Consider the following 47,599-nt stretch of genomic DNA (forward strand, 5'->3'; position numbering starts at 1 on the left):
ATTTAAAAGTCCCATGTGGATCACTCCGTTGCCCCCGTCGCTCTCCGCGTTGGGGGAAGGTTCACATGGCTCAATTCTCAATGGAAATTATGCGCCTAACCGGCTCAGTTCTGCGTGGAAACCAACAAAACGACCTTTGGCCCGCCCGAACTGGAAATCATCGACGTCGCCTTGAAATCCTGGCGAAATCGGTATGGTTTGAGTAAAGATGACCCCGACGCAGTAATCGCTGCCGATATCTGCCTCAATCTATTCCGCGAAGGGCATAATACACTGCCCGAGCTGGTTCAGGCTATGGACGGTCACAGGGGACTGACTGATATCGCAATGGATCACGAGCTATCGGAGTTCGGCAACTGACCAGGCGCTCATCATCCCATGAATTGTCTCCATAATCTGCTCTTCTCGGTAGGGTTTCGAGAAGAACATGGTTTCGGCAGGAATGAGATTGCCCGGATCCTCGACATGGCCGGAAACGATGATGATTTTGATCGGTGGCCAGCGGTCGCGAATGATAGCTGCGAGCCGCATCCCATCGACGCCACGTGGCATGTCGACATCGGTCATGACAACCCGAATATCGTTGCGGGCTTCTAGGATTTTTACGGCCTCGGTTGCGTCGGCTGCGGGTATTGCCTCGTAGCCGGCCATCTCGACAAGATCAATTGCTGCCAGCCGCAGCAGCGGCTCGTCCTCTACGACTAGGACTACAGGTGGTGTGCGCGTTTCTGACATTTCGCTCATCATGACTGTCGCAACTGGGAGACCAGTCCCCGCATTTCAACTTTCAACCCTTTAGGCTCGTAACTGACGTCGACACCGCCTGTTCCCATGAGGCCGAGACGAATGAGTTTAGAGCCAAAACCTTTGCCGGCAGGTGCTGCAACTGCGGGACCGTCACTCTCTTGCCATAAAAGGACGAGCGTGTCGTCGCCGTTCCCGGTCTCGGTGCGCCACGTAACTGAAACCCGACCTTTTTCATTGGACCACGCGCCGTATTTCAGCGCATTGGTGCCGAGCTCATGCATAAGCAGCGCCAGCGACAAAGCGGTCCTCGGGCCAAGCTCAAGGTCGGGCCCTTCGATCTTGTATCGTTCGGGCAGCGCCATCTGGCGGAGGACTGTGTCCATCACCTGAGTCATGCGCGCCGATGTCCAGTCCTGGCCTAACAACACTTCGTGGGCCTTGGACAAAGCGTGCAGGCGATTTGTGAAGGCCTCTACCGGCGCCCGATCGGTGATCGGTCTCAGTGTCTGCGTTGCGATCGCCTGGACCATGGCCATGGTATTTTTCAAGCGATGACTGATTTCGTGATTGAGGATCTGCTGGTCTTCCTCGGCGCGGATACGGGAGGCAGCTTCACGCGTCCGATCAGCAATCGTTCGCACGAAATCCCGCTCTTCGGGCGTAAACTCGTGCGGCTTGTCGTAATGGACAAACATAACGCCCACAAACACGCTGTGCTCAATGATCGGAATATTAACCAAGGTAGCTAGCGAGATCTGCCGAAAGAGATCGGCGGAGCCCGCAGTGCGTGGATCAATTGTTACATCTGGGATGATTATGTTGTCGCCGCGCTTCAGGTCGTCGATAAAGCTCCCGTAATCGCGGAAGTGATGGAGCCCTGCAACTGGATCGATGTCTGGAGCGCACCAGCCCGGCAGCATTTGAACGGTCTCGGCGACAGCATCGACCATCCCGTAGCCCGCGCGAGTTGCGCCCTCAAGGTTGCGCACCATAATTTCAGATGCAGCAAAGGCGACCTCGGTAACAGTCTTGAGCTCCCGGATACGGTCGCCAAACTCCAGGAAAGCAAGCTGCCTATCCTGCGACTGTTTCTCGAGCGTCGCGTTTCGGGCAATCTTGATATATCCACGAACGGCACCACTCTCCGTTACGAGCGGCCGGACTGTCCCGTCGAGAAAGGCGTGCGTGCCATCTGCCCGGATATGCCAGCGCCGGTCTATTGCGACGCCTTTCTCCGCGGCCCTGGCGAGCTCGAGATCGGGAATGCCCGCAGCTTGATCTTCGATCGTAAAAATGTCCGAAAACGGCCGTCCCATCATCTCGGCTTCTGTGCGGCCGAATGTCTCTTCTGCCCCGCCATACCAGCTCGAAATCCGGCCGTCGAGATCAGTTGTCACAATGACATAGTCCTTAGCCCCTTGTATCAGCACTCTCAGCCGCTCTTCGCTCTGTTGCAGAGCTTCCACTGCGGACATGCGCTCGGTGACGTCCAGGAACATGGTAATGAACGTGTCTTCGCCCGTGGCTTGAATGAACCCGTCAAGCCAGCGACCGAGGGAGTCTACGGACCGGGTAAACCGCTTCGACTCGCCGGTCGCTATCACCTCGGCGACGTCGGTGACCCAGTCATCCTCGATCCCTGGAAGTACCTCGCGGATTGTCCTGCCAACGGGCGGTTCTGTCGAAATCCCAACAAGCTGAGCCCAGGCTGGGTTCACATTATCGTGGCGCCAGTCAACGATGTTGCCTGTGGGGTCGCGAATGACAGTGCCAAGAACAATCCCTTCTTCGAGCTGGTGAAACAGGTTGCTCCAGCGCCGGTCCGAGACAAGCGCGGCAATGTGGTTGCTGGCGATCTTTCCGAACTGCTTCAGCAGGCCAAGTTCAGACAGGCTCCAGTCTCTCGGTTGCCCATCTATTGCAGCGATCGCTCCGATGATCGTGCCGTCCGGGAGGTTTACGGGGACACCCATGTATGAAACTACACCCAGGTCTCCAATAGCGAGGTTGTCGCGAACACGCTCGTGCAGGGTCGCGTCTCCGACGATGAAAGGCTGCTTGTCATCGACCACATGTTGGCAGAATGAGTGCGTCAGCGGCGTTTCCCCGCGCTCCGCCCAGGGTGCGGGCAGCCCGACATGTGCCGCGAACACCTGCCTGTCTTCGTCGAGAATAGATACAATCGCAACGGGACAGTGCAACGCCGTCTTTACGGTCTCTACGATGTCGTTAAACTCTGACTTATGGTGAGGCTCGAACAATCCGGCATTGCGCGCGGCACGAATGCGTTTGGTTGTATTTAGCAAGTGCGCGAGTACCTCATGTGATGTTCGGTCAAGTGTTCGGACAGATATTATTTTGCCGTCACGTTTCTAGATGGGAGATCGGGTAGAAAAGACAATTGCGGATCTAGGATGAATCGGCATAACCAAAGACGCTTGCTCTAAGACTTCAAATGCGGGCAGAGCACGTTCGGACAGGAAACTCGCGCTTGGACACGCTTTTTGCCTTCCGTGCATTTCGATGGCCTCGCTTCAAAGAGGCTGGTTCGGCTGATGGCTGAGAGGTCATGGCAGACGACTTAGCGTATGTCCCAGCGCCAGCACACTTGCTTTTCTTTCGAATACCGGACGCAAATTCGCGGTATGACGGTGAAAGTGACGGCATCCAAAAGAAAAGTTCACGTCAATGAGCTGCGGACCTCGAATGCGTGAGGAGAAGTCTTTGTGTTAACGCAAACGGTTCGCGTCATGGCCAGAGCCTGAATCGCCACCCTGGAGGCCCATAAGCAATAGAATTCATGCCGCCTGAGCGGAGCTCGCGAGGACGAGGCTCGGGGGCACTTGTGCGCCACGCATCCCACCGACATAGGCTACCAGATAGGTGAGAGCGTTCTGGAACCCGTTGACAGTGTAGGGCTTCTCGATGCCGCCAATCGCACCCGCGTAGTCGTCGGGTATTCGCTTGAGGTTTCCCGACACGAACACATAGGGCACGCCTTGCGATGCCAGCTCCCTGCCGACATCAATGCCTGTCGGGCCATCCAGTAGCTGGATGTCGACGAACGCAAACTCTGGAGCCGCGGCTCCGATCAGTTCTTTCGCAGTTTTGCTCTCAGCGGCAAGGCCAACCACTTCGTGACCAGCGGCCTCGAGTTCGCTTTCCATTTCCAGCGCCAACAGCGCCTCGTCTTCCACGATCATGATACGCATTCTTCAGTCCTTATGTTCGTCAACGAGAAGGGTGATGCGGACGTCCGTCCGATGGCCTTCGACGGTCTTCTCGATCTTGGCACCCAGCTGTCGTGCGGAAGTCTCAAGCATCATGGCGCTGAACGCTTGTTCTTCCCTATCTGCTTCTACTGGGGATACCGTATCGGAGACCCTGATCAGGAAGTGCCCGTTCAGCCGCCGGACCTCGAGATGTATTTCGCCGCCACCGTCACCCAGTCCGCGCCGCACGGCATCGCCGATCAGTTCGTTGACCACCAACGCGATGGGAGAGGCCTTAGCGGCGGGAACGACGACTTCGTGCAAATCCGTGGTTACGCGGATATCGCTCCGCCTTAGTGCGCTAACTAGGTCGTGGACCAGCTCCTGCGCGAAGTCGGCGACGTCGAAATGCCCAACGTCATCGTCGTTTAGTAGCTTGCGCTGCACGGTACTCAGCGCCTCAACGCGGTTGAGAACCGACCGGAGTGTCTTTCGGGCAGTGTCATCCTCCGACATGCGCGCTTGGAGCTTGACGATGGACGCGATGGTTAAGAGGTTGTTCTTAACCCGATGATCAACCTCATGAACCAGGAGGGTCTTCGCCTTAAGTGCGTTCGTCAGGTCGGCGGTGCGATCAGCAACCTCTTCTTCTGCAATATGGCGGGCGCGCGCCAGCTCCGCCTCCTTGCTCTTAATGTTTGTAAAGTCGAGCTGAGAGGCGAAAAAGTAGATGACCTCGCCCGCCTCGTTTCGGACCGGACTAACGAAGAGTGCGTTCCAGAACGGCGAGCCATCCTTGCGGTAGTTCAGGATGTCGATAGAAAGGTCTGCCTCCGCAGCAATGGCCTGCCTGATTTTGGCAATGGCTTCAGGGTCCGTGTCTGTGCCTTGCAGCAGGCGGCAGTTGCGGCCGATCAGCTCTTCTTCACTATATCCCGAAAGCTGACAAAAGGCAGTGTTGCAAAAGATAATCGGATTGTCGTCCTGGCGGGGATCCGTGATCAGCATTGGCATGCGGGTTGCCTTGAACGCTGCCGCGAACGGGTCTTCCGACATGTGTTCGGCGAGAAGTCGTTGGCCTGCCTCGCGTGCAAGACGGGTCTGTTGCGTATCGTTCATTCGGGTGTCCGATCGAGTGCAGGGTCAACGGGTAACTAATGATGCCGCCGATAACGTCAATACACGCGTTTCACTAATAGGTTACTTCAGCCGCAACCCGTGGTTTTTGATCGTCATTCCAGCTTGTGCTAATCAACGGAGGAAACGCCGGTCTCCTGCAGGCGTCGTCGGCATTGCCGGCTTGTTAGACAACGCGCAAAGGCACGCTATGCTTCAACAAAACGTCACGGCCTGCGATGTCGAGCCGATCCATGTTCCAGGCACGATCCAGCCGCACGGCATCATGCTGATCGCAGACGCCCGCTCACTTGTTTGCGTAGGTGAGGCTGGCGACGTTGAGGGCATCCTTGGACGAGCCGCCGTCGGCCGCCAGCTCGGTGATATCCTCGGAGCATCCGCTTTTGGACGGATGTCAGCCATCACCACCGGGCATCTCGCCGTCCTTGGTCGGATCGTGGGGAGGGTTCTCCCCCTGAATGCCGTGGCCTACCGCTCGGGTGAATTCGCCGTCGTCGAAATGGACCTGGCCGAGGAAACGGCCGTAGAGGCGGTTCCCTATCTTGTCGATCTCGACGCCGCCAGCGCCCGCTTCGAGCGATCCGCCAGCGTCTCCGAACTCTGTCGAAGTGCCGCGACGGTGTTCCGCGATCTAACGGGCTACGATCGTGTGATGGTCTACCAGTTCCTCGACGACGACGCAGGTGTCGTAGTCGGCGAAAGCGTGGCGCCTGGAAACTACAACTTCATGAACCACCATTTCCCTGCTTCGGACATCCCAAAGCAGGCGAGGGCGCTTTACCTCCGAAACAAGGTCAGGGTCATCCCGGACGTGGACTACGTGCCGCAGCCAATCACCTCGGACAGGGATCTGCGGGACATCGACCTCAGCGACTCTGCGCTCCGCAGTGTCTCGCCGATCCATATCCAGTATCTGCAGAACATGGGCGTGAAGGCCTCGGCGTCCTTCTCCATCATCAAGGACAATGTCCTGTGGGGCCTGATCGCCTGTCATCACCACCAGCCGCGGACGATTCCGCTCACCGCTCGAATGGGTTGCCAGACGCTCGCGAACTCGCTGGCCCGCAAGATCAAGGCCAAGGAGGACGCCCAGCTTCACCGCGAGCGCATTCGCCTGCGCTCGCTCGAAGACGGTATTCTCGCTCTACTCGGACCGGAGAACTCCCTGGACGAGCTATTCGCCAAGTCTGGCGAAAAGATCGCCAGGATGCTATATGCCGATGGGTTTGCGGCGGTGCAGGGGGACGAACTCTACGTCCACGGCAAGACGCCTGATCCGATAGACATCCGCAAACTCGCTGACCACCTCAAGGTCCCGGCATCCCAGCAGACCTACGCGACGGCAAGTCTCTCTTCCAAATGGGACGAGGCGTCGGCCTACATGGACGTGGCCAGCGGCGTGCTGGCGGTCACCATGTCGACCGAGGTGCCGACGATCCTGATGTGGTTCCGGGCTGAACACGTCGAAGTTCTCAAATGGGCGGGCAACCCGCACAAGGACACGGCGCATGACCCCGCCGCGGTCCTGACGCCGCGCTCGTCGTTTGAGGCGTGGAGCGAGAGTGTCCGAGGCAAGGCTCGGCCCTGGACGCATGCGGAGGTGGAGTCTGCCGGTCGTGCCGTGCGTCTGATGCTCGAACATCGCAACAATCAGCGTCTTCGCGAGCTTAATCGCGAGCTGACCATCAGCCTGCGTGAGAACCAAGGCTTGGTCTCCCAGAAGGACTACCTTCTGAAGGAGGTCAACCATCGTGTACAGAACTCGCTTCAACTTGTCTCCGCGTTCCTACGTCTGCAGGCCAGGGGCGCGACGAACGACGAGGTGAAGCATAACCTTGACGAAGCGCAAAAGCGGCTGAACGCCGTGGCGCTCGTCCATCGGCGTCTCTACCAGGACGAAAGCGTCGAGATCATCGACCTCTCGCGCTACATCGAGAGCCTGATCGAGGACATGACGTCCACGATGGATTCCGATTGGCGTGACAATCTGGAGCTTGATCTCGCGCCGATCCTGATCGCGACCGACAAGGCCGTCAATGTCGGTCTGGTCCTCACGGAACTCGTCATCAACGCGCAGAAATACGCCTACGACGGCGCACCGGGGCCACTTGCCATCAAGCTCGAGCAGCACCGCAACTCGTTGCGCCTGATCGTCTCCGATGTCGGCCGTGGCAAGACGAAGTCGGCCAAGTCGAATGGTTTCGGATCGCGCATCCTCACTGCCATCATGGACCGTCTCAAAGGGAATATCGACGAAGAGGACAACGCGCCGGGACTGCGGGTCATCGTGACCGCGCCGATCCAGTGATGAAGTGGGGCGCCTAATCAAGATCGGTTTCCCGTTTGACGGATTGCTTGCGGAAATCTGCGCCACTGCATCGCGTCCGCCGCTTGTGAGCCGTGACGCGGTCTCGGTCGAGGCGATCTTGTCGCGACTGGCCATCATCGCGAAGTGTGAGGCGTCACTGACGAAAACGATTGAACCAGAAACCGCTGCTATCACTCAGCTCGAAGACGGCACCAGTAAAGATTGAAGGGGTCCCGGCTTCGTCACGAAGACATCGACCGTAAGCTCCCACTCGCACAATTGACCGTCTGCGCTTAACGCTAAATGTGATCGTATCGAATTTGCCGCTCAAAATAGTTGCATGCGTTCGCCTTGCGGCCTTCTCTCGGTCTTCTTCAAAGATAAGATTGATTATGCTTTCGATGTTCATTCCTCTAGCGAGTTTACCGGGGTCAAGGCCATAGATGGCTGCGTAATTTTCATCTGCAACAAGTCTGTTGTCAAAGAGGCTCCAACTGAACAGGCCAAGAGAAGGTAATCCAAACTCTGGAAACGAATGGTCTGGCAACGGTGTCCTCCTGTATCTTGCGTAATCGCACCACTCGTCATCGGAGTATAGTGCACGCCATTACAGTGGAAAGTACCGTCGCGAAGGGATTGTCGTTCGCGTCGAAGAGGAAAAGGATGCTCCCGCCTTAGACGAATTCAGGGCCTCGCGAAAAGTTTTCGCCGGTCGCCGCCGCCCTCGGAAACGGGGGGTTATCCACAAGCATCAAACTGCTTGAACCCCATCGCAACCTCTATAAAAGTTACAATCTGTTAGTCAGTGGAGAGCATCGTCCTGGACAACACCAATGAACCCAAGACCGCTGTTCCGGTAGCCAGACTGCTCGAGACGGTAGACTGGGCGGCCGGTCCGGTCGGCCCAAAATCAGACTGGCCCGCCTGTCTTCAAGCTGCGATCGGCATCATGATCCCATCGCAGGCACAGATTGTGATGTTCTGGGGACCCGAATTTGTCGCGTTCTATAACGATGCATACGCCCCGACGATTGGCGATAAACATCCACACGCATTTGGAAAGCCGGCGCGCGAATACTGGAGCGAGCTTTGGAGCGATTTGGAGCCGTTGCTGAAGCGCGTCCTCGACAAGGGCGAAACCGTTGCTGCGAAGGATCGGCCGTTTTATATCGAAAGGTTCGGCTATCCCGAAACGGCGTATTTCGACATCTCGTATTCTCCGGTCTCGGACCAGGATCGCACTGTGCGTGGGGTGCTCTGCATCGTCAACGAAACGACCGAGCGGGTCAAAGCTGATTCAGCATTGCGTGAGAGCGAGGAACGCCTTCGAGCGATATTTGCTCAATCGGCCGCTGGGATAGCGCTTGGCGATCTGACGGGAAAGCTGATCAGTGTGAACGACCATTTCTGTCAGATCGTTGGGCGTCCCCGCAGCGAATTAATCGGCATGCCGATGCAGGACTTTACGTATGCAGACGACCTACCGGAGAACCGGCGCCTGTTCAAGAACATGGTCGAGACGGGAGACAGCTTTGAAATCGAGAAGCGCTACATTCGCGGTGATGGCAGTCTTGTCTGGGTTTCGAACTCGGTGTCGGCAATCCGGGACGAACGCGGCAACATCTCGCAGGCTGTCGCTATATCTATCGATATCGGGGAGCGACGGCATGCACAGGAAGTCGAAAGGCACCTCGCCTCAATGATCGCGTCGTCTAACGACGCGATCCTCGGTATCGACCTGGACATGACCATCACCAGCTGGAACGCGGCGGCGGAAAGACTCTACGGCTATAAAGCGGAAGAGGCCATAGGAAAGACAGTTTTGATGCTGGTTCCGGAAGAAAGGAAGGATGAGGAACCAACTATCCTCAGACAGATCAAAGCCGGGCAAATCGTGGAGCCTTACGAAACCCAGCGCCTTCGCAAGGATGGTGGGCTTGTCGATGTTCTACTCAGCGTATCGCCGATCCGTGACGCCAGAGGACGTATCACTGGCGCATCCAAAACAACGCACGATATAACCAGCCGCAAAGATGCTGAGCGTTTGAAGGCTATTCTGATCAATGAACTTCATCACCGCGTGAAGAACATTCTCGCAACCGTGATTGCAATTGCCAGACAGACGCTTGGCCGCGACAAGTCAAATCGCGTGGATGTCGAGGCCTTTGAAACCAGGCTCGCGTCGCTAAGCAGGGCGCAGGACCTCCTGATCCACGGGGAGGGCCAGTATGCCGACATCAACGCCGTTGTTGAGCAAGCGATCTCGCCCTATCCGGCCGAAGCCTTCAACATAAGCGGACCAAGTGTACCGTTGCCGCCGAAAGCGGCTATCGCGCTTTCACTCGCACTACATGAGCTCGCGACGAATGCCGCGAAATACGGAGCGCTTTCGGTATCTGACGGTCGCATCAGCGTTTCGTGGCATTACGAGCCGCACCAGAACTGCAGGCTTACGATCATATGGGAAGAGCAAGGCGGCCCAGAAGTCGCACCGCCCGTGCGTAAAGGGTTCGGCTCGACATTGATCGAGCGACTTCTCTCAGCCGAGCTGAGGGGCCACGCGAAGGTTTTTTACGAAAGGAGCGGCGTGAGATGCGTCGTTGAGGCAGACATGTCGCAGGTCGGGGAGGTTCCATCAGCATAAGTTTGGGACACCTAAAACACGATGGATCTCCGATCGTCCCGCGCAGAGCCCCCGGCCCCAAATTTCACGGGGATTTCTCTTCAGCTCTCACCTTAGTGTCTTGTTCGCCATTGACTGACTTTAGGGCAGCGTTGAAAAGCTCGTCACGATCGTGCATACCTTTGTTGTAAAGTCTGGCAACCGTTGCGGTCAGGCGACCAATTGCTGCGGGATCGCGCAGGATGCCTTGAGCGCGTGCCACTTCCTTTACGACACCTGCACAGAAAAGTGCATCCTCTTTCGAAATTGGTGCTGTCATATCATCCCCGCCAGAATAGCCCGCCCCTCGGTGGGGCGGGCGTTGGAACTGGTTAGAAGTCCATGCCCGGACCAGCGGGCAGGGCGGGGACGGCGTCCTTCTTTGGCTTTTCGGCGATCATCGCTTCGGTCGTCACTAGCAAACCTGCGACCGAGGCCGCATCCTGCAGGGCGGTGCGAACCACCTTTGCCGGATCGATGACGCCCTGCGCGTAGAGATCGCCGTACTCGCCGGTCTGCGCGTTCCATCCGAACGACAGATCGGTCTTTTCCCGAAGCTTGCCAACGATGATCGAGCCTTCGGCGCCAGCATTCTCAGCGATCTGACGCACAGGTGCCTCAATTGCCCGGCGGACGATGTCGATGCCAACCCGCTGATCGTCATTAGCAGTCGGGAGACCATCCAGCGCCTTGACCGCACGAAGCAATGCTACGCCGCCACCAGGCAAAATACCCTCTTCGACGGCTGCACGCGTCGCATGCAAAGCATCGTCGACGCGGTCCTTCTTCTCTTTCACCTCGACTTCGGTAGAGCCGCCGACGCGGATGACGGCGACACCGCCCGCGAGCTTGGCGAGACGCTCCTGCAGCTTCTCGCGGTCATAGTCGGAGGTGGTCTCCTCGATCTGCGCGCGGATCTGTGCCGCACGTCCGTCGATCTCTGCCTTGGAACCGACGCCGTCGATGATCGTAGTGTTTTCCTTCTCGATCGCCACCTTCTTGGCGCGGCCGAGCATGTTCAGCGTGACGTTATCGAGCTTGATGCCGACGTCCTCCGAGATGACAGTGCCGCCTGTCAGGATGGCGATGTCTTCGAGCATAGCCTTTCGGCGATCGCCAAAGCCGGGAGCCTTGACGGCAGCGATCTTCAAGCCGCCACGCAGCTTGTTGACGACGAGCGTTGCAAGGGCTTCGCCTTCAACATCCTCGGCAATGATCAGCAGAGGCTTGCCGGACTTCACCACGCCTTCCAGCACCGGCAGCAAAGACTGGAGGTTGGAGAGCTTCTTCTCGTGGATGAGAATATATGGCTCTTCGAGCTCGACCCGCATCTTGTCCTGATTAGTCACGAAGTAGGGCGAGAGATAACCGCGGTCGAACTGCATACCTTCGACGACTTCCAACTCGGTCTCGGCGGTCTTGGCTTCCTCGACGGTGATGACACCTTCGTTGCCGACCTTCTCCATCGCTTCGGCCAGATACTTGCCGATCTCCTCGTCGCCATTGGCCGAGATGGTGCCGACCTGGGCGATCTCCGAATTGCTGGTGATCTTGCGGGCGTTAGCTTTCAACTCTTTGACGACAGCATCGACGGCGATATCGATGCCGCGCTTCAGGTCCATCGGGTTCATGCCCGACGCAACCGCCTTGGCGCCTTCCTTAACAATGGCCTGGGCGAGAACAGTTGCCGTGGTGGTACCGTCGCCGGCGAGATCATTGGTCTTCGACGCCACCTCGCGCAGCATCTGCGCGCCCATGTTTTCGAACTTGTCTTCCAGTTCGATCTCTTTGGCGACGGAAACGCCGTCCTTGGTGATGCGTGGCGCGCCGAACGACTTGTCGATGACGACGTTGCGGCCCTTGGGACCAAGCGTAACTTTTACCGCGTTGGCGAGAACATCGACGCCACGCAGCATGCGTTCACGGGCGTCGGTGTTAAATTTGACTTCTTTCGCAGCCATTTGTTCACTCCTTCAATAGGCAGCTTTTTGACTGATGGGCGGCAGTGCGTGTTTACGCAGCCTGCTGCTGATCAACCTGCGCTTCGATAACGCCCAGGACGTCGCTTTCCTTCATGATCAGCAGATCTTCACCGTTGATCTTGATTTCGGTGCCTGACCATTTGCCGAACAGAATGCGATCGCCCGCCTTGACGTCGAGCGCCTGGATCTGGCCGGCTTCGTTGCGTGCACCAGGACCGGCGGCGACGACCTCGCCCTCGGATGGCTTTTCCTTGGCGGTATCCGGAATGATGATGCCGCCTTTGGTCTTTTCCAGCGAATCGACCCGGCGGACGAGAATGCGATCATGAAGCGGTCGGAACGACATGTTTTCCTCCGTTGAGCAAAAATGATGACGTTGAAGACCCTGGCCGGACCGGGTGACCAATCCGGACGGGTGCGAACCTCACTCGAGCGCTCGCGGGCAGAATTTATTTTTGAGATTTTTCGATTTCAAGAGGGTTTTCTGAAAAAACTAGCACTCGCTCAATCCGGCTGCTAACACACTGCGATTGTTGGTTAATTTCGACAAGAATAATGGTTCCATCTTGAAGCCGCTCACAATCTGGGTCACCTTAGCGTTGTCACGAAACGGAGATGAAGCATGCAATTCTCATCGGACATTGATCGACAGCTCAATGGCTACGGCCTTACGACCGCACACATCCTCTATCGTATCCCGGACTATGAATTCGCTCTTCAGACCTATGTCTGGCAGGACTACGATCTCGCACCCGATTTCCCCGAGATGCGTAAGTTCCTGGATTTCTGGAAGACCTCTCTCGATGGGCCTTTGCATTCTGTTCGTTACAGCCACCAGCGCCTGATCGGGCCGAATGAATGGCGACGCGTCGATGGCGAATTCAAGCTGCAGTGAACCTTGAATTCGATTTCTCGCCCTCCTAGCTGAGCGGCGGCCGAGGCTTGATGAGCTCGGTCGCTTTCCAAGTCTGTATGGAGTCGAGACCGCATGGAACAGAATATCGAGATCATGAAAAACGCGAGCGTGTCCGAGAGGGAGGAAATCATTATCGATTTCGTCCGGTGGCTCGAGACAACGTCCCAGGACGCTCTAGTATATGGTGAGGGACGTTTTGCGTTGATGTCTGCGAATTTGGCTCAGGCGATCCGTGCCAACGCTGATGACCTTGCGCGCGATACGCCTGAAACGGCTGTGCGACTCTTGCAGCAAGCATGCGCAATGATATCGCAGTTCAAGGCCACTTATCCATATCGCGTCGTAAGCCGCTTGATCCACTGATACAGTCGATTCTTTTCGCGACAGATCTTGAATCGAAAAATCGGCAAACCAAAATCGAATGTCGCCAGCCGCTCAATAATGGGCTGGCTTTGCCGGGAGCGCCGCTTTTGGCATTCCCGTACCCATGTTGCTTCAAGGAGGATATGGCTATGGCAACATCTTACGATTACGCACCGCTCTACCGTTCGAGCGTCGGCTTCGACCGGATCTTCAATCTTCTCGAAAACGCTCAGCGCGCCCGCTCGTCGAATGACTGGCCGCCCTATGACATCGTGAAAACCGGTGACGACACCTACCGGATCTCGATCGCGGTAGCGGGCTTTGCCCAGGACGATCTCGACATCACCTTCCAGTCCAATCTGCTGACGGTTACCGGCAAGAAGCAGGAATCCCCGACAGAGGGCTACCTGCATCGCGGTATCGCAGGTCGTCCCTTCGAGCACCGCTTCGAACTGGCCGATCACGTCCGAGTGAATGGAGCGGACTTGAACAATGGCCTGCTGACGATCGAGCTTGTTCGCGAGATCCCGGAGGCTCTGAAACCGAGGAAGATTTCGATCCAGAGCACGCCTGCATTGACGTCGGTCGCTCCAGCACGGATCGAAGCCCAAAAAGCGGCGTGATCCTGAAACTCGTTCATTCGGTCAGGGCGCCACTGCGATGGCGCCCGTCAACATTGCGGGTAGGGAAGGAGAAAACGATGAAACCCGATATGTTCAGAGAACCCGTAACCATTCTGGTCGGCCTGGGATTTCCGGCGCAAGTTCCCGGAGTGATGGATGCCTATCAACACCTTGTCGAGTGGCCAAACTCCTTTAGGGATCGGGCTCACGCTGTTGCCCTGAAGGCGTGCCAGGCTGCGCTGCGGGGCGAGATCGAAGCAGAGACGGCGCGGGGCCTGTTCGTGGCGTTCGCGGAAAAGCATGAGCTTCTTGCGGCTGAGACACCGCCGATCGTCGCTGCTCGGTCGCGCGGCGACAGAGATCCCCATGTGCAGTGAGGGCGCAGGTATGACAGAAGCAATCATGCAGCAGTTTGTCGACAGAGCGGTGGCCATGGGGCCTGTGGTTCTAATGCAAGGCATGCATCTTGAACGGCCTACAGATGTGGTAGAGGCGCCGTCGCTGTCTATCGATGACAAGCGGGCAATCCTGGCTGCCTGGGCATCTGATCTGTATGCTGTCGAGTCAAAACCGGCGCTGCGGCAGTTGCCCGGAACCGACCCAGTGCCTATAGATGAGGTACAATCTGCGCTTATCGAACTCGATCAGCGCTGCCGTCCCTAAACACAGTCGGTTGAGATTTTTTTCATGGCCGCCGGACATAGACGTGGGCTCGCCGGCAGTCTCGGCTGCTCCCGCGCGCCGGCGGCAGAACCTGCGGTCACGAGACCAGGTCGCGCGACAGCGTGCGGGGCCAGGGGCTATCCCATCGCCTGCCAAGCGATACCTGCAGTTGCCGAAAGAACAAGTGTAGCGATAACGGACAGCTTGAGGCGGAAGATCGCGAACGCCGCCAATAGCGTCAGAACCACTGACGGCACAACAATCGATGAAAACGCAGGTACGTCGAGTTCAAGCGGCCCATAGTTAATGGCCCTCACTTCGGCAAACAGGACGTGCAGCCCGAACCATGCCGCAAGGTTCAGGATCACCCCGACGACCGCAGCAGTAATCGCCGACATCGCGCCGCCGAGGGCCTCATTGCCGCGCATCTTTTCGATGAAGGGTGCGCCGGCGAATATCCAGAGAAAGCTTGGCAGGAACGTCACCCAGGTCGTCAGTAACGCAGCAAGGGTTGCCGCCATTAACGGCGAGAGCGCCCCCGGATCGCGATAGCCCGCAAGAAAGCCGACAAATTGCGTCACCATGATCAGCGGTCCCGGCGTCGTTTCGGCCATGCCAAGGCCGTCGAGCATCTCGCCGGGTCGAAGCCAACCGTAGTTTTCGACCGCTGCCTGAGCCACGTATGCGAGGACGGCGTAGGCGCCTCCAAAGGTCACCACGGCCATCTGACTAAAAAACAGACCGATCTTCGAGAAGATGTTGTTCCAGCCTAGCAGCAGAACGAGCGTGGCCACCGGAACAAGCCAGAGCGCTGCCAATGCCCCAGATACCTTGAGTGACCACGCCAGATTGGGTTTGGCGTGCTTCGGGATGTCTTCCCCCAGCACAGAATCCTTGTCCTCTAGAGGTGCGTTCGGGCCAGACTTATGTCCGCCGCCCGGCGTGAACCTTTTAAGCCGGGCCTGGCCGCCAAAGTAGCCGATGATGCCGGCGCCGATGATGATCAGCGGAAACGGGATATGGAAGAAGAAGATAGCCACGAAGGCTGTCGCCGCTATAGCGACCATCACCTCATTTTTGAGTGCCCTGCTGCCAATCCGGAAGACCGCCTGGATTACAACCGCTAGTACCGCGCATTTGAGGCCAAAGAACATGCCTTCGATTGCATTGACGTCTCCGAAGATGACGTAGACGTAGCTTAGCGCAAGGATAGAGAGGAAGCCGGGAAGGACGAACAGCAGGCCAGCGATCATGCCGCCCTTGGTCCTGTTAAGCAGCCAGCCGATGTAGATGGCAAGCTGATGGGCCTCGGGTCCCGGAAGCACCATGCAGTAGTTGAGGGCGTGGAGGAAACGCTGTTCCCCGACCCAACGTTTCTCGTCGACGACGATGCGGTGCATGACTGCAATCTGGCCTGCGGGGCCGCCAAAGCTAAGCGCCGCCACACGCGCCCAAACCTTTACCGCTTCAGACAGCGGAACGACATCTTCGCTTGCCGCTCGGTCGACATGAGCACTCGTCTTAGTGAGGTCGGTCATCATCTCATCCCTTCCTCGCGTTGGGCCAGTTATGCGTTTCATCGGTCGCATCGCGGCACCATCTGTAGAAGGCATCATAGAGAAGCATGCCCGCTTCGAGCTGCTCCAGGTCATCGTTAAACATTCGGGAAAGGCCGAGGGATGCTGCGAGCAGCCCCGGCACTTCTGGCGCAAGCTCGGGCCTTGCGGTGTCGGCGCCGCGGACGATCGCTGCGAGACGAAGCAGTGGCGCGGTCCCTAAACCGAATTCTTCCACCATGATATCGAAGGTGCAAAGCTCGCCGCGGTGGCTCCAGGTGGCTCCCTCGATGTCGAATGGCGTCGCATTGAAGCGGTCAGCGACCCCGGCTACCTCGGCTGCGGGGACGAACAGGAAGACGGCAGAAGGATCGACGAAGCGTCTGATCAGCCAGGGGCAGGCGATGCGGTCGATCTTCGGCCGGGAGCGCGTGACCCAGACGGTTCTGCCGCGGTCGTCGCGCGGAGGAAGCTTGTCCTGCGGTACCAGAGCCGCGCTTGATGCGCGCCAGGCCTCGAAGCCACCTTCAAGGACTTCGGCGGGTTTGCCGAGGGCACGGAGATGGGCAGCCACACCGTGCGCGAGTTTCTGACCCTTCTGGCAGAGTACGACGGAAGGTCCGCTGAAATCGTCGGCCCACTCGGCGACCTTGCGATAGTCGCGGCGTACCGACCCGGGGATGAGACGGGGATCGGCTGAGAAGTCCCCGTCGTCGCGGACGTCGATGATCGTAGGCGCGGTTGGCGTGCCGATAATTCGGTTCAGCTTGTCGGGCGTGATCTCAAGAAATGACGGCATAGCGCGCCCCTCCGGTTGCTCGGGTTCAAAGGACGCGATGCTTCAGCCGTAGCCTCGTGGGGCGATCCCTACCCCATGCATAAAAGTTCCATCGGACTGGCTCAATGTCAATATACAGATGACTGTGTCGATCCCCCGCAGCCTCTATAATACGGCGTTAACCATCGCGAGGAGGCCGAGCCTCGTGAGCATCATATCGAAAACCGAATGACCGCGGTAAAGCCGTTAGGCGCGTAGCTGCGTCCCACGCTTCCGCCAAGATGCGACGCAAGTCCCTCGATCAATTCCGTTCCATACCGTGTACCTTCGGGTTGATAGACCGACGGGCCGCCTTCCTCACGCCAATGGCAGACGAGAAGCGTCCGATCTCGGTTGCCTGCTTCCAGGTACCAGGTCACGTGAACCTTACCCTCCGAAACCGATGCAGAGCCATACTTTATAGCGCGGCAATCAGGATGAGACGCTTGCGACAATCTGGATGAGATTCTTAGGTCGCGGTCGGGATCAAATTATCATGCTGATTGCCGCTGACAAGTTCTTCGTCGTTTTCTGATTGCCGCTCCGCGACAGACAGCGTGGAGGTCCTGATTGTCGCAAACGAGGCCGGTCGGCCCCGCTGGCGTTTCTCCTCAAGCGCAGTTCTGCGACCATAGCTTTCGACGTTCATCTCGAAGATCGTGGCATGGTGCACGAGCCGGTCGACTGCGGCGAGCGTCATGGCAGGATCGGGAAAAACCCGGTTCCACTCACCGAACGGCTGGTTGGCGGTGATCAGGATCGATCTATGCTCGTATCGTGCCGAGATCAGCTCGAAGAGCACGCTTGTTTCCGCCTGGTCCTTGGTGACGTAGGCGAGATCATCGAGGATGAGCAGGTCGTACTTGTTGAGTTTATCGATGGCGGATTCGAGCTGCAGTTCCCGGCGGGCGACCTGGAGCTTCTGCACGAGATCGGTGGTCCGGGTGAACAGGACCCGCCATCCGTTCTCAATCAGCGCAAGACCGATGGCAGCGGCGAGATGGCTCTTTCCTCCGCCGGGCGGACCGAACATAAGGATGTTCGCTCCCTTGGCGAGCCAACTGTCGCCGGCGGTAATTGCCATGACCTGCGCCTTCGAGATCATGGGTACAGCGTCGAAAGCGAAGCTGTCCAGAGTCTTTCCGGGCGGCAGGTGCGCTTCGGCGAGATGCCGTTCAATTCGGCGATTGGCACGTTCTGCCAGCTCATGCTCGGCAATGGCCGACAGGAAGCGAGCTGCTGGCCATCCTTCCCGGTCTGCCTGTTCGGCAAATTGCGGCCACAGCGTTTTGATTGTCGGCAGCCGAAGTTCGGTTCCAGATCCCAGCTGGTAAGGTGTACCTTTCGCCCATCAACGACTGCTTTGACGGCATGGTCATCAGCTGGTCCATCGGAACCCAACCAGATGCGGGTCTCGTCAACACCATGCTGGATGCAGCCATCGGAACCGTCGCCAACTGCGAGGACGGCCAATCATCCATTCCGATCGCGGAGCCCATTATTGATGGCCGGGCTGGCTAACCCGTATCAGTGAAGCGAGACTGGTTCGCTCGATGTCCCGAAAGGGTTGCTCGCAAGACAACGCCGCGTGCGAAGGGTTCTTCGGTCGGTTGAAAACCGAGCTCTTCTATCCACGAGACTGGAAGGTCATCACGATCGAGCAGTTCGTGGCAGAGGTGGACGCCTACATCCGATGGTACAATGAAACGCGCATCAAAATATCACTGGGATCACTCAGCCCGGTCGAATATCGTAAGAGCCTCGGCCTGAGCATTTAAAACAGTCCAAGTTTTTATCCGCATCCCCACCGGCTCAGTTCTGCGCGGAAACCAACACCTGCAGATCAGGCTATGGAATTTGTTACCCGAAATGGTCGCCGGTCCTGCAAGATTGCGGTCTGACGAAGGTTAAGTTGTAGCCAAGAGAAATAGACACTGCTTGGAAGGACAGGCCGGTGTGAGCACGAAGATCGCAACCGCTACTCAGTCGAACTCGCGAAAGCCTCGGAATTTACCAAAAATCAGGCCACACCATAGCATCTATGGTGCACGAGATTGTTGTTGATATGCCCATTCCTTTACCAGAGCGCATCGCCGCCTCAGGGAGAGGGAAGACAATAAAAAACGCCCCGCTCAAGCATAGCAAGCCGCGGGGCGAAGTCGGACCACTCGATGGGGAAGCAATAGAGTGTGGCTCTCTCAAACTAAGCGGCATGGTAATAGTTCCCTCCCCACGCGCCTTCGGCTGACACATCGCATTTTATTAGTCGAAAAGGGTTGCCGCCATTCGCGCGCTGAAAGGTTTCCGTCACCTCGCTTGAGGGAGTGAAGCGCTGAAGCCTTCATGCCGCCGAGGTGGCATAGCTGACCATAAGGCATGAGGCGTCAAAAGGGCCACCTGCCCGAGATTCGCATAGCGGCTCCCCCTCAGCGTACGTGACCAACTTGAGATCCAGTCTTGGACGCACACGAGGAACTTCTACCGGTCTCGATTGTTTTCTGCTGCGTTCGGGAGGGGAGATCGCACTAATGTCGAAATCGATGCAGCGCGGAAGATCTAAAGCGCAAGAGCCCAGGACCTTCCTAGTTGGGCTTGGCAGAGGGGCCGCGGGTGCGTTGCTGTTCGGCATCCCGATGTTGATGACGATGGAGCTATGGGAACTCGGATTTTACATGGAGCGCCATCGCCTGTTTCTCCTGTTGCTCGCAAACGTCCCACTGCTTATCTTTCTGGCCGATCGCGTCGGGTTCGAGCGAACTACCACGCTCATGCAGGCGTGCCGAGACGCTAATATTGCTTATGGCTTGGGCGTTCTTATGAGCGCGGGGATTTTGATCCTGTTTGGTGATATCAAGATAGGCATGCCCTTTTCCGAAATTGTCGGGAAGATCGCCCTTCAGGCTGTTCCTGCGAGTATCGGAGCGCTTCTCGGCCGTTCTCAACTTGGCGGATCCTCTGACGATCAAGGCGACGAAAGAAGCGACGTTTCCAATAACGGTGATGCTGCTGCCCGTGGTGATGATGAAGACGCCGTCCCCGATAAGCTATCGACCAGCTACGCCCAGGAGTTGATGCTAATGGCGGTTGGCGCGCTCTTCTTGAGCCTCAACGTAGCGCCAACCGAAGAAATCGTCTTGATTTCGTTCAAAATGACCCCGTGGCACGCCTTAGCAACGATGATAATCTCGATCGGGATCATGCACGCTTTTGTTTATGTCGTCGCCTTCAAGGGGACACACGAAATGCCGGCCGGTACGCCCTGGTGGCACGCATTTTTTCGATTCACGCTGCCCGGCTACGTCGTTTCCATGTCGATCAGCTTTTTCGTTCTATGGACCTTCGGAAGATTGGACGCTGTCGCTTCTACACAGGCGCTGATGTTTGTGATCGTGCTATCGTTCCCTGGGTCAATCGGCGCGGCGGCAGCTCGCCTGATCCTCTAGGAGGTTCCATGACAGAAATATCTCGCCGACCTCATTCCGAGAGAAAGGATCCGCATTGGGTCGAATGGGCTGTCGGCATTGTCTCCGCGCTACTGATCTTGACGGTCATGGCCTGGGTTGGATTCGAGGCAATCACGGAAGAGGATCAGTCTCCCAGTTTTCGAACCACCATCATCGGAAAAAATGCGATTGGGAGTGGCGTGCGTGTCGAGTTCGAGATTGATAATCTCTCCACTCGTACTGCTGCTGCGGTGGTAGTTCGGGGCGAGGTACGGGACGGGAATACCGTGGTCGAGTTGGCCGAAGCAACGATTGACTATGTTCCGGCCCAGTCGAAATCTTCTGGAGCGATTATTTTCTCTACCGATCCGGGCGAAAAGGCTGTTTGGGTGCGGGCAGTCGGATATAGCGATCCATAAATTAGAGCATCGAACGTAGAATGTTCATGAGACATCCGATCCTCAAAAGTCTACGCGCATCGCAACCCGGTGGACGTGTCGCCTCGGTGAGCGGATTGGCAGCTGGCAATCATTGCTCATCAATCCAAACGGTTGAGCCGCGCTACGGCTAGAGCGGTTTCCGCGAGCGGTGGGACGGTGTCGCGTACCGTCTTTAGGCGCCACTGGTGATTGGATGCGAATTCTTCCTTTGACGGAAGTTACCTGTCTGAGGGTAGATTAAAGATCTGGCGGCTAACGATGCTGAGGCCGCGATCAGGTCCTATTCGATATCGCTCGACGACTCGATTTCCGAAGCTATTGGTGAATTCATGGTCGAAGCTACTTCCAGCAGGCGACTTTGTAAGCCGGCTCTTGGGTTGCCCACTATATGTGATGCTGCCTGGAATAGGCTTGATGTCGGACCCGAAAGCGCGTGCCGCCAACTCCGGATCGCCGTCAGCGCTGCACGCTGTGAGCATGGCGACAGCAAGGAAAGTGAAAGGATTTTTCATCATCGTAGAGTCTCACCTTCCGCCTGTACAACTGTTAATTCGCGTTGGTTGGGTTTGAAACCATATACACCGATACAAACAGATATAGTCCAAAGGCTATTGCGGCATAGCAGGCTAAGGCAATGATCACGCCTCTTCCAATTCGCGCCCTTTTCTTGCGTTCAGCTAGTGGAGCAGACTTGCGCTCCAGCGCTGGCTCATCTTCCGGTTTTATCATTAGCTTTTCTCCGAAAACGATTAGATTTTGGCGAGGTAGAGGATGACGCTGCCAGCTACAATGACGGCGAGTATAATTGCGGCCGCTCTGACCGTGCCAGCATTGCTGCTCTGACTTCCAAATATTGCGAACCACCATTTTGGCCCTTGGTTTCCGTGCGCCATTTCTCGTCCAATCAAATCAGGCCATAAACGACAAAGCCCAGAAATAGGGCAGCAACAAAGATCGCCCCAATGGCGATCAGACCAATGCTGCCGCCGCCAAACTTTGGCCTCGCAGTTCGCCGTGAGGCCTCAACCCTATCACGCAGAGCATTTTTATCGGTCATCAAGACCTCCTACCGCTTTCGCTATTTGGTTGTCGCTTCACGTGCGCCGGGGTGATGGTCTGCCTCACGCTCTTGCTTTGGGGTCTTGTCCACGTTGACGAAGTCACGGTATCGGCCCTTACCGATCCCGCGGCCCACGTCCGGCTGTCCGGTATCTCGCCCCTCAGTTCCGGTCTCCAAACTCGAATGTGCGGTATTGGCAGAGCGATCTAAGGTTTCCTTTGACATTGATCTTCTCCTTCTAACCCGGCACGAACAAACGGCAGAGCGGATAGTTCCTTGACAAAAACTTCGAGCAACTCGTGCTATTCGGGACGTTGACGCACGTCCATAGCTATCGTCGGCGCGGTCTCGCCACCCAGGATCGTCTTGAAAGACGCGGTCTGCAGTGGGGTAGACGAGACACATGACGCCTCACTTGGTATCTGCAAAGGTGGCGCCCGAAGGCCTTGCCGGTGCGCAAGACCACGGGACGCCGGAAAAATATCAACGTCTTACTGCCTCATCTTCTTTACCAGAATGAACAACGAAAGAAAGAAGCAGGAGGCGTTCGTCAATATGATCGGCCATTCGCCGCGCATTACGCCGAAGGCTGTCCAAAGGGCAAATCCTGTTACAGTAAGACAGTACATCCTCGCTGAAATTGCTTCGGTGTCGCCGGTCTTGATGACCTTCCAGACCTGCGGAATGAAACTGCAGACCGAGCATAAGGATGCGAGGTAACCGATGATAAGCGCTGCATCCAAATCGAAGTTCCTTTTCATGGGTGTGTCCAGGCGCTCGGGAACTATCCGTGGGCATGGTTGTTCCAAAGACCCTCGTCTCCCAATGGCGCAGGATTGGAGTGGGATGTGGATACTGAACTGGATCTGCAACGAAGGGATTGCGTCATCATCGGTGGTGGGCCAGCCGGGCTGACGGCCGCGATCTATCTGACGCGTTACCATTTGTCCGTCACGGTCTTTGACGACGGGACCAGCAGGGCAGCCACCATCCCGATCACCCACAATCATGCGGGATTTCCTGGCGGCATCAGCGGCGAGGATCTGCTCATGAGGATGCGTGTTCAAGCCCTGACCTATGGGGCTGAGATCTTACAAGAGCGGGTAAGCGCGCTGACCGGGCGATTAGGTGAATTCGCGGTCCGTTTCGGGGATCATAACCTGCCGGCCCGGACCGTCCTTATCGCTACTGGAGTTATCAACCGCCCGCCCACCATTCTGAAGAACAAACACGATGATGCGGTCCGTCGCGGCCTGATCCGCTATTGCCCGGTATGCGACGGTTTCGAGGTGACCGACAAAAAGATCGCGGTCATCGGACAGGGCGCTAAAGCATTCCAGGAAGCCGTTTTTCTCAGAAGCTATACACGCCACATCACCTTGCTTTCGCCAGGGCCGCCCAACCTTGAGCCGGGACACCGGGCACGGTTGGACGAGCTGGGGATACCGATCGCAGCCGGCTCTTTGGAATTCGAGCTCGAGCAAGACGCCATCGCCGTTCGAACATCAGAGACCAAATACCGCTTCGATTCCGTATATCCGGCATTGGGATCGAAAGTCAGGTCCGAACTCGCGTCAGAAGTCGGAGCGGCACTGACGGGAGAAGGGTGCCTGCGCGTCGACGATCATCAGCGAACGAACGTGAGAGGCCTGTACGCGGCGGGAGACGTAGTGATCGGCCTTGATCAAATCAGCCACGCCGTGGGGCAGGCGGGTGTCGCCGCGACGACGATCAGGAACGACCTGTCTGATCAGTCACCACTCGTGCGGTGATTTCTTTGGTCGAGGCTTGGTGTGCCTCTGGTCGCTCGAACTATCGAACTGCGATGACTGACCTTACGCAAGGTCGAGGAATGCCGTGGGATGAACGATCTTCATAGCATCCGCGCTGCACGCCCAGTCCGTCGCTGACCACTATTATAGTAGCTCGATGCCTGCTGAACGGATTTCTGCCGAGATTGCTCCATGGCGTCGGGAACGGAGATGCCGCGATTGGCGGCCTTAGATGGGGGCGGCGTACATGGAGGCTGGGCGCAATCCTTCTTCGCGGCGATTGCCCTTGCACGCCCGTGCCACGACTCCGACAGCCTCTAGGCGGCTGCTCGATTGTCAGGACAGAAGCCGAGAAACGGTCTCAAGCAGCTTCTTCTCGTTGTAAGGCTTGTCGAGAACGGCGTCGAAGACCTCTGGATGAGCGCGGCCAATGCTTCCTTGGGCCCCGCTGACGAGGATGACTGGGATATGGGAAAGATCCTCATCGGCGCGCATCGCTTGGGCCAGTTCCAGACCAGTCATGAGTGGCATCATCAAATCCGTGATCACAAGAGACGGCCGCTTCTCCCGTACGAGAGAGAGTGCTGCCTTGCCGTGGGAGGCGGACGCAACCTCATAGCCTGCGTCCTCCAGCATGATGACCAGGACGTCAGCGATCAGAAACTCATCCTCGGCGATTACGATCAGCGGCATCAGGGCGGGCTCATGCTTTTTTTCAGGCGTCTGTTTCCGGAACGATAGCAGTGGCTACGCCGGTTGTCGCTCCCGTCACGGGCTCAAGCGCAGAGACGACCGTCAAACCTCTGGACCCGAAGCCGAGCTCATGGATTACCGGCTCGTAACCGCTGTCTCTCACCTTCAACACGGAGATCGTGCGTTTGTAACGAGATTCGAGCTCTACATGGCGCAGCATAACCAGATTATCCAGTAGGCTGGAGATTTCTGAACCGGGGGCCGTCACCGTCGGCCCAAATAGATCCCGCAACTCCCAGGTCGCAACAGTAGTAACACCCAGTGCCCGGATTTCGTTCGTGATGGCCGCAAAAAATTCGACGAGGCGCGCGGGATGGACTGCGGCCCGCTCGAACCCCCCCAGCCCATCGATCAAAAGACGTTTGACGCCGCGCGACCGGATCGCATCGAGAAGGCGATGACCGAGCTTGTCGAGCAGGTTTTCGGTCATCGGGTTGTAGATCACCTCCAGGGCGCCGGACTTGATGGGTGTCTCCAGATCAACCGCAAGCGCCCGCGCCTTCTTCAGAAGCCGGGGAGGGGTTTCGTAGAACCCAAAATGCAGCGCCGGCTCCTCGGCGCTCGCCTGGCTGAGGAAATTCAATCCCAATGAGGTCTTGCCACATCCCGACGGGCCGAACACGAGCGTTACGGAGCTTTCGGGCAGTCCACCGCCGAGCATGGCGTCAAATCCGGCTGTTCCCGACGTGATTTGTCTCGCGCCGGGTTCGTCGTCGACGGCGTCGGTCGAAAGGATCGCCTCCAGACGCGGATACGCGACCAGCCCCGCTGAGGTGATTTCGAACTGGTGGTAGCCGCCGAGCCCAGCGCTTCCCCTCGACTTCTTGACCTGCAGGCGGCGTACGGTTCGAACACCGACAAGTTCGTTATGCAGCTCGATGACCCCATCGACCATGGTGTGCTCGGGACTGTCCTCAGTAACGCGCGTGCTAGTCAGGAACAGGACGGTGCAGCCGGCGAAGGCAGCCTGACTCTGGACTTCCGCGACGAAGGTTTTCACGTCGAGATTGGTTTCCGCGCGGTCGCTGGCGTTCAGCAGGCCGTCGAAGACCAGCAGCGTGGCATCCCGACGGGCAATCTCCTGCCGTATGAGGCTGACGACGGCGGAAAGCCCTTCGCCGCGTAGCGTCTGAAACACGCTGACATAGGATATGCTCACGCCAAGCTGCGAGCGGTCGAAGAAATCCAGGGTGCCGAGCGCCTGAAACAGACGATCATGGGTTTCCGCCAGCAAGGTCACATACAGGACCTTCCTGCCCCGCGAGACGTTGGCGAACGCCACCTGGTTTGAAAAGATTGTCTTACCGGCGCCGGGATGACCCTGGACGATATAGGAAGCCCCCTCCACCAAGCCACCGCCGAGGATGGTGTCGAGGCGGGGAATTCCAGTGGACAGTCTTGGAAGCTGGTGCATGAAATTGGTCATCCGGTAGGGGAGGGTGATCGCACCCTAGGTCCGGCTGACGATATTGCAACAGTCGAGCCGCACAAACTGCTTTATTTTACCCACCAAGGGGCTATGGTCAGCGGGCTGGGCGCGAACATCCTCTCGTTCAAGTTCTTTTCCAGTCACATCCTGGGGTACGTGAACGCTGATGGCAGACAGAGACATTGACGGGGAGGGCGATAGCGCCCAGGACCGTCTTGAACAGCTTGAAGCGGGTGTCGTGGCTGCAAAGCCAGGACATGATGCGGCGGCCTTTCTTGCGGCGATCGTCGAATCCTCTGAAGACGCGATCATCAGCAAGTCGCTGCAGGGGATCATCACCACCTGGAACAAGAGCGCCGAGCGGGTGTTCCGCTATACGGCAGACGAAGCGGTGGGACGGCCGATCACCATGCTGATCCCGGAGGATCGTCTGGACGAAGAGCCGGCCATCCTGGCGCGGATCAGGGCTGGGGAGCGGGTCGACCACTTCGAGACGATCCGACGTCGCAAGGACGGCACCTTCATCGACATCTCCCTGACGATCTCGCCGATCCGTGACAGCAATGGAAAGATCATTGGCGCATCAAAGATTGCCCGTGATATCTCGGATCGGAAACGATCGGCACAGCATCAAGATCTACTGCTGCGCGAAATGCATCATCGCGTGAAGAACCTCTTCGCGATCACAGGCAGCATCATCACGCTGGCGGCGCGAACCGCGCAGACACCGGCCGACCTTGCCATCGGCATGAAGGACCGGCTCGTCGCCCTGTCGCGGGCTCACGAAATGACCTTGCCGAGCTTTACCGGCGGTGAAGCCTTCGCCGAAAAGCCTACGACGCTGTTCAAGCTCCTCTCCAGCTTACTCTCTCCGTTTGAGGACGAGGAGGGCAGGCGGTGGCGGCTGCATGGTGAAGACATTGCTGTCGGCGCCGACAGGGTCACGAGCGTCGCACTGCTGTTTCATGAATATGCCACCAATTCGGTAAAGTATGGCGCTCTCGCTGTGCCGGAGGGGCGACTGGATGTCACCCTGTGTTCAACGTCTGACAGCGTGAAGATCGCATGGTTGGAATCCGATGCAAGTCTCACAGCTGTTGCCGATACCAACGCAACCGGTTTCGGAACGACGCTCGAGCAGATGGTGGTTAGGACGTTGAATGCGCAGGTGTCGCGAGAGTGGCAGCCCCATGGACTTCTGATCAGGCTTACGGCCCCGCGTGATGCCTTCGCACTCCCAACATAAGCCTGGGTATCGCAGGCGATCAAAGCCGTGTTTGGTCGTTCACTTTGGGCGGCTCCCAAACTCGCGGGCGAGGGGAAGAAGGCCAATGATGTTGGAGGACGTTTATCGCCGTTGCGGAGCGGACATGTCCAGCTCAGGAGACCATGGACACGATCACGCAACCGATGTCATCCTTGGCCAACGGCTATGTGTCACCAGAGCAACATCGCTTATCAAGTAAGCGCCCGTACTATCCTCGTTGTCGAAGACGACTTTTCATTGCCTTCAAGACCAAGGCTGCTTTGACGAAAGCGGGCTTTGAGGTGCCGGGGCCGGCAAGCTCCCCCGATCGTTGGAATGACGGTTTCGGGTCTTCAAACACTACCGGTATCTGCCAAATGAGCCGTCCGAAAAGCGCCAGGGGGCGCCTTTCACCTGAGCTGACCACGTCGGCAAGAACGCCGGGAACGATCTTCGTGATCGGCCGCCGCTTACCGATGACAATAGGAGATCGTCTCTAAGATACCGGACTGACGCGCCGATCACGAGCGCGACCACCTCCAGACATAACGAGAAAGCCGATCGATTTCCTGCGACGGCGGGCTATATTCCAAGTGTAACGACGACGAGCAGCCTGACGTTCTGTTCGGCGCCGGACACAATCCTTGCAGGAGGCGTTGGGTACAATGGACGCTCAGAACAAATTTTCAGGCCGCCAGCGCGTGCTTTCCGAATTCGGAGACTTTGTCCTTGACCATGAGGATCTCGATGAGATCCTCACAGAGTGCTGCCGCCTGGTGGCCGAGGCACTGAGCGCTGATCTTGCCAAGGTTTTGGAAATTGAACGGGAGACGAACACCGGTCTCATTCGAGCTGGTGTCGGCTGGGATCCAGGTATCGTTGGCCTTCAACGAGTGAGCCTGAGCGAGCGATCCTCGGAGGCCTATGCGATTGAAAGAGCCGAACCGGTCATCACAAATGACCTTATTCACGAACAGCGGTTTGTCTTCCCCGCATTCCTGATGGATCATCACGTCGTTGCACTGGTTAACGTGCCAATCTTCCTGCCGGGTCGCAAACCCTACGGAGTCCTGCAGGTCGATGCGCGCGAACCACGTGAATTTGATCAGGAAGATATCGAGTTCCTCAAAACCTACGCCATGACGCTCGGGCCGGTAATCGACCGGTTGCTGAAAGCCTCGGCACTGAGCGCAGCCGACGAGCGCCTGAGGCTGATCGTCGAGAATGCTCATGCCTACGTGCTGATCGTGAGCGACGCGGAGGACAGGATCACGGACTGGCTGGGCGGGTCGGAAGAAATTCTGGGCTGGTCGGCTCAAGAAGCGATCGGCCAGACCAGCGATATCATCTTCACGGAGGAGGACCGTGTTGCAGCCATACCCGATCGTGAACTGTCGACGGCCCGCGCCGAGGGGGCAGCAGCAAACGTGCGATGGCATCGACGCAAGGATGGGTCGCGGGTTTTTCTCGACGGGCAGACGATCGCGCTCAGAGATCATGGAGGCAATCTGCGTGGCTATTACAAAATCGCCCAGGATAATACCGAGCGCAAGCTGAACGAAGACCGCCAGGGTTTCCTACTTGGCCTGTCAGATAGCCTGCGCTCCCTTTCGACGCCTGGTGAAATCGCCTCGACCGTGACCCGGGAGCTCGGCGAGGAAATCGGCGTCGACAGAGTCATCTACGGCGAGATCCTCAATGGGATGCTGAAGGTCGAGCACGAGTACGCCGCGAATGCGCCATCGATTATAGGACAGCATTCTCTGGAGCCGCTCGGGCGTGACTTCCTGAACGTCTATCGGTCGGGCGCTTTGACCAAGAGTTCAGACGTGTCGACGGATCCACGGTTTGACGACGCAGCGCGCGCGAACCTCGGCGAACGGCAGATCGCTGCCTTCGCCGATCTGGTTCTGTTTGACGACGCCAAGGAGGTCAGCTTCCTTGGCGTCCAGAACACCACCAGACGTTCGTGGAGCGCCTCCGATGAATATCTCATCCGCGAAGTCGGCGACCGCGTCCGGTCTGCCATCGATCGTGTCAGAGCAGAGGCCGCGGTCCGCGAAAGTGAGGCGCGGATGCGCCAGTTCGGCGAAGCATCGTCGGACGTCATCTGGATGCGAGATCCGAAGACCCTGCAGTGGGAATATGTAAGCCCCGCCTTCGAGACCGTTTATGGTGTTTCGCTTGATGTGGCGCATCAGGGCGATAACTTCCAGACGTGGAAGGATCTCATTCTCGAGGAGGATCGAGAGGCCGTGCTGCAAGGAATCCACAGTGTCTGCGCTGGAGAGCAGGTGACAGTGGAATTCCGGATCCGCCGTCCCGATGGCGGCATCCGCTGGCTGCGCGATACTGACTTTCCGATCTACGGCCCGAGCGGGCAAGTGGAGCGCATCGGCGGTATCGGCCAGGACATCACCGAGATCAAACGCGCTCAGGAACAGCTCGAGCAAAGCGAGGAACGGCTTCGTAGCGCCGTCGAGGTGGGCCGACTGGGCCTGTGGGACTGGAATGTGCTGACTGGCGAGGTCCATTGGTCGGATGAACATTTTCGCATGGAAGGTTACGCCGTCGGCGAGGTCAGCCCGAGCTATGAGGCGTGGGTGGCGCGGATCCACCCTGACGATCGGCCGGCCTCCGAGGCAGCATTGCATGGTGCTATGGAGAACCACACCGAGTTCGTTCATGAGTTTCGCGTGGTGCATCCGGACGGCTCGGAACATTGGCTGTCGGGCAGGGGCCGGTTCTTCTACGACGACGCGGGAAGACCCGTTAGAATGATCGGCTCGATGATCGAGACGACCGAGCGACGGACGTGGGAGGACCGGCAGAAAGTGTTGGTGGCAGAGCTCCAGCACCGCACACGTAACCTGATTGGTGTGGTGCGCTCGATGGCGGACAAGACAGCCCGTGCCAGTGCCGATCTTCCGGACTTCAGGGGCAGGTTCCGCGACCGGCTCGACGCACTTTCGCGCGTTCAAGGTCTGCTGTCACGGTTGAACGATGTCGATCGGGTGACCTTCGACGATTTGATTCGCACAGAGCTTTCTGCCATGGGCGGCTCGTTCGATAAGGTGACATTGGAAGGACCGGCCGGCGTAAGGTTACGCTCGTCGACGGTGCAGACGCTGGCCATGGCACTCCACGAGCTGGCGACCAACGCTGTTAAATACGGTGCGCTGAGCCAGTCCGACGCCCATCTCCACATCAGTTGGTCATTCGAGGCCTCTGGCGACAAGGACAAGCCCTGGCTCCATATCGACTGGCGGGAGAGCGGGGTGGCGATGGCGCCAGAGGGAAACACTCCGCGTGGCACGGGACAGGGCCGGGAATTGATCGAGCAGGCATTGCCTTACCAGCTCAGCGCCAAGACAAAGTACACCCTCGGATCGGACGGCGTCCACTGCGCCATCTCCATTCCGGTATCCAATACTACCTCGGAGGCTGGCCATGATTGAAAACACCTTGAAAGGTTGCCGCATTCTCGTCGTCGAAGATGAATACATGCTGGCTGACGAACTTCGTACGGAGCTGAGCGACGCAGGCGCCGTGGTCCTCGGGCCGGTGCCTTCCGTCGAACAGGCTATCGCCCTGATCCGACAAGAAGACAGGATCGACGGGGCGATCCTCGATATCAATCTCGGCGGCGAGCTGGCCTATCCCGTCGCCGACCTGCTTTTAGAGCAAGGCATCTCCTTCGTGTTTTCGACCGGTTATGACAACGCCGCGCTCCCGTCTCGCTTTGTGGACGTTCCCCGTTGCGAGAAGCCGATCGACGTCAACGCAGTCGCCCGGGCTTTGGGCTGACGGCCTTTAGGACCTTCAGGCCAACGTCATCATCGACCACAATATCGTCATCGCGCCGGGAACTCTCACGGCTCTCACATGTTCGTGCCCGACATCTTCAGAAAGGTGGACGACCATGGCGGGCGCCGCACGTGGAGATCACAATGACGTTCGGCGGGTTCTCGTGGTCGAGGATGAATTCCTCATTGCCATGGACCTCAGATCGCTCCTGGTCGAAAGCGGCTTCAGCGTTCTGGGGCCAGCTGGCACTGTCGCCGATGCTCTGGAACTCCTCGAGGGCGAAACGCCTGACATTGCCTTGCTGGATGTGAATATCGGCGATGAGCGGGTCACGCCGGTTGCCGTCAGGCTACGATCCCTTGATGTTCCGTTCATTCTCTCAAGCGCCAGTGTCGGCTCGGGCACAGCACTACCCCCGATCCTCGATCCTCGCGGCGGCCGTGAACATTGCCAAGCCAGTCATCAGCGGATCCTGCTCGATGCGCTTTACAGCTTCTTGAAATGAGTTTGGCAGTGCCGGAGCAAATATCCTGCGTCGAAGGCTACTCTTCGGCGTCGCATTCGAACAAGCTCTGTCCGGCTATCTTGCTAGCTGGCCGGCTACGTATGGGCGAAACATTGGTCGCGCCTGGACGTTTTGATGGTCCAGTCAGAACACAAGGTGAGCTGTGATTGAAGCCAATCCGTCAGACATCCATGGGGACAAGGAGACGTCAGGCGAAGAGTTCTGTCGGCTCGTTCGCGAGCGTTGGCCCAGCATTGGCATCGTCTTTGCGACCGGATCGAACCAGGGACAGAACTATCGGACGGGTCACGGACGGCCCTTCTTGTCAAGCCGCATACACTTTGAGGAGCTTCAAGGAGCGATAAAAGCGGTTAGTGAATAAGAGGACCGGATCAGCTCCTCGGCACGTAGAAGGCGCTCGTAGAGCGCCTTTTTACCGATACCATCATAAAGCAGCGTCTGCTTTCAAATGCCAGGCGGTTGCTGCCGGTCGCCTGCACTTTAAACCTTGGCTCGCTCTCCAGCCTCCCGCAGCGACAGGAACTTCGTTGTGACCGCAGCGATATTTTCGTCGAGCCATGCCGCCATCGCTTGTTCCTCGGCAAGGTTTGCTTGCAGCGCGGAGGTCGCAGCACCGTAACCTCCCGCTTCCGCGACGGTCAGTAGCGACTTGTAGGCCGCCATCTCGAAATTCTCCAACGCGAAGTTTGCGAACGAGTTTTTTTGGATCTCGTCGCCGGCCATGGTGTGCCCCATTGCGGCCATAGCTCCGGTGAATGACAGCGCCATATCCTTCAGTGAGGAATGGTCCTCGTTCAACCCGGCTAGGATGTCTTCGAGCCGGCCGATCTGGCCTTCCGTCTCCCGGATATGTTGTTCGAGTTTGGCCGCGACCTCTGGATAGTTTTCGATGCGCGAAAGCTGAGGCTTCATGATCGACAACGCTTGGTTCTCCATCGCGTGCGCATTTCTCAGGCCTGTTACAAACACTTCGCGGGTTTCGTTGGCTGCCATTTTTTCTCTCCGTTGTTCATCTGCAGCGAAAACACCCGAAGAGCAGCAATGATCCCCTCGTCGGTGGACCGGGAACTCTCAACAGCGGTTCGGGTTCGCCCATCGGAATGGAGGATCGACGATGGTGGGCAGATGGATCCACTTGTGCATCGACATGCAGCGCATGTTCGCCGAGGATACGCCCTCGGCAAGTCCCCTGGATGCGGGAGGTGTCTCCGGCGGTACAGGAGGTATCAACCCGTCACCCGCAGAGCACAATATTCACGCGCTTCGTCCCGCCCGCCCGAGCAGAGCATATGGCGGGCATGTGGCGGTCCTACTATGAGAAGTGGCCGATGATGACGACGGAGCAGCTCGGGGAGGAAATGGTCGATCTCGTTCCTTCGCTAAAGGCGTTTGTGCCCCGGCCCGTATCCTCGACAAGATGACCTACTCTCCATGGGTGAGTGGCAAGCTGCACGCCGTGCTGTTAGAGGACGGTGTCGATACGGTCGTGTTGACAGGGGGAGAAACTGATGTCTGCGTCCTGGCAGCCGCGCTCGGCGCTGTCGATCTGGGATATAAGGTAGTCGTGTTGAAGGACGCCGTATGCAGCGGAGCGGATGAAACCCATGACGCCTCGCTGGAGCTTCTTGGCAATCGCTACTCTGTCCAGCTTGAGATCATCATGACCGAAGCGTTTCTAGCCGACGCGTGACACACGTACCACGGGCTTCATCATCGCGCGCCGCGGGCACTCCCCTGCCGGCTCCTGTGTCTAGAGGGCCAGACACGGGAAGGCCGGACGAAATGTCTGCCGAAGTGCCGCCGCATGCGCAAGCCGGCAAAGTCCCTGTCCCAGGCGTTATGAACCGTGAGATTCGGCGGGGTGGGAAATTTCTTCCAATGCATTTTGCCCTTCCACGTCGGTCATCGCGTTCTGCTGCTCGAGCAGATACTGTTCAACATTACCACCACAGGCTTCCTTCAACTGAGCTACAGTGAAACCAGCAACCTCGGCCTGCAGCCAAAGCAGTTTCGCTTGCTCCTGGAAATCCGCCTTTCGATCATGGATCCCCGGCGGCCCGATGATCTCTCGCACTCTGTCATCTAACCAGTCGCTGATTTTCTGCATGTTGTTCAAAGTCCTTGTTGAGTTAGATGGACCTCAGGTGAGATATGTTTCCACCTTGTAGCAGAGGCGTTATCTTCGAGATGAGGGATCCTGGTACTGTCAGGGTGGCTGCGAACCTGCCGCTGATATCGATCGTCGCATCGTGTCCTTCGCCAAGTGCCCAGAGCAAGATCGGCATGTTCTGCCCGCAGATGCCGATTTCTTGCGCCGTCTCGGCGGCTTGGGAGGAATCGGAGGCTCCGAGGTCAATCGCGACGCTGAGGCAGAGAAACATAGCAGCGTCGGTTGCGGTGACGTTGCGATCCGGAAAGGACACAGCAAGTTCTCCGGCCTCATCGCTCGCCCCCATCGTAAAGAGCAACTCTGCTCCCAGGACGAAGTCGCTGTGCCGGAAATCCATTTCGTCCGCCAGGAAGCCGCAAAATTGGCCGAACTTCACGATGCAATCTCCTTCGGTTCATGCCTGAAAGGTCACCGAGCCATGAATAGGAGGTAGCGCTGAGCAGGCGGAAGTCATCCCCAAACAGTCAATCAACGACAAGCTGATCCAGATCCCCGAAACAGATGGTGCCGCGGATTGGTCTCGTCCGGCGGAGCGTACCGAATGTGTCCGGGCCTGACCATTTTGTCCTTTGCCGTACCCTCCTGGTGAAGCTTTCAGCGGTCTTCGCGGTTAGCAGCCGGACAGGAGGACCGAATGTCAAAGGAACCAAGCAACCCAAACCCGACCTTTCCGACGCCCGCCATATCCGCCCGTAAATCCACCCCCAAGTCGCTGGACCTGGAAAACATCGACCTGAGCAAGGACGGTAAGCAAGGTGACGTTGTCGTTTCAAAGGGGGAGATCGAGTACACTGTCACATTGCCGAACGACGATCCCGCTAACCGATGGGATCGCTCCTTGCCCCTTCAGCGTTCAACTCAGGACACAATGCTCTACGCCTGGAAGCTAACTGCACCCGGTCGACCGGACCATGAGCAGGTCAGTACCCTTGACGAGATCGAGGCATTCCTGGAGAAATCCGGCCTTCCCGGTTCTTTGCCATCGAAGCCGATCATCGAGCGCACGAGATTAATGCAGCACGAAGGGCAGGGTTACTACAAGTCGCCCACCGGCCTCGATGAACAGTGGACACTGCTTTGGGTCATGCTCAGCAGCGGCGATCCCTGACGAAACAGGTCTGGTAGCAGTCACACAGGTCGCGATATTTTAAGGCGGCCGCGCACGGGTCGCTTTTCGAAGCGCGGTGGATGCCGTCATCGTCGCAGCTCCCCCGTCGGCTCGCTGATGACGCCTTCATTGCTGAATTCGAATGAAGTACGTGATCAGCTGCCCGTTTCTGAATGAGGAGTCGCGACGGGTTTCGATTCCGGCGAACCCTTGAACCTCAGGAAGATTGACAGCACCACCAGCACGGCAGTCGACAGAAATTCCGACTGCCAGTTCTGGAAGGATTCGAACCAGAACTCGGTACTGGCTAGATGCTGAATGAGGGGTATTGCGGGCTGGCCATGCATGAGCGCTTCGGCATTCGCGTCCTCCGCGCTGTAACGCAGATGTAGCAAAAAGCTCAGGATGAACAGGATCGCCAATGCTATTCCGAGGGAATAGGAATAGAGGGAGCGCGCTATCGCGCCGGCTCGAACCGGCCAGGGAGTGTCGACAGCGTGCTGTTTCTCGCTTGGATCCTGATCCTGTGAGGCAGGTTCGTCCGGATCCTTTGATTCCGCAGAGCCGCGTTGGAAGAGTATCGCTGTCAGCATCACGTAGGCCGACATCTGGAGGAACTCGCTCTCCCAGTTTTCGAACAGGGCCGAAAGAAAATGGCCTGAGAGGGCGTAGTTCAAAAGGTCAAGCTGACTGGCGCCATGCTGCGTCAGCTCCTCATTATAGACGCTCCAGCCTGTAAGCAGCATGCCGCCCACTGTCAAAACCGAAAACGTGAGGAGGGCAATGGTGAGGCCGTTGTCGCGTAGAAAACGCAAGAGATTATCCTACAAGAACTGCAAACAGGTCGGCCAGACGCGACTCTATAGCTGATTAAACCTAGAATACCGGCTGAGTTGCCGGCAGAACGGGAGCGGCTAGGATTCCGCTCCCGTCGATATTATGCGGCCTTCGTCTTGCCCTTACGATTGACCTTGGCATCCGCAAGTTGAGTGAGCAGTTCGTCGGTCTTTTCCTCCTCAGCCAAGGTCTCTTCGAGAAGCTGGGCGACGTCGTCCTTGCCGAGTTCGCGAGCCCAATTGCGAAGAGTGCCGTAGCGGGCGATCTCATAATGTTCAACGGCCTGGGCAGCAGCCAGCAGACCAGCGTCAAGCGCCGGGGAATCCTTGAATTCCTCTAGGATCTCCTGCCCTTCCTCGACGATGCCATCGATCGCCGGGCAGGTCTTGCCGCGTGCCGGCTTGCCGAGGATTTCGAATACCTGAACCAGACGTTCGACCTGGCCTTCAGTCTCCTGCAGGTGGGTTTCAAATGCCGTCTTCAGGTCCTGCGACTGCGCGCCGCGGATCATCTTCTTCAGTGCTGCAACGATCTTCCGCTCGGCATAATAGATGTCCTTCACGCCGTCGATGAAGAGGTCTTCGAGGGTCTTGGTCGCCATAAATTTACTCCATAAAAGGAAATGGTGCCGGATCGGCAGACATGTCGGCGAAGGCCAACACAGCCGGTTAACCCCATTTCGCCACATTTGTTCCGGCTTAAGCTTGCGCGGGGTAAAGGCTGACCGCAGCTGTTGATGTGGAGCGTGTTCCACGGGAAAACGATGTGGCGGTAAAAGAGACGCGGAAGCCGGCCACGGGCCAAAGCAGGCGCAGCGTGATGTTCCTAACCTTGTTTTCACTGTTTTGTGTTGATCGATATGCCGCTTCGTGAGCTCCGCGCCAACTGCCGTCAGGCGATAACGTCTCTGCTTCAAGTCGCCTCGCGCCGAAATCGAGCCATACTCCAGGGCGGTGTTGGCGGTCTTGAGCCCGGTGCCCTTTGGCGGCCGTGTCCATACGCGGCGGTCGAGCGCCGTCAGCAGGCACCAGAGCCGTTCATTGTTCTTCGGCATCTCCATAGCCGCGACATATACTGCAACCACCGTAAACCCAGGCTGAATGCCGGCTGAGAAAGGCATACCGAGAGCTGTGCGTCCAGCCAGGCCGCGGGTGAAGGAACTTCGGCTTTGCCACTTAGTTCGCCGGACGTTCTGATGAACAACGTATTAGGCGGTTCCGGGTGGTAGGTGAGCAATGAAAATCCTTGTGACAGGGGCGAACGGGCTCATAGGCTCGTCGATATGCGGGCGGCTTGTTCGGGAGGGTCATCAGGTCTTGGCGGTCGTGAGACCAGGCAGCCGTCCCCCTTATGGTGTCGCCAATACCCTTTATCTCGACGTTGCAGCCGCAACCGCAATCAATACATGGCTCCCGGTTCTGGAGGATATCGATGCGGTGGTGAACTGCGTCGGTGTATTGCAGGAGAGCGCAAGAGAGGATCTAGCAGGGGCACATGTCGCAGGGCCAGCGGCCCTTTTTCAGGCCTGTGAGCAGCTTGGTGGCAAGCGTGTCGTGCATTTTTCCGCGATCGGAGTCGATCGACAACAACCAAGCGCATTTTCCGATACCAAACTGCGTGGTGACGACGTCCTGATGGCGCGTGACCTCGACTGGGTCATCTTGCGACCTTCCGTCGTGCTTGGACATTCAGCATTTGGCGCAAGCGCTCTCATCCGTGGTCTGGCCGCTCTCCCCGTACTGCCGGTCATGCCTGCCGCCGCTGAACTTCAGGTCGTGCAGCTGGAGGACCTTGTTGAAACCGTGCTGCGGCTGCTCGAACCGAACGCCAAGAGACGGGTGGTCCTGGAGTTGGTGGGCCCGCAGCGGCTTCCATTTGAAGACGTCGTCGCGATCTATCGTCGCTGGCTAGGCAAAGGACCGGCCACTCTGATCCGGCTGCCGCCGGTCATCGCCTCGCTGCTTTACACCCTCGGTGACCTCGCAAGCTTGCTCAGCTGGAGGCCAGCGCTGCGAACGACGGCGAAAAAGGAGATCGTGCGCGGAGCGACAGGCGACCCGCAGCCGTGGGCTGCGGCAGTTGGCATCTATCCTCGTTCCCTGCCCGAAGCGCTGAGTTCAACACCGGCAACGGTGCAGGAGCGGTGGTTTTCCAATCTCTTCTTCCTCAAGCCATTGATCTTCATAGTCCTGCCGCTGTTCTGGATCCTGACCGGCATCATTTCCCTTACGGTCGGGTTCGACGAAGGCATGACGCTGATGAACCGGGCAGATGCAGGCCCGCTATCGGCACCTTCGGTTATCGCCGGAGCTCTGGCAGACATCGTCATAGGCGCAATGATCGCGTTCCGGCGAACGAGCCGCGTTGGTCTGTGGGCTGCAGTCCTCGTATCGATTTTTTATGCGATCGCCGGCACAGTCCTAGTGCCTGCGCTTTGGAATGAACCGCTTGGGCCGCTCCTGAAGATCTTGCCTATTTTGGTTCTTCATCTGGTGGCCCTTGCAATACTGGAGGAGCGCTGATGCTCTACTTCCTACTGAAATTCATCCACATCATCGGCGCCTGCGTGCTGCTGGGAACCGGAGCTGGAATTGCCTTCTTCATGCTGATTGCGCACCGAACGGGAAAGGCGTCGACGGTCGCGCCTGTCGCTCGCATCGTGGTTCTGGCGGATTTCCTCTTCACCGCAAGCGCCGTCGTGGTGCAGCCCGTCAGCGGTATCGCACTCGCCTGGGCGGTCGGCTATTCGCTGACCGAGGGTTGGATCGTCGTCTCGATCCTGCTCTACATCCTCACCGGGATTTTCTGGCTGCCGGTTGTGTGGATGCAGATGGAGATGCGGGACCTCGCGACCGAAGCCGACCGACAAGGGCTTGAATTGCCGCAGCGATACCATGCGCTGTTCCGGCGCTGGTTCTTTTTCGGCTTCCCCGCTTTCGGGGCCGTCCTCGCCATCGTCTGGCTGATGATAACCCGGCCATCCTGGTAGATCTTCACATTCCTTTCGCAAGATTGCAGCATGCTGATAAGAAAAGTATAGACGATGGATCTTTCACGAAGGGATTGCGTCATCACAGGGGGCGGGCCAGCCGGATTGACCGCTGCGATCTATCTTTCGCGCTACCATCTTTCCGTCACTGTCTTTGACGACGGCACAAGCAGAGCAGCCACTATCCCCATTTCCCATAACCATGCCGGGTTTCCGGAGGGCATTGGAGGGAGCGAGTTGCTCGAAAGGATGCGGGTTCAAGCACTCACCTACGGCGGCGAAATCGTCAACGAGCGCGTAAACGCGTGGGCCCGGAGAGGAGACGATTTCTTTGTCTCTTTCGGCGATCACACATTGCCGGCCAAAACCGTCCTCATCGCAACCGGGGTAATCAACCGACCGGCCTGAGGCCGAAGGACGAGCATGACGAAGCTCTCCGTCGGGGCCTGATCCGCTACTGCCCGGTGTGCGATGGGTTCGAGGTAACCGACAAAAGAGTTGGGGTCGTCGGACGAGGCGCAAATGCGTTCAACGAGGCAGTTTTTCTCAGAAGCTATACGCCCGAAGTCAAGTTGTTCTCACCGGGCGAGCATGATCTTGAGCCCCACCAACAGGCACGGTCGAGGGAGCTAGGTATCCACTTCCAGAACGGACCGCTCGAATTCGAGGTCGAGCAGGAGGCAATCCTTGTTCGGGCGGGAACGGCAGTACACCGCTTTGACTCCCTCTATCCGGCGCTCGGCTCGGATGTACGGTCGGAGCTGGCTTCCTGCGTTGGAGCAACACTATCGGACGAGGGATGCATCCACGTCGACGATCATCAGCGCACGAATATTCCGGGCCTCTACGCGGCTGGCGACGTCGTGATCGGCCTCGATCAGATAAGCCATGCCATGGGTCAGGCAGGCATTGCAGCCACCACGATCAGGATTGATTTGTGTGAACGGTCACCGCTCGTGCGGTGACTACCCCCACCTACTGGAGGACAGGTAGCAATGCGATCCTACGGGTTCTATCCGGGGCGCCGGAGCCTGAGCGCACTGCGGCGATGGTGAGGTCGTGTGCGCAAGCCGGTAGAGGAGGAACTTTCGGTTTCGGATGAGGTTCGCTTCACGAAGGAGAACCGCGATGATGAACGACAACAAGCACCCAGAGCAGGATCCGGCGGAAGGCAGCAGGGAATCCCGAGAGGGATTTAAAGCGGCAGGAGCAGGTGGGTTCGCATAAAAATAAGGAGCCGAGAAGCCAGGAGCAGGGCGAGCTTGACCATGTCGGCTTCACATCGACTATCACAGACGCGGAAAAGCCTGCGCTGACGAAGAGGTTGGAGGCGCTAAGAGGAGGATCAGGGTTTACTGGCAAAGCTCCCGCTGGCCCAAGCCGATGGAGCACAAAGCGCTCGTCAGAATGGGAGCCTGTTGCGCCTGAACTTGTCGTCGAAGTCCGCTTCGATCAAGTAACCGGACGCCGCTTCAGGCATGGTACAAAGCTTCTCCGATGGCGTCCGGATAAGAAGCCGTCGCAATGCGATTTCCAGCAGATCGAAAGATAGCGACCAGGGCGCTCTTTCCATGACACCATGCACCTCTTCGGAGGCTGTAATCGGTAACAGGCTTCAACCCTCCGCCATCAGAGCATGTAACAGTGTGCAACGACTATGAGCAACACATCCGCTATGCCGAATACTGCAAGATGATGCAGGACGTTGGCCTCGAAATACCCGGACACCAGAGCGAGGCGGACCTGCCTCAGGCGGACGACATCCGAATTGGCGACCAAGGCACAGTTTTGCGGTCGATCGGTAATGTGGTCGAACTCACGCAAATGACGTTCGGGTTTCCGCCGAAGGGCCGTTGTGGGCCCGTCTTCAACTTTCGCTCGGAAGGGGCGAGACTTTTCCGGCAGTCAGCGCTGTCTTGTTCTTCCCAGCGCGTTCTTTGAGTTCACGGGGAAAAAGTATCCGAGGGCAAAACATCGCTTCACGCTGGCCGCCGGTGCCGGCAGCCTTCGCGTCGAGCAGGTCAGGTCGGGCAGCGATTGAGCCCATGATTTACTTCACAAGCGATACTCATTTTGGCGACGCGCGCGTGCTGCGCATTGACCGGCGTCCGTTCTCCACTGTACCTGACCATGATGCTGCCCTGATCTCGAACTGGAATAGCCGCGTTTTGCCGGGAGACGAAATTTGGCGTCTCGGAGATTTCGCGGTTAAGCGAGCCGGCTTCGCCGAGCAGCTCCTCTCCCAGCTCCATGGCGAAAAGTATCTCATCATCGGCAACAATGATCTGGCCGAAACCACATGTGCGACCGGATGGGCGAGCGTTCAGCACTACGCTGAACTCACGATCGACGGCCATCGGCTCATTCTTTGTCACTATGCATTCCGCACCTGCAACCAGATGGGCAAGGGGTCGATCAATCTCCACGGTCACTCGCATGGCAGATTGAAGCCCATGCCGCGTCAGTTCGACCTTGGTGTTGACCCTCGCAGCCTGCGTCCGACGACTTTGCCCGAATTGCTGACGAAGCGGACAAGGAGTATGCAACGGAAGGACAGCGCGCATGCAGGATGATCTTTTCTTCGATCTGTCGCAGAGTTTGCCGGACCGTTTTCGCTACTCGCGGCGAGAGACCGGGCCTGCAGATAGGCCAGATCGGACGTGAGTGCCCGAAGGGTGTTTTCGCCGATGCCCTCGTTGATCATATGTGAGGGTTTCAATGTCCTGATCGGTCAGCAGCTCGGCAAGTTCGTCGCGTCGCTCTAGCGGCAGAACGGCGGCGATCGTGTCGAGCTCGTCAGCGCGGCGATCGACCGGTGATTTTTGGCTCGAAGGTGACAAACGCTGCTCCAAAACGGTTGTGGCTTTTAGCTCCCGATTTCAATTGAAGCGCTAAGCGAGAATTGCGACGCTAAATCCCCGCTCACGATTTCATGCGGAGGAGGGGAGGGGCCAGCTAAAGCCCTGAAGCCTTGGTCAAATTCACGCGGAAGCGATCACGCCGGCGCTGATATCTGCGGATCATCTCTGCGAACGCGTGCCCCAGTTGCTTCTGGACATATCGCTCGTCGACCTCGGCAGACGAGGCGAGGCCGGCGCGCAGGGAGTGGCCCGATAATTTAAACTGACGCTCGATCTCGGGCAGATCGCCTCGAATACCCGCAGCCATGGCGGTGCGCTTGACCAGGCGGGCGATTTCCTTGTCGTTCAAGCGCTCCGATCCAACCGCTTTGCCCTGTCCCGTGACCCGACGGAAGAGGGGACCGTGCGCAAGCTTGGCGAACTTGATCCACGTTTCGATTGCGGCGACCGGACAGGTCGCATCCGCCGAGCCGCGGCCGACCTCGACCTCTCGCCATCCGGTTTTGCCGCGTAAGGTGAGGAGCATGCCCTTGTCGAGGATCTCGATCCAACCGCGCCCGTCCTCGGTCTGGTCTGCTTTCAGATCGAGGCCAACGATCTCTGACCGCCGAAGTCCACCAGTGTAGCCGATTAGCAGCATCGCTCGGTCGCGCATGCCGCGCAGGGTGCCGCGATCGAGTGTTTCTAGCATGGCGATGATGTCGGTCGCCATGACCGCTTCCTTTTGGACCGGCTGCCGGCCTTGGCTGTTTCGGATGCCGGCCATAACAATGGCGATATGCCGGTCCTTGCGATCGAGGCTCAGGCCGCGTTGCGCATAATTCCACGAAATCGACGAGAGGCGGCGCTCAATCGTCGAGACGGAATTTGCCTTTGCTCCGCGGTCAACGGATTCCGAGGCGCAGGCTGTGATGTAGAGGCCGACGGTCGCCGGATGTGGGGGGGAAAGACTGGAGCGGCGGCACCAGGCAGAAGAGCGCTTCCAGTCGGATGCGTAGGCTTTTCTAGTGTTGATCGAGTTGGCTGCCTCGACGTAGCTTCGAGCGCGATCGGTGAGGTCTTGCAGGTGGCCCGACAGGCTGGACCCGGGTTGTGGGGCAGGGGAGGGGATTTCTGCTCTGGAAATGGAAGGCTCGTCCGCCATAGCTTGCCCACCGAGAATGTCGCTCATCTCACACTTCCCATGGATTGATCACGGCTGCGCCTGTGTCCTCAAAGTCCTTAACGTTGCGAGTGACGAGGATCAGATCATGGACAATTGCAGTGGCTGCGATCAGCCCGTCGATGTCGCCGCGCGGACGGATCGCGGCGATGCGTCCCCATTCGACTGAGATCTTGTCGGTCACCGTGAGGATGCGGTCAGCATGATCGTGGCGCAGCTTGCGCAGCCATTCAGTAAGATGTGCCGCAGCCTTGAGATCTGTTTTTTGTTTCAAGGCAATACCGCGCATGATCTCACCAAGCGTCAGCGCACTCAAATGGACGCTGAGAGGATCGACCGAGCGCAGCCAGGACACTGCCTGCGGGGTGCCCCGCCTTGCCTCCGAGACGATATTCGTATCCACTAGATACATTAGAAGGCCACGTCGCGGCTTGAGACTTTCGCCCGCGCATCGACCGCGTCGGTGAAGGCCTCATCCCAAGGCGGACCGGTGAGCAGGTCATCGACCAAGGTTGGTCGTCCTGCGCGCAAAGCGTCATAGTCTTTTGCGGACAAGACAACGGCTGTGCGCTCGCCACGCACGGTTATCTCTTGCGGGCCTTCAAAGCGGGCTTTTTGCACTACTTTCGAAAATTGGTTTTTAGCGTCCTGCAGCTGCCAATCCATGAATCTGCTCCGATCTAGCTAGGCTGTCTAGCCACAGTAGCGCCATTCTCCATTTTCTGAAAGCGGTGAAATGCGCGTTTAGAAGTAGAATCTTGGCGTTCGTCGCGGATCCAGTAAGAATAGCAATGACGTCCGGTAATTTAAGAATATCGGACGTTTTAAATCGGCGACGAGCCGTGCGGTTATAATCGATAATGCTAGCTAACCGCGCATCTGATTTACAACTGGAGCATGGATTCGCTCGCGCCACCTCCTCCAAACGCCCCCGCTTGGTCAGCCGCGAGACGTTGGCGCAGGTGGTGGGCAAGGATTGCAGCATCGATCTTCTAATTGACGATCTCATCGAGGAGTTGCGAGATCGGCCATACTAAGTCGTGTCAGTGGCCGGCGGTTGGCAGCATCGGTCCCGGCCGCGTTTCGCCGACAGCATCCGCGCATCATCGGCGCCAACGCGGGGAGGGGCGGCGGCACTGTCGGAGTTCGAGGCGATGGTGCTGATGTCAGTAGGCTACTTCCAACCTGTCACACGCGGAGAGCTCTCGAAAATCTTCGGCAGGGAGGTCAGCCGTGACGTCATCGGCAATCTGCGCGGTGCGGGTTATATCGGTTCCGGGCCACGCAGTCCGACGCCAGGCGCGCCCTATACCTATGTGACCACGCAGGATTTCCTGTCGGCATTCGGCATGGAGACGTTGCGCGATCTCCCGGATGTTGAAGCGCTTGAAGATGCGGGATTGCTCAGCCGGCAGGCTGTACAGAATGAGCCGTTGCCTGTCGAGGCAGGCGACGAGGAAGAGTAAGTTCGCTACCTCGTGCAGGATTTGCAGTTATCTTTTTGCGTCGGCTCGGCTCGATCATCGCAGCTTGCCGATGTCGCGTCGAAGAATGGCTGAAAAGTTCTTCAGCCCACCTTGCTCCAGCGCCTCCACAAATGCTTCGATCGATGGGGCGGTCTTGCGCGGGTTGCGGCGCGCACTTGCGACGCTAGAGATCGATTCGTCGGGAAACGCTGCGTTGAGATCGGACAGGAAATCGTCTGGTGACTGGCTGATCACACCGTCGGGACCGAGATTGTGTGCTGGAAAATCCTTAAGGTTCCAAGTGACGATTACGGAAGCTTTTCCGGCGATGGCGGCCGCGAGCACATACCGGTCGCCTGGGTCTGGTAGCTTAAGGTCATCTACCAACGGCCGGTAGTGTGTGACGTCCGCTTCCGGTAGTACGGCTTTCATCCTGCCCCGCGTGGCGATCAGACGCCCGATAAACAAGGACGGCGTGTTGGCGGCGAGATTGCGGATCCACTCGTCATGGATATCGTCGCTCCAGCGAGCCTCGACGAGACCGTCGAAGGCGCACTGGATAAGGACGTTAAGGAGGTGGAATAGATATAGGACGCAGGCATCATAGACCGCGACGGGCGGTTTAGAGGCCATGGGTCTGAACGAGATCCTCAGTGTCTTCGGCAAGCAAGTCGATCGCTGCCTGCCTGGTGTCCAGCTTGGTTTTGAGGGAGAGCACATCCTTGAGCAACGCGCGCCGGTGTTTACCGACGTAGCGGAACGGCAGATCGCCCCGGTCCATGCGGAGAACAACAAGTGGACGAGATATGCCAAGAACAGCCGACGCTTCGGTTGGGCTTAATTCCTGCTCTTCGGCCAGTACGGCAACGCGTTCGCCTCGTAGCATATGCGCCAGAAGCGCTTCAACTGCCGCAGCCGCTGCAGGCGGGATCGTTAGCCGCTGTCCTTCGCCGTGTTCGTGGCGAACGTGAAGTTCCATCCTGTCGCCTAAGCACCCGCAAGCAGGAGGACCTGAAATGTCAGTCATCGCCACTGAAGCCTGGTCCATTCCGAAAAGTGTGGCTGACCACGAGAGGGAAGTGGCCTGGCGCGATACGCGTCGGTCTTCGGTGGCGTCGAAATCAACTCGACTTTTTATCGTCGGCACAAGACGTCAACTTTTGCGCGGTGGGCTGCGTCGGTAACGGACAGTTTTCGGTTCTCCGTGAAAATCCCCAAGGAGATAACCCACACCCGAGCGATGAATGACACCCTGCCAGAAAACATGGTCCTGTCTAATCGTGACAAGGCTCAACATTCTAATGAACGTGGATTGGACGGAAAGCGGGTCCTGTCCGAGCAGCTTCAGGACCACGACGCCAATAAAGATCTGGCTTGAAAGGCTACCGAAATGAACAGCAAACTTCCGCCCGTACCAGATGCGAACCGCAGTCCTAAGGGAACTGGCTCATCGCCCACCCCAAAGCAAGGTCTTCCCGCGAAAGACGAAGCCGAGAATCCGGACAATTGGCAAGCAAGGCAATAGCAAGGTGAACACGACCGGTCAGAGCTATCAGCAGGATCGCTGAAATCTGTCGTCTGCGCGAAGCAGAAGCACCTATCGCGAAGGCATTATCTGCCTACCGCCGACCCGGTCTGACGTCAGGGAGATCTCCAGGCAGTCAGGGCGCCGACTAAAAATGCTTGGAGCGCGAAACGTATAAACTCTGCGAGGAGCGGTATGTACGGTAGCGGACTAATTCCCGGTTGCAGACAGAGATCAGGAACAATCGCGAGAGGCGTGTGTTCAGGTGCAAACGGGAGACACCAGATGTGCGGCAACAACAATATCGAAGCAGAGCTGCTTGAGCTACTACCGGCGCTTCAGAAATTCGCGCGTCGGTTTTATTCCTCACAAAGCGACATTGATGATCTTGTGCAGGACACATTGGTGAAAGTGTTGAGCAACCTCGACAAGTTCGAAGAAGGCACTCGGCTCAGGTCGTGGATGTTTACGATCATGCGGAACACCTTCTGCACGCGCTTCGGCCTTTCAAAACGCGAGCATGTTGGAATGGATGACGTTCTGGGCCAGAAAGCTAGCGTACAGCCTGAGCAGGAATGGTCACTGCGCGGGCAGGAGCTGGAGAAGGCACTCGCGGCGCTCCCAAAGGCCAACCGCGATGCGATCAGGATCGTCTTTATTGAGGGCGAAAGTTACGAAGAGGCTGCGAGACGATTCAACTGCCCGATCGGTACGGTGAAGAGCCGCGTCAACAGGGCTCGGGAGCGAATAACCGAGAGGCTCAACACCTAAAGGCTCAGTTTAACGCGGCCCGGATATCATCTTCCCACAGCGCACGGGCAATCTTTGCCAGTTCTGTCGGCTTTTCGCAGAGCGCAAATCCGGTATACTCGACGGGAACGAACGCCCTATCGTATCCGGTTGCAAATACGAATGGGATGTTAAGTTCATCGAGCCGGTCAGCGACTGGGAAGACAAACTCATCTCCCAGATGAATATCCAGAATGGCAGCGTCGATCTCAGACGCTTCGATCAATTCCATCGCATCCCGGACCGAGGCGACGGGGCCAACAACCTTCGCGCCGAGAGCGATGAGTTTTTGGCGGACCTCGTCCGCCAGGAAATACTCATCCTCAACCACGAGGATGCGCTTTCCCTTAAATTTTGTCAGAATATCGGATGGTCCTGGCAATATTTTTCGACTTTCTACCTGACACAGTTTCCAACCTGCTGCGTGCTGTTTGTTGATTCTAGTCCGTCACATCGGAGCATATCAGAGGCGAGTATGACATCGCGAAACTGTCTGGATGATGAATAGCTCTGCTACTCCGCAGGTCTGATCGCTTTTGTTGTTGCCGGACGAAATGAGGCATTGAGAGAAGATCGTAGCTAGCGGCGCTTTAGAACATCTTCTCAAACGCGTCTACAATCTGGCGAACGCGGGTGGGCTTCTGGAGACGAGGTACTGCCGCGAACTGCGAGGGTATAAGTTCCAGATCGTATCCCGTCATGAACACGAACGGAATTCCTCGCATTGCAAGCGGCTCTGCCACCGCGAAGTCGGCGCCGCCGCCAAGATTGTTGTCCAACAGGGCCGCGGAGGGGGGATCCTCTGCAAGGACACGCAGAGCCTCATCCTTATCGGCGCAGACCCCAAGGACGTGTGCTCGAGCGACTTCCAGCGATCGCGCCGTATCAGCCGCAAGGAAGTACTCGTCTTCGAGGACGAGGATACTCTTCCACTGCAATCAGTTGACTTCGGACATCCTTGGCTCTGACGCACATTTGCTGCTGTGCAGGTCAACGACGCACCGATCAACCGCGCTTGCAGAAGATCGAGTTTTGCTCTTCCGTGCATCTGGCGCTTAATGAGCTTCAAGCGTGTGATCTCTGATCTCGTTGAATTTGCCAGGAATGCAGGAGCGCCTAACGAGTTCCGCGCTGCTGCGAACCGTCGCGACCACCCTCCAGCCTAAGCCGGCGAAGGCGCTCAGTTTTTTCCGCGCGTAAGCGGCGTTCCTCTTCGGCTGCATCGGCCGC

Annotated in this window: 51 protein-coding genes and 8 pseudogenes; 29 read left to right on the forward strand and 30 right to left on the reverse strand. The window is 57.7% G+C overall.

Annotated features, from left to right (window positions below):
• Positions 1-114: 114 nt before the first annotated feature.
• Positions 115-360, forward strand: coding sequence for a hypothetical protein (locus JNB91_RS27920; RefSeq protein WP_220328726.1), 246 nt, complete (start codon positions 115-117; stop codon positions 358-360).
• On the opposite strand, the gene JNB91_RS27925 is transcribed toward JNB91_RS27920, so the two are convergent.
• The 4 genes from JNB91_RS27925 to JNB91_RS27940 form a co-directional block, all read right to left on the reverse strand.
• Positions 340-747 (reverse strand): response regulator, encoded by a 408-nt coding sequence (locus tag JNB91_RS27925; protein WP_223218429.1) that lies wholly within the window; start codon positions 745-747, stop codon positions 340-342. The two genes, JNB91_RS27920 and JNB91_RS27925, sit on opposite strands and share 21 nt — an antisense overlap.
• Positions 744-3,053: a GAF domain-containing protein gene (locus tag JNB91_RS27930; RefSeq protein WP_220328727.1), complete on the reverse strand. Its 2,310-nt coding sequence runs from the start codon at positions 3,051-3,053 to the stop codon at positions 744-746. Before JNB91_RS27930 ends, JNB91_RS27925 begins: the two co-directional genes overlap by 4 nt.
• A 492-nt stretch (positions 3,054-3,545) precedes the next feature.
• A complete protein-coding gene (locus tag JNB91_RS27935) occupies positions 3,546-3,959 on the reverse strand; it encodes a response regulator (protein ID WP_093003416.1) in 414 nt (137 codons plus the stop codon).
• Between the two features lie 3 nt (positions 3,960-3,962).
• A complete protein-coding gene (locus JNB91_RS27940; protein ID WP_220328728.1) occupies positions 3,963-5,078 on the reverse strand; it encodes a PAS domain-containing protein in 1,116 nt (371 codons plus the stop codon).
• 106 nt (positions 5,079-5,184) lie between these two features.
• On the opposite strand from JNB91_RS27940, the gene JNB91_RS27945 reads away from it, so the two are divergent.
• Positions 5,185-7,404: a histidine kinase dimerization/phosphoacceptor domain -containing protein gene (locus JNB91_RS27945; protein ID WP_223218430.1), complete on the forward strand. Its 2,220-nt coding sequence runs from the start codon at positions 5,185-5,187 to the stop codon at positions 7,402-7,404.
• A gap of 154 nt (positions 7,405-7,558) precedes the next feature.
• On the opposite strand, the gene JNB91_RS27950 is transcribed toward JNB91_RS27945, so the two are convergent.
• On the reverse strand, positions 7,559-7,951 hold the full coding sequence (locus JNB91_RS27950; protein ID WP_220328729.1) for a PAS domain-containing protein: 393 nt from the start codon (positions 7,949-7,951) through the stop codon (positions 7,559-7,561).
• A gap of 258 nt (positions 7,952-8,209) precedes the next feature.
• Here JNB91_RS27950 and JNB91_RS27955 point away from each other — a divergent pair, with 258 nt between their 5' ends.
• Positions 8,210-10,048 carry a sensor histidine kinase gene (locus tag JNB91_RS27955; RefSeq protein WP_220328730.1) on the forward strand — a complete coding sequence of 613 codons (1,839 nt, stop codon included), beginning with the start codon at positions 8,210-8,212 and terminating at the stop codon, positions 10,046-10,048.
• A 64-nt stretch (positions 10,049-10,112) separates the two neighbouring features.
• On the opposite strand, the gene JNB91_RS27960 is transcribed toward JNB91_RS27955, so the two are convergent.
• The 3 genes from JNB91_RS27960 to JNB91_RS27970 are packed head-to-tail and all read right to left on the reverse strand — an operon-like array spanning position 10,113 to position 12,394.
• Positions 10,113-10,346, reverse strand: a complete 234-nt coding sequence (locus JNB91_RS27960) for a hypothetical protein (protein ID WP_220328731.1) — start codon at positions 10,344-10,346, stop codon at positions 10,113-10,115.
• Between the two features lie 52 nt (positions 10,347-10,398).
• Entirely contained in the window at positions 10,399-12,027 is a 1,629-nt protein-coding gene (gene groL, locus JNB91_RS27965) for a chaperonin GroEL (RefSeq protein ID WP_220328732.1), read from the reverse strand.
• Positions 12,028-12,079: 52 nt separating this feature from the next.
• Positions 12,080-12,394 carry a co-chaperone GroES gene (locus JNB91_RS27970; RefSeq protein WP_220328733.1) on the reverse strand — a complete coding sequence of 105 codons (315 nt, stop codon included), beginning with the start codon at positions 12,392-12,394 and terminating at the stop codon, positions 12,080-12,082.
• 276 nt (positions 12,395-12,670) lie between these two features.
• Between JNB91_RS27970 and JNB91_RS27975 the strand changes: the two genes are divergently transcribed.
• The 5 genes from JNB91_RS27975 to JNB91_RS27995 all read left to right on the forward strand — a co-directional run bounded on the left by JNB91_RS27975 (position 12,671) and on the right by JNB91_RS27995 (position 14,613).
• Positions 12,671-12,943: an usg protein gene (locus JNB91_RS27975; RefSeq protein ID WP_220328734.1), complete on the forward strand. Its 273-nt coding sequence runs from the start codon at positions 12,671-12,673 to the stop codon at positions 12,941-12,943.
• A 93-nt stretch (positions 12,944-13,036) separates the two neighbouring features.
• The gene (locus JNB91_RS27980) at positions 13,037-13,327 is read left to right on the forward strand and encodes a hypothetical protein (protein ID WP_220328735.1); all 291 of its coding nucleotides are present in this window, start codon (positions 13,037-13,039) and stop codon (positions 13,325-13,327) included.
• A gap of 149 nt (positions 13,328-13,476) precedes the next feature.
• Positions 13,477-13,950, forward strand: a complete 474-nt coding sequence (locus JNB91_RS27985) for an Hsp20 family protein (protein ID WP_220328736.1) — start codon at positions 13,477-13,479, stop codon at positions 13,948-13,950.
• 77 nt (positions 13,951-14,027) lie between these two features.
• Positions 14,028-14,327, forward strand: coding sequence for a DUF982 domain-containing protein (locus tag JNB91_RS27990; protein ID WP_220328737.1), 300 nt, complete (start codon positions 14,028-14,030; stop codon positions 14,325-14,327).
• Positions 14,328-14,337: 10 nt separating this feature from the next.
• Positions 14,338-14,613 carry a hypothetical protein gene (locus JNB91_RS27995; protein WP_220328738.1) on the forward strand — a complete coding sequence of 92 codons (276 nt, stop codon included), beginning with the start codon at positions 14,338-14,340 and terminating at the stop codon, positions 14,611-14,613.
• Positions 14,614-14,750: 137 nt separating this feature from the next.
• Here the strand turns inward: JNB91_RS27995 and chrA are convergent, their stop codons facing one another.
• From chrA to istB, 3 genes are all read right to left on the reverse strand, one after another.
• Entirely contained in the window at positions 14,751-16,151 is a 1,401-nt protein-coding gene (gene chrA, locus JNB91_RS28000) for a chromate efflux transporter (protein WP_220328739.1), read from the reverse strand.
• Between the two features lie 4 nt (positions 16,152-16,155).
• A complete protein-coding gene (locus JNB91_RS28005; protein WP_220328740.1) occupies positions 16,156-16,968 on the reverse strand; it encodes a chromate resistance protein ChrB domain-containing protein in 813 nt (270 codons plus the stop codon).
• Between the two features lie 487 nt (positions 16,969-17,455).
• Complete coding sequence (gene istB, locus JNB91_RS28010; RefSeq protein ID WP_220328765.1) at positions 17,456-18,313, reverse strand: IS21-like element ISRel5 family helper ATPase IstB; 858 nt, start codon at positions 18,311-18,313, stop codon at positions 17,456-17,458.
• On the opposite strand from istB, the pseudogene JNB91_RS28015 reads away from it, so the two are divergent.
• The 3 genes and pseudogenes from JNB91_RS28015 to JNB91_RS28025 form a co-directional block, all read left to right on the forward strand.
• Positions 18,301-18,764, forward strand: a pseudogene (locus JNB91_RS28015) (IS3 family transposase); the annotation flags it as partial. The gene istB and the pseudogene JNB91_RS28015 overlap by 13 nt on opposite strands.
• A gap of 750 nt (positions 18,765-19,514) precedes the next feature.
• The gene (locus JNB91_RS28020) at positions 19,515-20,429 is read left to right on the forward strand and encodes a TIGR02587 family membrane protein (protein WP_220328741.1); all 915 of its coding nucleotides are present in this window, start codon (positions 19,515-19,517) and stop codon (positions 20,427-20,429) included.
• A gap of 8 nt (positions 20,430-20,437) precedes the next feature.
• Complete coding sequence (locus JNB91_RS28025) at positions 20,438-20,848, forward strand: TIGR02588 family protein (RefSeq protein ID WP_220328742.1); 411 nt, start codon at positions 20,438-20,440, stop codon at positions 20,846-20,848.
• Positions 20,849-21,773: 925 nt separating this feature from the next.
• On the opposite strand, the gene JNB91_RS28030 is transcribed toward JNB91_RS28025, so the two are convergent.
• Both JNB91_RS28030 and JNB91_RS31540 read right to left on the reverse strand, forming a co-directional pair.
• Positions 21,774-21,926, reverse strand: coding sequence for a hypothetical protein (locus JNB91_RS28030; protein WP_220328743.1), 153 nt, complete (start codon positions 21,924-21,926; stop codon positions 21,774-21,776).
• A gap of 494 nt (positions 21,927-22,420) precedes the next feature.
• The gene (locus JNB91_RS31540) at positions 22,421-22,873 is read right to left on the reverse strand and encodes a SemiSWEET family sugar transporter (protein ID WP_346269413.1); all 453 of its coding nucleotides are present in this window, start codon (positions 22,871-22,873) and stop codon (positions 22,421-22,423) included.
• Here JNB91_RS31540 and JNB91_RS28040 point away from each other — a divergent pair.
• On the forward strand, positions 22,778-23,701 hold the full coding sequence (locus tag JNB91_RS28040; protein ID WP_346269414.1) for an NAD(P)/FAD-dependent oxidoreductase: 924 nt from the start codon (positions 22,778-22,780) through the stop codon (positions 23,699-23,701). The genes JNB91_RS31540 and JNB91_RS28040 overlap by 96 nt on opposite strands.
• 101 nt (positions 23,702-23,802) lie before the next feature.
• On the opposite strand, the pseudogene JNB91_RS30985 reads toward JNB91_RS28040, so the two are convergent.
• The 3 genes and pseudogenes from JNB91_RS30985 to JNB91_RS28050 form a co-directional block, all read right to left on the reverse strand.
• Positions 23,803-23,934 (reverse strand): annotated as a pseudogene (locus JNB91_RS30985) (integrase); the annotation flags it as partial.
• A gap of 103 nt (positions 23,935-24,037) precedes the next feature.
• Positions 24,038-24,394, reverse strand: a complete 357-nt coding sequence (locus JNB91_RS28045) for a response regulator (RefSeq protein ID WP_220328744.1) — start codon at positions 24,392-24,394, stop codon at positions 24,038-24,040.
• 22 nt (positions 24,395-24,416) lie between these two features.
• On the reverse strand, positions 24,417-25,880 hold the full coding sequence (locus tag JNB91_RS28050) for a DUF7125 family protein (RefSeq protein WP_223218432.1): 1,464 nt from the start codon (positions 25,878-25,880) through the stop codon (positions 24,417-24,419).
• A 169-nt stretch (positions 25,881-26,049) separates the two neighbouring features.
• Here JNB91_RS28050 and JNB91_RS28055 point away from each other — a divergent pair, with 169 nt between their 5' ends.
• The 5 genes from JNB91_RS28055 (at position 26,050) to JNB91_RS28075 (ending at position 31,441) form a co-directional block, all read left to right on the forward strand.
• Positions 26,050-27,129: a PAS domain S-box protein gene (locus tag JNB91_RS28055; RefSeq protein WP_220328745.1), complete on the forward strand. Its 1,080-nt coding sequence runs from the start codon at positions 26,050-26,052 to the stop codon at positions 27,127-27,129.
• Positions 27,130-27,272: 143 nt separating this feature from the next.
• Positions 27,273-27,629 carry a hypothetical protein gene (locus tag JNB91_RS28060; protein ID WP_220328746.1) on the forward strand — a complete coding sequence of 119 codons (357 nt, stop codon included), beginning with the start codon at positions 27,273-27,275 and terminating at the stop codon, positions 27,627-27,629.
• 165 nt (positions 27,630-27,794) lie between these two features.
• On the forward strand, positions 27,795-30,587 hold the full coding sequence (locus JNB91_RS28065) for a PAS domain-containing protein (protein WP_220328747.1): 2,793 nt from the start codon (positions 27,795-27,797) through the stop codon (positions 30,585-30,587).
• Positions 30,580-30,936, forward strand: coding sequence for a response regulator (locus JNB91_RS28070; RefSeq protein ID WP_220328748.1), 357 nt, complete (start codon positions 30,580-30,582; stop codon positions 30,934-30,936). The genes JNB91_RS28065 and JNB91_RS28070 overlap by 8 nt, the downstream gene beginning before the upstream one ends.
• Before the next feature lie 115 nt (positions 30,937-31,051).
• Entirely contained in the window at positions 31,052-31,441 is a 390-nt protein-coding gene (locus JNB91_RS28075; RefSeq protein WP_220328749.1) for a response regulator, read from the forward strand.
• 501 nt (positions 31,442-31,942) lie between these two features.
• Here the strand turns inward: JNB91_RS28075 and JNB91_RS28080 are convergent.
• Positions 31,943-32,455, reverse strand: coding sequence for a ferritin-like domain-containing protein (locus tag JNB91_RS28080; RefSeq protein WP_220328750.1), 513 nt, complete (start codon positions 32,453-32,455; stop codon positions 31,943-31,945).
• Between the two features lie 121 nt (positions 32,456-32,576).
• Between JNB91_RS28080 and JNB91_RS28085 the strand changes: the two are divergent.
• Positions 32,577-33,152, forward strand: a pseudogene (locus JNB91_RS28085) (cysteine hydrolase family protein).
• A 147-nt stretch (positions 33,153-33,299) separates the two neighbouring features.
• Here JNB91_RS28085 and JNB91_RS28090 read toward each other — a convergent pair.
• Both JNB91_RS28090 and JNB91_RS28095 read right to left on the reverse strand, forming a co-directional pair.
• Positions 33,300-33,569, reverse strand: a complete 270-nt coding sequence (locus JNB91_RS28090; protein WP_220328751.1) for a hypothetical protein — start codon at positions 33,567-33,569, stop codon at positions 33,300-33,302.
• A 22-nt stretch (positions 33,570-33,591) separates the two neighbouring features.
• Positions 33,592-34,008 (reverse strand): hypothetical protein, encoded by a 417-nt coding sequence (locus JNB91_RS28095; RefSeq protein ID WP_220328752.1) that lies wholly within the window; start codon positions 34,006-34,008, stop codon positions 33,592-33,594.
• Positions 34,009-34,266: 258 nt separating this feature from the next.
• On the opposite strand from JNB91_RS28095, the gene JNB91_RS28100 reads away from it, so the two are divergent.
• Positions 34,267-34,740: a hypothetical protein gene (locus tag JNB91_RS28100; protein WP_220328753.1), complete on the forward strand. Its 474-nt coding sequence runs from the start codon at positions 34,267-34,269 to the stop codon at positions 34,738-34,740.
• A 155-nt stretch (positions 34,741-34,895) separates the two neighbouring features.
• On the opposite strand, the gene JNB91_RS28105 is transcribed toward JNB91_RS28100, so the two are convergent.
• Positions 34,896-35,555, reverse strand: a complete 660-nt coding sequence (locus JNB91_RS28105) for a DUF6766 family protein (RefSeq protein ID WP_220328754.1) — start codon at positions 35,553-35,555, stop codon at positions 34,896-34,898.
• A 122-nt stretch (positions 35,556-35,677) separates the two neighbouring features.
• Positions 35,678-36,178, reverse strand: coding sequence for a YciE/YciF ferroxidase family protein (locus tag JNB91_RS28110; protein WP_006699126.1), 501 nt, complete (start codon positions 36,176-36,178; stop codon positions 35,678-35,680).
• A 634-nt stretch (positions 36,179-36,812) separates the two neighbouring features.
• Between JNB91_RS28110 and JNB91_RS28115 the strand changes: the two genes are divergently transcribed.
• The 5 genes and pseudogenes from JNB91_RS28115 to JNB91_RS28130 form a co-directional block, all read left to right on the forward strand.
• Complete coding sequence (locus JNB91_RS28115) at positions 36,813-38,099, forward strand: SDR family oxidoreductase (RefSeq protein ID WP_220328755.1); 1,287 nt, start codon at positions 36,813-36,815, stop codon at positions 38,097-38,099.
• The gene (locus tag JNB91_RS28120; protein ID WP_220328756.1) at positions 38,099-38,566 is read left to right on the forward strand and encodes a DUF2269 family protein; all 468 of its coding nucleotides are present in this window, start codon (positions 38,099-38,101) and stop codon (positions 38,564-38,566) included. The genes JNB91_RS28115 and JNB91_RS28120 overlap by 1 nt, the downstream gene beginning before the upstream one ends.
• A gap of 105 nt (positions 38,567-38,671) precedes the next feature.
• Positions 38,672-38,974, forward strand: coding sequence for an NAD(P)/FAD-dependent oxidoreductase (locus tag JNB91_RS31545; RefSeq protein WP_346269415.1), 303 nt, complete (start codon positions 38,672-38,674; stop codon positions 38,972-38,974).
• A 56-nt stretch (positions 38,975-39,030) separates the two neighbouring features.
• Positions 39,031-39,531, forward strand: coding sequence for an NAD(P)/FAD-dependent oxidoreductase (locus JNB91_RS31550; protein WP_346269416.1), 501 nt, complete (start codon positions 39,031-39,033; stop codon positions 39,529-39,531).
• Positions 39,532-39,815: 284 nt separating this feature from the next.
• Positions 39,816-40,118, forward strand: a pseudogene (locus JNB91_RS28130) (ATP dependent DNA ligase); the annotation flags it as partial.
• Positions 40,119-40,195: 77 nt separating this feature from the next.
• Here the strand turns inward: JNB91_RS28130 and JNB91_RS28135 are convergent.
• Positions 40,196-40,345, reverse strand: coding sequence for a hypothetical protein (locus tag JNB91_RS28135; protein ID WP_220328757.1), 150 nt, complete (start codon positions 40,343-40,345; stop codon positions 40,196-40,198).
• Between JNB91_RS28135 and JNB91_RS30990 the strand changes: the two are divergent.
• Positions 40,310-40,553, forward strand: a pseudogene (locus JNB91_RS30990) (SOS response-associated peptidase family protein); the annotation flags it as partial. The gene JNB91_RS28135 and the pseudogene JNB91_RS30990 overlap by 36 nt on opposite strands.
• Before the next feature lie 58 nt (positions 40,554-40,611).
• Complete coding sequence (locus JNB91_RS28140; RefSeq protein ID WP_220328758.1) at positions 40,612-41,139, forward strand: hydrolase; 528 nt, start codon at positions 40,612-40,614, stop codon at positions 41,137-41,139.
• Between the two features lie 29 nt (positions 41,140-41,168).
• Here the strand turns inward: JNB91_RS28140 and JNB91_RS30995 are convergent.
• The 4 genes and pseudogenes from JNB91_RS30995 to JNB91_RS28155 form a co-directional block, all read right to left on the reverse strand.
• Positions 41,169-41,406 (reverse strand): annotated as a pseudogene (locus tag JNB91_RS30995) (integrase); the annotation flags it as partial.
• A 115-nt stretch (positions 41,407-41,521) separates the two neighbouring features.
• The gene (locus JNB91_RS28145; RefSeq protein WP_223218436.1) at positions 41,522-42,571 is read right to left on the reverse strand and encodes a tyrosine-type recombinase/integrase; all 1,050 of its coding nucleotides are present in this window, start codon (positions 42,569-42,571) and stop codon (positions 41,522-41,524) included.
• 28 nt (positions 42,572-42,599) lie between these two features.
• Complete coding sequence (locus tag JNB91_RS28150; RefSeq protein WP_220328760.1) at positions 42,600-43,001, reverse strand: type II toxin-antitoxin system VapC family toxin; 402 nt, start codon at positions 42,999-43,001, stop codon at positions 42,600-42,602.
• Complete coding sequence (locus tag JNB91_RS28155; RefSeq protein ID WP_037094334.1) at positions 43,001-43,255, reverse strand: type II toxin-antitoxin system Phd/YefM family antitoxin; 255 nt, start codon at positions 43,253-43,255, stop codon at positions 43,001-43,003. Before JNB91_RS28155 ends, JNB91_RS28150 begins: the two co-directional genes overlap by 1 nt.
• 224 nt (positions 43,256-43,479) lie before the next feature.
• Between JNB91_RS28155 and scpB the strand changes: the two are divergent.
• Positions 43,480-44,055 (forward strand): annotated as a pseudogene (gene scpB / locus JNB91_RS28160) (SMC-Scp complex subunit ScpB).
• A 54-nt stretch (positions 44,056-44,109) separates the two neighbouring features.
• Here scpB and JNB91_RS28165 read toward each other — a convergent pair.
• Both JNB91_RS28165 and JNB91_RS28170 read right to left on the reverse strand, forming a co-directional pair.
• Positions 44,110-44,721 carry a PIN domain-containing protein gene (locus JNB91_RS28165; protein ID WP_223218433.1) on the reverse strand — a complete coding sequence of 204 codons (612 nt, stop codon included), beginning with the start codon at positions 44,719-44,721 and terminating at the stop codon, positions 44,110-44,112.
• Positions 44,678-45,034: a DNA-binding protein gene (locus JNB91_RS28170; protein WP_430736373.1), complete on the reverse strand. Its 357-nt coding sequence runs from the start codon at positions 45,032-45,034 to the stop codon at positions 44,678-44,680. The genes JNB91_RS28165 and JNB91_RS28170 overlap by 44 nt, the downstream gene beginning before the upstream one ends.
• Positions 45,035-45,071: 37 nt before the next feature.
• On the opposite strand from JNB91_RS28170, the pseudogene JNB91_RS31000 reads away from it, so the two are divergent.
• Positions 45,072-45,304, forward strand: a pseudogene (locus tag JNB91_RS31000) (DUF72 domain-containing protein); the annotation flags it as partial.
• Positions 45,305-45,865: 561 nt separating this feature from the next.
• Positions 45,866-46,351 (forward strand): sigma-70 family RNA polymerase sigma factor, encoded by a 486-nt coding sequence (locus JNB91_RS28180; RefSeq protein ID WP_220328761.1) that lies wholly within the window; start codon positions 45,866-45,868, stop codon positions 46,349-46,351.
• Positions 46,352-46,355: 4 nt separating this feature from the next.
• Here JNB91_RS28180 and JNB91_RS28185 read toward each other — a convergent pair whose 3' ends face one another.
• Both JNB91_RS28185 and JNB91_RS28190 read right to left on the reverse strand, forming a co-directional pair.
• On the reverse strand, positions 46,356-46,706 hold the full coding sequence (locus JNB91_RS28185; RefSeq protein ID WP_346269417.1) for a response regulator: 351 nt from the start codon (positions 46,704-46,706) through the stop codon (positions 46,356-46,358).
• A gap of 253 nt (positions 46,707-46,959) precedes the next feature.
• Positions 46,960-47,307 carry a response regulator gene (locus JNB91_RS28190; RefSeq protein ID WP_220328762.1) on the reverse strand — a complete coding sequence of 116 codons (348 nt, stop codon included), beginning with the start codon at positions 47,305-47,307 and terminating at the stop codon, positions 46,960-46,962.
• Positions 47,308-47,599 lie beyond the last annotated feature (292 nt).

The organism is Aliirhizobium wenxiniae, assembly GCF_019511445.1.
Classification (GTDB): domain Bacteria; phylum Pseudomonadota; class Alphaproteobacteria; order Rhizobiales; family Rhizobiaceae; genus Neorhizobium; species Neorhizobium wenxiniae_A.

Coding starts and splice junctions, on each gene's coding strand:
- JNB91_RS27925 (WP_223218429.1), bottom strand. CDS start 747: ATGATGAGCGAAATGTCAGAAACGCGCACACCACCTGTAGTCCTAGTC.
- JNB91_RS27935 (WP_093003416.1), bottom strand. CDS start 3,959: ATGCGTATCATGATCGTGGAAGACGAGGCGCTGTTGGCGCTGGAAATG.
- JNB91_RS27940 (WP_220328728.1), bottom strand. CDS start 5,078: ATGAACGATACGCAACAGACCCGTCTTGCACGCGAGGCAGGCCAACGA.
- JNB91_RS27960 (WP_220328731.1), bottom strand. CDS start 10,346: ATGACAGCACCAATTTCGAAAGAGGATGCACTTTTCTGTGCAGGTGTC.
- groL (WP_220328732.1), bottom strand. CDS start 12,027: ATGGCTGCGAAAGAAGTCAAATTTAACACCGACGCCCGTGAACGCATG.
- JNB91_RS27970 (WP_220328733.1), bottom strand. CDS start 12,394: ATGTCGTTCCGACCGCTTCATGATCGCATTCTCGTCCGCCGGGTCGAT.
- JNB91_RS27975 (WP_220328734.1), top strand. CDS start 12,671: ATGCAATTCTCATCGGACATTGATCGACAGCTCAATGGCTACGGCCTT.
- JNB91_RS27980 (WP_220328735.1), top strand. CDS start 13,037: ATGGAACAGAATATCGAGATCATGAAAAACGCGAGCGTGTCCGAGAGG.
- JNB91_RS27985 (WP_220328736.1), top strand. CDS start 13,477: ATGGCAACATCTTACGATTACGCACCGCTCTACCGTTCGAGCGTCGGC.
- JNB91_RS27990 (WP_220328737.1), top strand. CDS start 14,028: ATGAAACCCGATATGTTCAGAGAACCCGTAACCATTCTGGTCGGCCTG.
- JNB91_RS27995 (WP_220328738.1), top strand. CDS start 14,338: ATGACAGAAGCAATCATGCAGCAGTTTGTCGACAGAGCGGTGGCCATG.
- chrA (WP_220328739.1), bottom strand. CDS start 16,151: ATGACCGACCTCACTAAGACGAGTGCTCATGTCGACCGAGCGGCAAGC.
- JNB91_RS28005 (WP_220328740.1), bottom strand. CDS start 16,968: ATGCCGTCATTTCTTGAGATCACGCCCGACAAGCTGAACCGAATTATC.
- JNB91_RS28020 (WP_220328741.1), top strand. CDS start 19,515: ATGTCGAAATCGATGCAGCGCGGAAGATCTAAAGCGCAAGAGCCCAGG.
- JNB91_RS28025 (WP_220328742.1), top strand. CDS start 20,438: ATGACAGAAATATCTCGCCGACCTCATTCCGAGAGAAAGGATCCGCAT.
- JNB91_RS28030 (WP_220328743.1), bottom strand. CDS start 21,926: ATGACCGATAAAAATGCTCTGCGTGATAGGGTTGAGGCCTCACGGCGA.
- JNB91_RS31540 (WP_346269413.1), bottom strand. CDS start 22,873: ATGGTAACGCGTCAGATAGATCGCGGCCGTCAGCCCGGCTGGCCCACC.
- JNB91_RS28045 (WP_220328744.1), bottom strand. CDS start 24,394: ATGCCGCTGATCGTAATCGCCGAGGATGAGTTTCTGATCGCTGACGTC.
- JNB91_RS28050 (WP_223218432.1), bottom strand. CDS start 25,880: ATGACCAATTTCATGCACCAGCTTCCAAGACTGTCCACTGGAATTCCC.
- JNB91_RS28055 (WP_220328745.1), top strand. CDS start 26,050: ATGGCAGACAGAGACATTGACGGGGAGGGCGATAGCGCCCAGGACCGT.
- JNB91_RS28060 (WP_220328746.1), top strand. CDS start 27,273: ATGGACACGATCACGCAACCGATGTCATCCTTGGCCAACGGCTATGTG.
- JNB91_RS28065 (WP_220328747.1), top strand. CDS start 27,795: ATGGACGCTCAGAACAAATTTTCAGGCCGCCAGCGCGTGCTTTCCGAA.
- JNB91_RS28070 (WP_220328748.1), top strand. CDS start 30,580: ATGATTGAAAACACCTTGAAAGGTTGCCGCATTCTCGTCGTCGAAGAT.
- JNB91_RS28075 (WP_220328749.1), top strand. CDS start 31,052: ATGGCGGGCGCCGCACGTGGAGATCACAATGACGTTCGGCGGGTTCTC.
- JNB91_RS28080 (WP_220328750.1), bottom strand. CDS start 32,455: ATGGCAGCCAACGAAACCCGCGAAGTGTTTGTAACAGGCCTGAGAAAT.
- JNB91_RS28090 (WP_220328751.1), bottom strand. CDS start 33,569: ATGCAGAAAATCAGCGACTGGTTAGATGACAGAGTGCGAGAGATCATC.
- JNB91_RS28100 (WP_220328753.1), top strand. CDS start 34,267: ATGTCAAAGGAACCAAGCAACCCAAACCCGACCTTTCCGACGCCCGCC.
- JNB91_RS28110 (WP_006699126.1), bottom strand. CDS start 36,178: ATGGCGACCAAGACCCTCGAAGACCTCTTCATCGACGGCGTGAAGGAC.
- JNB91_RS28115 (WP_220328755.1), top strand. CDS start 36,813: ATGAAAATCCTTGTGACAGGGGCGAACGGGCTCATAGGCTCGTCGATA.
- JNB91_RS28120 (WP_220328756.1), top strand. CDS start 38,099: ATGCTCTACTTCCTACTGAAATTCATCCACATCATCGGCGCCTGCGTG.
- JNB91_RS28140 (WP_220328758.1), top strand. CDS start 40,612: ATGATTTACTTCACAAGCGATACTCATTTTGGCGACGCGCGCGTGCTG.
- JNB91_RS28145 (WP_223218436.1), bottom strand. CDS start 42,571: ATGGCGGACGAGCCTTCCATTTCCAGAGCAGAAATCCCCTCCCCTGCC.
- JNB91_RS28150 (WP_220328760.1), bottom strand. CDS start 43,001: ATGTATCTAGTGGATACGAATATCGTCTCGGAGGCAAGGCGGGGCACC.
- JNB91_RS28155 (WP_037094334.1), bottom strand. CDS start 43,255: ATGGATTGGCAGCTGCAGGACGCTAAAAACCAATTTTCGAAAGTAGTG.
- JNB91_RS28170 (WP_430736373.1), bottom strand. CDS start 45,034: ATGGAACTTCACGTTCGCCACGAACACGGCGAAGGACAGCGGCTAACG.
- JNB91_RS28180 (WP_220328761.1), top strand. CDS start 45,866: ATGTGCGGCAACAACAATATCGAAGCAGAGCTGCTTGAGCTACTACCG.